The 57671-nt window shown below is 41.6% G+C and carries 59 protein-coding genes (2 of these 59 cut by a window edge); 4 read left to right on the top strand and 55 right to left on the bottom strand.

What is annotated here, in order from left to right; all coding sequences use genetic code 11:
* Window positions 1-349, bottom strand: the 5' end (the start) of a protein-coding gene (locus FAY33_RS16355) for a nucleotidyltransferase family protein (RefSeq protein ID WP_143322300.1). 1007 nt of this gene lie to the left of the window's left edge; the window shows 349 of its 1356 coding nt (coding positions 1-349); its start codon is at window positions 347-349; its stop codon lies off the left edge, out of view.
* Window positions 350-614: 265 nt separating this feature from the next.
* On the opposite strand from FAY33_RS16355, the gene FAY33_RS16350 reads away from it, so the two are divergent.
* Window positions 615-1337, top strand: a complete 723-nt coding sequence (locus FAY33_RS16350) for a C39 family peptidase (protein WP_143322299.1) — start codon at window positions 615-617, stop codon at window positions 1335-1337.
* On the opposite strand, the gene FAY33_RS16345 is transcribed toward FAY33_RS16350, so the two are convergent.
* From FAY33_RS16345 to fliD, 3 genes are all read right to left on the bottom strand, one after another.
* Complete coding sequence (locus FAY33_RS16345) at window positions 1338-1733, bottom strand: hypothetical protein (protein ID WP_143322298.1); 396 nt, start codon at window positions 1731-1733, stop codon at window positions 1338-1340.
* Window positions 1734-1806: 73 nt separating this feature from the next.
* Entirely contained in the window at window positions 1807-2184 is a 378-nt protein-coding gene (fliS, locus tag FAY33_RS16340) for a flagellar export chaperone FliS (RefSeq protein WP_143322297.1), read from the bottom strand.
* Between the two features lie 17 nt (window positions 2185-2201).
* On the bottom strand, window positions 2202-4646 hold the full coding sequence (fliD, locus tag FAY33_RS16335) for a flagellar filament capping protein FliD (protein WP_185967663.1): 2445 nt from the start codon (window positions 4644-4646) through the stop codon (window positions 2202-2204).
* A gap of 141 nt (window positions 4647-4787) precedes the next feature.
* On the opposite strand from fliD, the gene FAY33_RS16330 reads away from it, so the two are divergent.
* Both FAY33_RS16330 and FAY33_RS16325 read left to right on the top strand, forming a co-directional pair.
* The gene (locus FAY33_RS16330) at window positions 4788-5561 is read left to right on the top strand and encodes an AAA family ATPase (protein WP_143322295.1); all 774 of its coding nucleotides are present in this window, start codon (window positions 4788-4790) and stop codon (window positions 5559-5561) included.
* A 25-nt stretch (window positions 5562-5586) separates the two neighbouring features.
* Complete coding sequence (locus FAY33_RS16325) at window positions 5587-6387, top strand: late competence development ComFB family protein (RefSeq protein ID WP_143322294.1); 801 nt, start codon at window positions 5587-5589, stop codon at window positions 6385-6387.
* Here FAY33_RS16325 and FAY33_RS16320 read toward each other — a convergent pair.
* The 32 genes from FAY33_RS16320 to FAY33_RS16165 form a co-directional block, all read right to left on the bottom strand.
* Entirely contained in the window at window positions 6384-7667 is a 1284-nt protein-coding gene (locus FAY33_RS16320) for an HDOD domain-containing protein (protein WP_143322293.1), read from the bottom strand. The two genes, FAY33_RS16325 and FAY33_RS16320, sit on opposite strands and share 4 nt — an antisense overlap.
* Entirely contained in the window at window positions 7660-8580 is a 921-nt protein-coding gene (locus FAY33_RS16315; protein WP_143322292.1) for a chemotaxis protein, read from the bottom strand. The genes FAY33_RS16320 and FAY33_RS16315 overlap by 8 nt, the downstream gene beginning before the upstream one ends.
* Before the next feature lie 83 nt (window positions 8581-8663).
* Entirely contained in the window at window positions 8664-9146 is a 483-nt protein-coding gene (locus FAY33_RS16310; RefSeq protein WP_143322291.1) for a chemotaxis protein CheD, read from the bottom strand.
* Window positions 9139-9765: a chemotaxis protein CheC gene (locus tag FAY33_RS16305; RefSeq protein ID WP_143322290.1), complete on the bottom strand. Its 627-nt coding sequence runs from the start codon at window positions 9763-9765 to the stop codon at window positions 9139-9141. The genes FAY33_RS16310 and FAY33_RS16305 overlap by 8 nt, the downstream gene beginning before the upstream one ends.
* Window positions 9766-9794: 29 nt before the next feature.
* Window positions 9795-10568, bottom strand: coding sequence for a flagellar hook-basal body protein (locus tag FAY33_RS16300; protein WP_143322289.1), 774 nt, complete (start codon window positions 10566-10568; stop codon window positions 9795-9797).
* A gap of 12 nt (window positions 10569-10580) precedes the next feature.
* Window positions 10581-11384, bottom strand: a complete 804-nt coding sequence (locus FAY33_RS16295) for a flagellar hook-basal body protein (RefSeq protein WP_143322288.1) — start codon at window positions 11382-11384, stop codon at window positions 10581-10583.
* Between the two features lie 15 nt (window positions 11385-11399).
* Window positions 11400-12176 (bottom strand): FliA/WhiG family RNA polymerase sigma factor, encoded by a 777-nt coding sequence (locus tag FAY33_RS16290; protein WP_143322287.1) that lies wholly within the window; start codon window positions 12174-12176, stop codon window positions 11400-11402.
* A 35-nt stretch (window positions 12177-12211) separates the two neighbouring features.
* Window positions 12212-14281, bottom strand: a complete 2070-nt coding sequence (gene flhA, locus FAY33_RS16285) for a flagellar biosynthesis protein FlhA (RefSeq protein WP_143322286.1) — start codon at window positions 14279-14281, stop codon at window positions 12212-12214.
* 40 nt (window positions 14282-14321) lie between these two features.
* Window positions 14322-15383, bottom strand: a complete 1062-nt coding sequence (flhB, locus tag FAY33_RS16280; protein WP_143322285.1) for a flagellar biosynthesis protein FlhB — start codon at window positions 15381-15383, stop codon at window positions 14322-14324.
* Window positions 15384-15407: 24 nt separating this feature from the next.
* A complete protein-coding gene (locus FAY33_RS16275) occupies window positions 15408-16169 on the bottom strand; it encodes a flagellar biosynthetic protein FliR (RefSeq protein ID WP_143322284.1) in 762 nt (253 codons plus the stop codon).
* Window positions 16170-16195: 26 nt separating this feature from the next.
* Window positions 16196-16456 carry a flagellar biosynthetic protein FliQ gene (locus FAY33_RS16270; protein WP_143322283.1) on the bottom strand — a complete coding sequence of 87 codons (261 nt, stop codon included), beginning with the start codon at window positions 16454-16456 and terminating at the stop codon, window positions 16196-16198.
* Window positions 16457-16470: 14 nt separating this feature from the next.
* The gene (gene fliP, locus FAY33_RS16265; RefSeq protein ID WP_143322282.1) at window positions 16471-17133 is read right to left on the bottom strand and encodes a flagellar type III secretion system pore protein FliP; all 663 of its coding nucleotides are present in this window, start codon (window positions 17131-17133) and stop codon (window positions 16471-16473) included.
* 11 nt (window positions 17134-17144) lie between these two features.
* Window positions 17145-17504: a flagellar biosynthetic protein FliO gene (locus FAY33_RS16260; protein WP_143322281.1), complete on the bottom strand. Its 360-nt coding sequence runs from the start codon at window positions 17502-17504 to the stop codon at window positions 17145-17147.
* Between the two features lie 17 nt (window positions 17505-17521).
* Window positions 17522-18865 carry a flagellar motor switch protein FliN gene (gene fliN / locus FAY33_RS16255; RefSeq protein ID WP_143322280.1) on the bottom strand — a complete coding sequence of 448 codons (1344 nt, stop codon included), beginning with the start codon at window positions 18863-18865 and terminating at the stop codon, window positions 17522-17524.
* 50 nt (window positions 18866-18915) lie between these two features.
* Window positions 18916-19362: a flagellar basal body rod protein FlgC gene (gene flgC / locus FAY33_RS16250; RefSeq protein ID WP_143322279.1), complete on the bottom strand. Its 447-nt coding sequence runs from the start codon at window positions 19360-19362 to the stop codon at window positions 18916-18918.
* Window positions 19363-19385: 23 nt separating this feature from the next.
* The gene (locus FAY33_RS16245; RefSeq protein WP_143322278.1) at window positions 19386-19745 is read right to left on the bottom strand and encodes a response regulator; all 360 of its coding nucleotides are present in this window, start codon (window positions 19743-19745) and stop codon (window positions 19386-19388) included.
* Between the two features lie 50 nt (window positions 19746-19795).
* Window positions 19796-20815: a FliM/FliN family flagellar motor switch protein gene (locus tag FAY33_RS16240; RefSeq protein ID WP_143322277.1), complete on the bottom strand. Its 1020-nt coding sequence runs from the start codon at window positions 20813-20815 to the stop codon at window positions 19796-19798.
* Window positions 20816-20837: 22 nt separating this feature from the next.
* Entirely contained in the window at window positions 20838-21620 is a 783-nt protein-coding gene (locus FAY33_RS16235) for a flagellar motor protein MotB (protein ID WP_143322276.1), read from the bottom strand.
* Window positions 21613-22407 (bottom strand): MotA/TolQ/ExbB proton channel family protein, encoded by a 795-nt coding sequence (locus tag FAY33_RS16230; RefSeq protein WP_143322275.1) that lies wholly within the window; start codon window positions 22405-22407, stop codon window positions 21613-21615. The genes FAY33_RS16235 and FAY33_RS16230 overlap by 8 nt, the downstream gene beginning before the upstream one ends.
* Window positions 22408-22437: 30 nt before the next feature.
* Window positions 22438-22641: a flagellar FlbD family protein gene (locus tag FAY33_RS16225; RefSeq protein ID WP_143322274.1), complete on the bottom strand. Its 204-nt coding sequence runs from the start codon at window positions 22639-22641 to the stop codon at window positions 22438-22440.
* 66 nt (window positions 22642-22707) lie between these two features.
* The gene (locus tag FAY33_RS16220) at window positions 22708-24318 is read right to left on the bottom strand and encodes a flagellar hook-basal body complex protein (RefSeq protein ID WP_143322273.1); all 1611 of its coding nucleotides are present in this window, start codon (window positions 24316-24318) and stop codon (window positions 22708-22710) included.
* A gap of 85 nt (window positions 24319-24403) precedes the next feature.
* Entirely contained in the window at window positions 24404-24778 is a 375-nt protein-coding gene (locus tag FAY33_RS16215) for a TIGR02530 family flagellar biosynthesis protein (protein WP_143322272.1), read from the bottom strand.
* Between the two features lie 20 nt (window positions 24779-24798).
* Window positions 24799-25326 carry a flagellar hook capping FlgD N-terminal domain-containing protein gene (locus FAY33_RS16210; RefSeq protein WP_143322271.1) on the bottom strand — a complete coding sequence of 176 codons (528 nt, stop codon included), beginning with the start codon at window positions 25324-25326 and terminating at the stop codon, window positions 24799-24801.
* 12 nt (window positions 25327-25338) lie between these two features.
* Window positions 25339-26541, bottom strand: a complete 1203-nt coding sequence (locus tag FAY33_RS16205) for a flagellar hook-length control protein FliK (protein WP_243126806.1) — start codon at window positions 26539-26541, stop codon at window positions 25339-25341.
* A 76-nt stretch (window positions 26542-26617) separates the two neighbouring features.
* Window positions 26618-27067 carry a flagellar export protein FliJ gene (gene fliJ, locus FAY33_RS16200; RefSeq protein ID WP_143322269.1) on the bottom strand — a complete coding sequence of 150 codons (450 nt, stop codon included), beginning with the start codon at window positions 27065-27067 and terminating at the stop codon, window positions 26618-26620.
* A gap of 22 nt (window positions 27068-27089) precedes the next feature.
* Window positions 27090-28391 (bottom strand): flagellar protein export ATPase FliI, encoded by a 1302-nt coding sequence (gene fliI, locus FAY33_RS16195; RefSeq protein ID WP_143322268.1) that lies wholly within the window; start codon window positions 28389-28391, stop codon window positions 27090-27092.
* A 10-nt stretch (window positions 28392-28401) separates the two neighbouring features.
* Window positions 28402-29223 carry a FliH/SctL family protein gene (locus tag FAY33_RS16190; RefSeq protein ID WP_347562711.1) on the bottom strand — a complete coding sequence of 274 codons (822 nt, stop codon included), beginning with the start codon at window positions 29221-29223 and terminating at the stop codon, window positions 28402-28404.
* Entirely contained in the window at window positions 29216-30220 is a 1005-nt protein-coding gene (fliG, locus tag FAY33_RS16185; protein WP_143322266.1) for a flagellar motor switch protein FliG, read from the bottom strand. Before fliG ends, FAY33_RS16190 begins: the two co-directional genes overlap by 8 nt.
* Window positions 30210-31859, bottom strand: coding sequence for a flagellar basal-body MS-ring/collar protein FliF (fliF, locus tag FAY33_RS16180; RefSeq protein WP_143322265.1), 1650 nt, complete (start codon window positions 31857-31859; stop codon window positions 30210-30212). Before fliF ends, fliG begins: the two co-directional genes overlap by 11 nt.
* A 26-nt stretch (window positions 31860-31885) precedes the next feature.
* Window positions 31886-32197: a flagellar hook-basal body complex protein FliE gene (locus tag FAY33_RS16175; protein WP_143322264.1), complete on the bottom strand. Its 312-nt coding sequence runs from the start codon at window positions 32195-32197 to the stop codon at window positions 31886-31888.
* 20 nt (window positions 32198-32217) lie between these two features.
* Complete coding sequence (gene flgB, locus FAY33_RS16170) at window positions 32218-32598, bottom strand: flagellar basal body rod protein FlgB (protein ID WP_143322263.1); 381 nt, start codon at window positions 32596-32598, stop codon at window positions 32218-32220.
* A 233-nt stretch (window positions 32599-32831) separates the two neighbouring features.
* Window positions 32832-33869 carry an HD domain-containing phosphohydrolase gene (locus FAY33_RS16165; RefSeq protein ID WP_143322262.1) on the bottom strand — a complete coding sequence of 346 codons (1038 nt, stop codon included), beginning with the start codon at window positions 33867-33869 and terminating at the stop codon, window positions 32832-32834.
* A gap of 375 nt (window positions 33870-34244) precedes the next feature.
* Here FAY33_RS16165 and FAY33_RS16160 point away from each other — a divergent pair, with 375 nt between their 5' ends.
* Window positions 34245-36062 carry a glycosyltransferase gene (locus FAY33_RS16160; RefSeq protein WP_143322261.1) on the top strand — a complete coding sequence of 606 codons (1818 nt, stop codon included), beginning with the start codon at window positions 34245-34247 and terminating at the stop codon, window positions 36060-36062.
* Between the two features lie 49 nt (window positions 36063-36111).
* Here the strand turns inward: FAY33_RS16160 and FAY33_RS16155 are convergent, their stop codons facing one another.
* From FAY33_RS16155 to FAY33_RS16065, 19 genes are all read right to left on the bottom strand, one after another.
* Window positions 36112-37644 carry a HAMP domain-containing sensor histidine kinase gene (locus FAY33_RS16155; protein WP_143322260.1) on the bottom strand — a complete coding sequence of 511 codons (1533 nt, stop codon included), beginning with the start codon at window positions 37642-37644 and terminating at the stop codon, window positions 36112-36114.
* Window positions 37641-38318 carry a response regulator transcription factor gene (locus tag FAY33_RS16150; RefSeq protein ID WP_143322259.1) on the bottom strand — a complete coding sequence of 226 codons (678 nt, stop codon included), beginning with the start codon at window positions 38316-38318 and terminating at the stop codon, window positions 37641-37643. The genes FAY33_RS16155 and FAY33_RS16150 overlap by 4 nt, the downstream gene beginning before the upstream one ends.
* Window positions 38319-38534: 216 nt before the next feature.
* Entirely contained in the window at window positions 38535-39377 is an 843-nt protein-coding gene (gene kduI, locus FAY33_RS16145; protein ID WP_143322258.1) for a 5-dehydro-4-deoxy-D-glucuronate isomerase, read from the bottom strand.
* Window positions 39378-39583: 206 nt separating this feature from the next.
* Window positions 39584-40696 carry a glycosyltransferase gene (locus FAY33_RS16140; RefSeq protein ID WP_143322257.1) on the bottom strand — a complete coding sequence of 371 codons (1113 nt, stop codon included), beginning with the start codon at window positions 40694-40696 and terminating at the stop codon, window positions 39584-39586.
* Entirely contained in the window at window positions 40693-41805 is a 1113-nt protein-coding gene (locus tag FAY33_RS16135; RefSeq protein WP_143322256.1) for a glycosyltransferase, read from the bottom strand. The genes FAY33_RS16140 and FAY33_RS16135 overlap by 4 nt, the downstream gene beginning before the upstream one ends.
* Window positions 41806-41876: 71 nt before the next feature.
* Window positions 41877-42407 (bottom strand): GNAT family N-acetyltransferase, encoded by a 531-nt coding sequence (locus FAY33_RS16130; RefSeq protein ID WP_143322255.1) that lies wholly within the window; start codon window positions 42405-42407, stop codon window positions 41877-41879.
* 83 nt (window positions 42408-42490) lie between these two features.
* Window positions 42491-44281 (bottom strand): aspartate--tRNA ligase, encoded by a 1791-nt coding sequence (aspS, locus tag FAY33_RS16125; RefSeq protein ID WP_143322254.1) that lies wholly within the window; start codon window positions 44279-44281, stop codon window positions 42491-42493.
* 64 nt (window positions 44282-44345) lie between these two features.
* The gene (gene hisS, locus FAY33_RS16120; RefSeq protein WP_143322253.1) at window positions 44346-45605 is read right to left on the bottom strand and encodes a histidine--tRNA ligase; all 1260 of its coding nucleotides are present in this window, start codon (window positions 45603-45605) and stop codon (window positions 44346-44348) included.
* A 52-nt stretch (window positions 45606-45657) separates the two neighbouring features.
* Window positions 45658-47112 carry a coproporphyrinogen dehydrogenase HemZ gene (gene hemZ, locus FAY33_RS16115; protein WP_143322252.1) on the bottom strand — a complete coding sequence of 485 codons (1455 nt, stop codon included), beginning with the start codon at window positions 47110-47112 and terminating at the stop codon, window positions 45658-45660.
* Between the two features lie 10 nt (window positions 47113-47122).
* A complete protein-coding gene (locus FAY33_RS16110; protein WP_143322251.1) occupies window positions 47123-47767 on the bottom strand; it encodes an MBL fold metallo-hydrolase in 645 nt (214 codons plus the stop codon).
* Between the two features lie 42 nt (window positions 47768-47809).
* Window positions 47810-48829, bottom strand: coding sequence for a CatB-related O-acetyltransferase (locus FAY33_RS20100; RefSeq protein ID WP_143322250.1), 1020 nt, complete (start codon window positions 48827-48829; stop codon window positions 47810-47812).
* Window positions 48830-48880: 51 nt separating this feature from the next.
* A complete protein-coding gene (locus tag FAY33_RS16100; protein WP_143322321.1) occupies window positions 48881-51157 on the bottom strand; it encodes a bifunctional (p)ppGpp synthetase/guanosine-3',5'-bis(diphosphate) 3'-pyrophosphohydrolase in 2277 nt (758 codons plus the stop codon).
* 105 nt (window positions 51158-51262) lie between these two features.
* Entirely contained in the window at window positions 51263-52255 is a 993-nt protein-coding gene (gene add / locus FAY33_RS16095) for an adenosine deaminase (RefSeq protein ID WP_143322249.1), read from the bottom strand.
* A gap of 110 nt (window positions 52256-52365) precedes the next feature.
* Window positions 52366-53274, bottom strand: a complete 909-nt coding sequence (locus FAY33_RS16090) for an AEC family transporter (RefSeq protein WP_143322248.1) — start codon at window positions 53272-53274, stop codon at window positions 52366-52368.
* A 5-nt stretch (window positions 53275-53279) separates the two neighbouring features.
* Complete coding sequence (locus FAY33_RS16085) at window positions 53280-54503, bottom strand: NAD(P)-dependent oxidoreductase (protein ID WP_143322247.1); 1224 nt, start codon at window positions 54501-54503, stop codon at window positions 53280-53282.
* 197 nt (window positions 54504-54700) lie between these two features.
* On the bottom strand, window positions 54701-55225 hold the full coding sequence (locus FAY33_RS16080) for an adenine phosphoribosyltransferase (RefSeq protein ID WP_143322246.1): 525 nt from the start codon (window positions 55223-55225) through the stop codon (window positions 54701-54703).
* Window positions 55226-55394: 169 nt separating this feature from the next.
* Window positions 55395-56282, bottom strand: coding sequence for a site-specific tyrosine recombinase (locus FAY33_RS16075; protein WP_143322245.1), 888 nt, complete (start codon window positions 56280-56282; stop codon window positions 55395-55397).
* Between the two features lie 335 nt (window positions 56283-56617).
* Window positions 56618-57214, bottom strand: coding sequence for a stage II sporulation protein M (locus tag FAY33_RS16070; protein ID WP_143322244.1), 597 nt, complete (start codon window positions 57212-57214; stop codon window positions 56618-56620).
* Window positions 57215-57275: 61 nt separating this feature from the next.
* Window positions 57276-57671, bottom strand: partial view of an NUDIX hydrolase gene (locus FAY33_RS16065; RefSeq protein ID WP_143322243.1) — the 3' portion only. Its footprint extends 153 nt past the window's final position; the window shows 396 of its 549 coding nt (coding positions 154-549); the start codon falls outside the window, past its right edge — the gene reads right to left on this strand; the stop codon is at window positions 57276-57278.

Genomic DNA, 57671 nt, shown 5'->3' with positions numbered 1-57671 from the left:
ACATCTCCTCAATCGGATATGACTTCGCCGTCTCTGAATAATCCAGAAAGAAACAATTCACTTTTTCTTTTTCCAGCAAAGACTTTAACTGCTTTTCTGCCTTTCCAAGGCGATCTACCCGATGAACTCCCTGTAAATACTTTTCAAAGAAACGCTTTCGGACAGACTGAGGAATGGCTTCATCTAAACCCATAATTCCGTAATATACCAAATGGGCAACATGATGATAATCTGCGATCCGAAACATCTTGTTCCAATCTAACTGACGCATCGGCTCTGGAGTTGCTTTTTGATTCATAACAGTGGATAGTACTGTCATTAAATATCGTTCTTCGTATCCTATTCTCATTACTCTCTTCCATCCTTAAAGCTGCCGGAAGCCCAATGACTCACCGGCAATCATCTATCAATGAAACTACAATATTATATTCCTGTCACAATTCATTGATGGAAACAATTATATCATTCATTATAGCATTTTTTTATTATTTGTCACGAATTAAGTTACATCTTACATTTATATATCGGTTTCTATGTAAATATCTTAACTTAGTCAGGGATTCGTACGATAAATATTGTAGACATCAATATATTATTTAGAAAAGGTGAATTCAGTGAGTGGATTTTATAATATTATATTTAAAACGTTATTACTAACTGCAGTTCCTTTTACCACTACTTTTACTGCCAATTATTCAAATGCAGAAAAGCAAATGGTGAATGCAGTGGAAGCAAATGTTCCGGAAGACCTCTCCATTTATGCAGATATTCCACAGGAAGGTAGATATGACGTAATGCTTGACAGCGTCTCTGGCCCTCTTACCTATTATAATCAGGGCGATTCCCGCTGGGGAGATTATCTGTGGGGCGGGACAGATCCTCTTTCCATCTATGGCTGCGGACCTACAATCATGGCCATGCTAGTTACCAGTCTGACGGGAAACCAGGTCTTGCCCCCTAACACTGCGGACTGGGCTGCTGCCAACAGATGCTGGGCTCCTGGAGATGGCTCTTATCATCGCCTGATTTCAGATGTATCTGCTGCATACGGAATTGAAGCCAGACCCATTCGGGACTACTCTGTCAATGGAATTAAGGAGGTTCTGGACTCGGGACATCTGGTTGTTGCACTGGTCCGAAGGGGGCACTTTACACAGAGAGGGCATTTCCTGATCATTACCCGTATGACCGATGAAGGGAAACTTCGGATTGCAGATCCAAACAGTTTCGAGAATACAATGATCGACTGGGATCCTGCTATCATTTTGAAAGAATTAAACCGCAGAGCCTCCAATGGCGGACCATTATGGGCAATTAGTCTTCCCCCAGGACAGTGATTATTGATAGTAAGAATCCTTTCCTGCTAAACGCATGTTGATATGGCGGTCCAGATCAATGGTCCGCTGCAGCTGCATATGAAGACTTTTCCCCTTCTCCACCAGTTTTCTGGCAAACACATTCTCTGGTATAGTCTCAGCACTGCCTTTTAGCCACTTTCCAATCTGCAGTGCGTCTTCAGGCGTTAACACAGATAATAGAATTCTGATATTTTTCTCGCTGATATCCGCAGAATCCATCTCTTCCTGACGCATCCCTAGAAGAATCTGTACGGTTGTCTGGTCATTTCGGGACAGAGCTTCCGCAATCTCACGGGTTATCCGTTCAATCTCACTTATGCTTTGATACTTCTTCTGCATTTCTTTTAAAATTTCAATCAACATCTCTTCTTCCATATATGCCTCCTGAAATAATTCCAATCATTTATAAATGGCTGGAGAGGATACTGTCCCCTCCAGCCTGCTCCTACTATGCTCTCTCGCTGCTTAATCGTTGTGCTTCCTTAAATGTATCCCGTAAATCTATTACTAAAGGGCGCAGTTCTCCAATAAGAGCAGAGTTTCTTCCTGCTTTAATCCGACTAAACTCATAGAGAAAAAAGTCATATAATCGTTTCAATTCAGAACTTATTTCATATTTAAAATCAAGAGTATCTTTTAAATAGGTTACAATATCAATGGAGCGCTGAATAGATTCTTCGAAAACCACATAATCTTTCTTTTGCAGAGAAAGATCTGCTCTTGTCATACGCTTTAATAATTCATCAAATAAAAGCGTCAACATCTCTCCGGAGGTCATTGTATTGACTGATTGCTGCTTATATTGCTGATAGCCGTTCATATTCATTATTTACACCGCCGTCCTTAACCGCCTAATGATGAATTCAGCCAACTACTTTGGGAATTCATCTGAGAAATTACTTTTTCCAAATTGGTGAATTGCTTTATATAACGATCATTTTCATCTGATAAACGAGTTTGAAGCTGTTTGATATACTTATCAATACTGTCAATGGACTTCTGTAACGTGTTACTCAACACATTGCTTGGCGCATAGACTGAACCGGCTTTTTCGATTAAAGTTCCCTTTACCGCCCCCTTTGTGGAAGCATAACGGTCTGTAATCTCTGTCAATTTTGCCATTAATCCATCACTCTGTCCATCAGAAGTGTCTTCTTTCTTTGTAAAAATCTTTTGAATATCTTCTGGTCTTGACTCTAAAGCAGCACGGAATTCAGTTTCATTGAAGACAAGCTTTCCTTTATCCCCGTAATTGGAGGAAGTGGAAATTCCAAAGGAGCTTAATAATGCTTTGTCATCTGAACCAGCATCAAATATAAAGCGTAAGCTATCGGATAAGGACCTTAACTCGCTGTCATTAAACAGTATTCCTTCCTTTGCCTTATCTTCCCAATTTTTAATCTGGTCTTCTGTCATTTCATTCTTCTGGTCTTCTGTTAAAGGAGAATAATCCCGGTTTGGCTTTTTTGTCAGCTGCTTATTCACAAGCTCAATGATCTCATTATAATCCTTAATCATATCATTCAAAGCATTTACAATCTTGTCTCCATCAGCTTTTCCACTAAAAGTCACTTCCTGAGTTTTATCAATAGTATTGTCTTCTTTATAGCCAAAGGTACCGCTAACTGTAATGTTAAGTCCATCTAAATTAAAGGAATTACTGCCCCTGACCAATTCGATTGGATCGGAGTTTGTGCCATATTTAACGGAAACAATCGCATCCAGACCTTCTGTTTCTGAAAAATTTGTACCAAAAATTCCAGACATATCTTTATATTCTTCCGTACTTTCAAACTTTACACGTCCGGCAGCCCCATCAACCGTAGACTCAAAAATGAATTTATCTGCGTTCTTTAAATAACTGACCTTTACGCCTGCATCAGATGAATTAATTGCATTCATAATTTCATTCACACTGCTTCCATAGGTCAGCCCCGTAATCTCGACATCGTTAATTTTAATTTTCAGAGGATCGCTTTTTTTCTTGTCTGACCCTGCTAAGGAATCCAACCCTGAATTCAAAATAGAAACATCAAGATTCAGGCGATTTGACGCGCCATTGGATACATTTAATGCACCATTGCTGCCTAAAATCCCGCGGTCCGCTGAAGAAATAGAAAGAATGGAAGAATAATCAACTTTAATGGTTTTTTGTATATTCCCATTTTCATCTGTCTCTTCACCTCTGCTACCTGGGATCATTGCCCTAAACTCTAACTTTTCTCCATTAGCTCTTACATCAATTCTGTCCTTACCAAACTGGTCATCCAACTTCTTCTGCATATCTTCAGCAACCAGATCCAGTGCCTCTGCATCAGTTTTTCCCTGAAACAATTTTTCTATTTCTTCTTGACTGCCAAACTTTATACTCTTAGTAACTCCGTTATATGTAAAGGACATACTCTTATCTGCAACACGTTCTGCAAAAGACAGTTCTTGAGAAAGGACCTGCTGTTTTCCTTTTACTAATTCCGAAAAACCATTGCTGTCAATTCTGCGTTCTTCATCGCTCATACTCTTAATATTGGAAAAACCAAGTGCGTCCAGCGCTTTTTCATTACCTCCTGCAACCCAAAGGCTGTTCGTATCCTTTTCATTCAGCTTAAACTCTAACCTCATGTCTTCATTCTCTCCGGTAACAGAAACCTGAATGACATCCCCTAAAGTCTGGCCATTGCCGATTGTAACCTTCTTTAAGGATTCCTTTATTGCAGAAGTAATCCCTTCACTAGTGGAATAATCATAATCTTCACCAGTGAGCATATCAACGCTGTAAGTCTTACTTCCATATTGAAAGGTTATATATCCACCCTCTAAATTACTTACAGAAGCTTTTCCCATATTAATGCCGCCAGTGGAAAGTGCAGAACCAGATACGGCCCCTTTGGAAACCTTGGAAGCCTGCTGTGCCATCTGCTTCACTCCCGCAACGGAGATGGTGTTAACTGAAGGAGAACTGCCGGTAACCTTTACATATTTTTCATTCTCTCCTAAAGCTGTTATACTGCTTCGCCCCCAAAAACTTGGGCTTGATAAATTTGTAGTTGGATTAAGATATGAGGTATATTTGTTCGCAAATTCTACCAGCTTAGAGCTGACAGACTGGTAAGCCTCCTGTTTCCATAATAAAGACTGCCTGCTCTTTTGCTGCTTGGCAATCTTGGCTCTGGTCGCGGCTGTCATTCCTTCAATAAGGCTATCCCTGTCCAGACCGCTGCTAAGCCCTCCAAATCCTCTAAGACTGGATGCTGAACCGACACCACTGGTACTGCTTGATACACTTGCCATATATAAGCTCCTTTCTATTATTACAAAGCCGATCCTTCGACAAAAATCGGTTTTTTTCTTGTTTTTACTATACTTATTTATCGACATACTGTATACTAAAGATAATAGTATTATCTTAATTTACGAATGGAGGTATTGAAGTTGTCCACGGTAATTACCATTACAAATCAAAAGGGCGGCGTAGGCAAAACAACCACTTCCTGCTCGATTGCCTGCGGTCTGGCTATGAAGCAGAAGAGAGTTCTGGCTGTCGATTTAGATCCACAGGGTAACTTAGGTTTCAGCCTTGGTCTGGAGATCGAATCCTGTGCTACTATATATGAAGTTTTTAAGGGAACGGCAACTTTACAGGAAGCAATTCGCTCCTCAAAGTACTGTGATGTTATCTCATCCAATATTCTGTTAAGCAGTGCCGAGTTGGAATTTACCGGAAAACAGCGGGAAAGCATGTTAAAAAACATTCTTTCTACTGTAGCAGGTTATTATGACTACATTATTATTGATACCCCTCCCGCATTAAATATTCTGACTGTGAACGCATATGCGGCAGCGGATTATCTGATTATTCCCATGATTCCGGAAATTTTGAGTCTGTTAGGTGTTTCTCAGATAAAAGAAACCATTAACACAGTACGTGCCTCTGTAAACCCCAATCTGGATGTTCTTGGCATTCTGCTCAATAAATATAATTCCAGAACTTTGCTTTCCAAAGAAGTGAAAGAAATGGCTCAGGATATTGCTGCTCAGATTGGTACTGTTGTATTTGAAACCCATATCCGTTCCAGTGTCAGTGTTGCGGAGGCACCTGCACAGGGCGAGAGCTTACTGGACTATGCCCCCCGATCCAATCCCGCATTGGATTTCCAGGCATTGGTTGATGAGGTTCTAAAACTAATCCATCAGCGTAAAAATTAATATATCATGAGAGGAGTTCAAAACCGTGGCTAGAAAAAGTAGTAAAACTGCCCATGTTATGAATTTGTTGGCTGGTGACGAACCGGAATCTTCCAAATCAGAAGCTGCAAAAGAAAACCTTGCTGCTACCCTGACTGCAGATTCCCCTGAAACAATTAAAGAACTTACCGTATTGGCTCATCAAGCCTCTATTCAAACCCAGGAAGGTCCTTTAACCCCTTCCCCCATATCAATCATAGACATGTCCTCTTCTGCACCTGACCCTGTATCTGAGCTGATTCGTGAGCAGTTAGAAGAAGAGGAATCATTATCTGCAGAAGCACTTGAAAAGACTGATGCAGAAACACAATTGCCGGAACCAGATTCAGAAATACCCGTATCCGAAACAATGAATCCGGTTGAAACACTGGATGAACCGGATATAGAAGATTTCAAGACGGAGAATTCAGAGGTAGAGGAGCCTACAGAACCGGTTGCTTCCCAAACAGAAGACTTGACACCGAAAAAGGATTTTTCCGATGAGGTAATTGCGGCACAATCCATACCAGAGGCTGATTCCCCTACATACCAGTATCTGAATGTTATGGAATACATTGTTAAATCCATGACGAAAGATTATGCAGCCAAATTCGATACCTGTTCCTGCGGACGCTGCCTTGCAGACATTACTGCACTGACACTGACAAAATTGTCTCCTAAATATATTGTGGTTGACTCTTCATCCGCATCTCCGCTTTTAAACTTTTATACCAATCGGTATGCACAGCAGGTCATTGTGGAACTTACAAAATCCTGTTTTACGGTAAAACAAAACCCACACCATTAGGCGTGGGTTTTTTCTTCTTCTATTGGTTCAACTTCCTGATCTGCACTGATAATCAGACTATTCCATATCTCGTTAACAGCATCAACACAATCCATGTAGGTCTGTGCAAGTAATCCGGAAGGAAGGCATAATTCATCGGAATATGACTTAACATTCTTCCACTCCGCATTCTCATAACTGAGAATAAGTTTATATAAAGTTCCACAGACTCCTGTCTTATCTGTTAGTGCCTCTTTTATCTCCTGAGCAACCGGAATCTCAGCAAGAATCTCGTCAACTGGTGCATTAATCATAAATTGTAATGTTGAGAACATTCCCATCATATAAGCTTCTGAACGAAGAATTGGAAAATCACAGATGTGATCGGAAAGAGCCATAGCAAAATTAGCTCTTAAAAATGATATCTTCATAATTGCTTCTAATGCCTGATCGTGATGGTTATTGTTGTTAAAGCTCAACAGATATACCCACTGCTTTAACTGGCTGATTCCCATAATAATCAATGCCTGCCGGATAGAAGATACTCTGCATCGCAGGGCAAAATATGCGGAATTCACAATCTTTAAGAGTGCATAACTAAGAGCAGCATCACGGCTTATGATTGCTTCTATCTGTTCAATATCTGGTTCATCTTTTGACACTTCCACAACTAGCTGAAAGAAATTCCCCTGAAGGAACTCCATGCGGTTTACTTTTTTCGCCAGCACTTCTGCTACATAACTGCCTTCCACAAAATCTGCATCAATCTCCAGTGCAAGTTCATAGTCTTCTTTTTCCTTTACACCGGTTGCTATGCACTTTTTGTCAAGACCTTTCATAGTATTAACAATATTTACCAGAGATAATCTATCTTTCGGATCACGCTTATTAGCAATATCAATCTTAACATAAGTGGCAAAGTCCAGCATTGCAAAATAGCTGGGAGAAAACTGAAAATCATTGATAGCAAACTTATATCCTTCTGCTTTGTATTTCCGGATAATAGTTGGTGCAAGAGGATGAATCATCACATGATCTTCAATCTGAATCACCATTTTTTCTTTGTCAAAAATCTTTGGAGTGTTTCGGAACAGCAGTGCAGGAGTAAAGGTGACAAAGGTCAGTTTATCATCTGCAAAGCTATCAGAATTTTGCATAAGAAAGTCTGAAATCGTATCAGCGACTGCTACATCAGAACTGCTGTAAATAGAATTATAGTCTTTCTGGAACAATACTTCATATCCGACAATTCTGTCTTCTTTTAATGCCTTAATCGGTTGTCGGGTGACATATTTATCCATTCTTAGTCCTCCCCTGAATCAGATGATCAATAACTTCTACCAGATGTCCAATCTCTGGCTTACTTAACTGCTCATTTGCGCCCAGCTTCTTCCCTTTTACCATTAATTCATCATTAATCATAGAAGAGAAAATAATCAATGGAATATGTTTTAACTTAGGATCATCCTTTACCAGCTTTGTCAAACGATGTCCATCCATCTCGGGCATCTCAATATCTGTAATAATCAGATTTACCTTACTATCCAGATCGGAATCATCACGAACCTTCTCAAGATAATTCCAGGCTTCCTGACCATTATTTTTAAAGGTTAAATTATCATAACCGGCCTTTTTCAGTGCAGCCTCTATCATCTTTGTTAAGAGAATAGAATCTTCTGCAATCAGAATAGGGCAATTCACTTCTGTTCTTTTGCCCAGTTTGCTAATCTCATCTAACTGGATTCCAGTCTCCGGCGCAATATCCGCTACAATCTTTTCAAAATCCAGAATGGTAACAAGATCTTCTCCGCACTGAGCAATGCCAGTAGCTACCCCTTCATCTCCTCTGCTGATGGTATCATCAGGCTTCTGGATATTCTTCCAGGATATACGGCTGATTCCAACGACGCTATGAACACGAAAAGCAATATGAAGCTTATTAAAATTCGTAACAATGAATAGATCCTTCGCCTGCTTCTCTGTTTCACTTCCAGTCAAATAATGAGGAAGATCAATAACCGTAAGTAAAAGATCCCTTGGTTTAAAAATACCTTCTACAGAAGGATGGGCATGCGGGATAGGTTTTACCTTATCTGACATCATAATCTCACGTACTTTTGCAACATTGATTCCATATAATTCACCATAAATGGTAAATTCCATTATTTCAATCTCATTGGTCCCTGATTCTAACAAAATCTCTGTTTCTGCCATATTTTTTCTCCTTTATCCCAATATAATCCAGCAAAAACACCTGCCTACTCACTTATCGACATTCTTCTGCCAGTTCATAATGCTTACAAAACAATTTCAGCTCTCCCATATGTACGAATCCGGACCTCTCCCGTGCATAAATTCACCGACATGGTACGGGCATAATTCTCACCTACATCTTCGGCTGTAAGACGGATTCCTGCTGTCTTTAATATCTGTTTTACACTGACAATGTTCCTGGCTCCGATATTGCCAAGAGTGCTGTTCCCCTGGAGCTGGAACATCTTGGCACCTCCGGCTATTTTAGCAATCAATCTGTTTTTCCTGGCTCCCATGATTTCAATCTTGCGAAAAGTCTCAGCCAATCCTGTATCCGCATATTTGAATACATTTCCGTCCCCTGTTCCGTATACTTCTGGAAGCATAATGTGCACAAGCGCTCCCAGCTTAATCATCGGGTCATACAGACTTATGCCAATGCAGGACCCAAGTGCATAAGTAATCAAGGTCCCTTCCTGCCTGGCAAATTTCATATCTGCAATTCCTACTGTAATCTGTTTATCCATTCGTAATCCCCAGTTTTTCCATGAGAAAGTTTAATGACTCAATATCAGGCATCATGAGAAGGTCGCTGTGGAGTTCTTTTCCATCAATGAGAAACTGTCCGCTGATCATCATCATCTTATCTGTCTGGTAGCCAAATTCTACCATCGGAACGCTTAATATTCCGCCTAACATATTCACTGCCGTATCGGGTACTGACAAATTAATTGCCACATCACTCAGTGTTGACATTGCATTGACATAAGATGAAATAATAATATTACCGATCTCTTCAAGAGCTGATGTCTCTATTACATTTAACTGATAATAGTCCTCAATCTCTTTTTGCATGACACTGCTTAATACCTCATTAATAAAATCAAGTTTCAGGATGAACAGCATAAGACCGTTTATCTCTCCGGTCATCTTTACCAGAATGGCTGCTACAATCTCCTCAGGATCTCCAAGGAATTTAATCGCTTCGTTATATCCTAAAATCTGAACATCAGGAAGCGTCATGCGTACTGATTTATTAAGCAAGGATGATAAGGCAGTTGCGGAATTACCAGTTCCAATACTGCCGATCTCACGAATCAGATCAAGACCCAATCCATTCATTTCATCATAACGTCTTATCTTCATTTAATCGCCTCTTTCCTTCCTGCTACTCCTTACCGCAATGAATTAATTGTAGATTCCACCTCATCGGAAGTCTGAACCATCTTTAACGCATAAGAATACGCTCTCTGTGCTTCCATCATTCTGGTCATCTCCAGAGCAAAATCCGTACCGGAATTCTCCAAAGCACCCTTTACAACTTTTGCATTCTCAAGAAGAATCGGTTCTCCATTCTTTGCGGAAACGGCAAAACCATTTCCACCTACACTTTGAATTCCATCCATTCTGGAAAAGGTATAAACACCGATGGCACGGGGATCATGTTCCCCCTCATCCAACTCTTCGGTTTCGTCATCTTCCGCTTCCTCTTCCTCCTCCGGATAGGATGTGGGCTTAATATCGTAGGAAATCTCTTCTTTGTCCATATTAAGGACTCTCTTTCCCTCCGTATTAACCAGAAAGAATTTATCTTCTGTCTTTGCAAGCTGAAAACGTCCATCTCTTGAATAAGTCACATCACCTGTAACGGGATCCTTCAGCATAAAAAAACCGTCTCCTGCAATGGCGTAATCATGATCTATTCCCGTTGTCTGATATGGCATCGTGCTCATATTCGACTTTATGGTATCAATCTTTGATCCGCTTCCTGATTTTGCGGCATCCTGTCCCTGAGCATTCCTTACCTGTGAATAGATTAAGTCAGAAAATACACCGTATTGGGACTTAAACCCAACGGTGTTGACATTTGCAATATTATTGGATACAATGTTGAGCCTGGTCTGTTGATTGCCAGCTCCCAAAGCCCCTATGTAAAAGGATTGATTCATTCCCTATACCTCCTATACTCTTCCGATATCACTTACAATCTTACCCATAAGCTGATCATACATTTTCAGTACCTGTGCTGCACTTTGAGAAGCTCTCTGGCTGCTCATCATGCCGGTCATCTCGTCAATGGGATCAATGTTGGACCTTTCTATGGATTTCCACTGAATTCCCCCATCTACTGCGTCGGCATCGGCAGCAGATGTAAATGTCCCGTTATTGCCTTTCACAAGCTGGTTATAATCGGCAAAATCAAATACTCCCAGTTTGCCGATCAATTGAGGTTCCTGTTCTGAATCCGAATCATTCTCTTCCTCACCGCCCAGACCTTTTAACGGAACTTCATAAATATTGCCTGATTTATCAACTGAGATATGATCGGAAGTCATCTCAATGGGGTTCCCGTCTTCTCCCAGGACTCTTCCTAATGAGGATAAACTAAGATATCCGTCCTGATCAATCTGAAAAGAACCGTTTCTGGTATAAATTCGGTTCCCAGCAGTATCCTGAACCGCAAAAAATCCGGGTTTTGTCAGTGCAAAATCCAAATTCCCTCCAGTTTCTTCTACATTACCCTGATTATGGCTGGTGCTGGTTATTCCAACAGCACGGATCATAGACATGGAACCAATCTGGGTGGCATTCCCCCTATTCAGATTACCGCTGCGGTAACGCATCTCATCTTTAAAGGTTGTGCTGACCATACGGTCAGACTTATACCCCGGAGTACTCACATTGACCATATTATTACTGATTGTATTCAAATTCCGGTTCTGGTAAAGCATTCCAGAAGCCAGATTATAAAATCCCTGAAACATATTTTGTCCCCTTTCTTACTTCCCGTTCATAAAATCATTCAGATATAAACGCAGTTTTTGTATGGCATTGGAGTGAATCTGCGAAATTCTCGGCTCGCTGACGCTCATCACATGAGCAATCTCCTTCATATTTAATTCGTCCATATAGTACAAAGAGATAACCTTTTGTTCGTTTTCTTTTAAATTATTTATAGCAGAAACTAAAACTTGTTTAAACTCTTCCTGCAAATAATGGTCTTCCGGCTGATCATTTTCATTAATGGAAGGAAGCTGAAGAACTTTTTTATTCTCATTTCCAGCTTCTAAAACCATGTCCAGGGACAGAACACTGTAAATGTTAGTCTTTCCAAGTGCCTCCTGATACTTATCTAAACTGACCCCCATATGGTCTGCAATCTCCTTAGGTGAAGGAAACCGTCCAAGACGATTGCACAATTCCATTGCTGCATTATCAAGATCTTTGGCATTTTTTCTCACACTTCTTGGAATCCAGTCCTGCTTTCTTGCCATATCAATGATCATACCTCTTATCCGCTTGGAAATATATGTCTCGAACTTGACATTCAGCTCCGGATCAAATTTCTCAATTCCAGCCATGATCGTCAGCACACCTTCATTTACAATGTCTTCCACCTGCGCAAAGCTTAAATAGACATCCCGCATCTGGATTGATATGCTCTTAACCATATACATATAGCGCATCACAAGTTCATGCTTGATCTTAATATCCTTTGTCCGTTTATATTTAATTAGTAAATCTTCATTGGTATATTGGCTAAAATCTTGTTCCATTCCGACTAACACTGCCTTTCTGACATAACCCCATGTCAAACGGTAATATTTCCGACTGCCTGAATTTGAATATTATTTGCAATCTCATTAAATGAAAGGACATATACATTGGGATAGAACTGCTCAATCAGGCGATAAAAATACAGTCTGACAACCTGACTTGTTAAAACCACTGGTTTCTGATTCAGGTCACTGAACTTCTTAATCTGCTCTCCCATCTGTACAATTACCGATTGCATTACATCAGGGCTTAAAGCAAGATACACACCCTGCTCCCCCTTCGCCATACTGCTTATAATATTCTTTTCCAGATCCGCATCCAGAGTCAGCACTTTCATCTGGCCTCCGTCGCAGAACATTCTGGTAATGGTTCTCTTTAAGGCAATTCTGATATTTTCAGTTATTACATCCATATCTCTGGTAACTGGAAGTGAATCTAAGATCGTCTCTAAAATCGTTTCCATGTCTTTAATCGGGACACCTTCTTTTACCAGATTATGAAGGATTTTTTGAAGGTTTCCATATGTAAACTGTCCAGGAAATAGTTCATCCACCAGCTCTGCAGATTGTTTTTTCACATTATCCAACAACTGCATCACCTCCTGCCTTCCAAGTAATTCATGAGCGTGCTGCTTGATGGTTTCTGACAGATGGGTAAGCATAACAGAAAGCGGATCAATTACGGTATACCCATAAATTTCTGCCATCTCTTTATTCTCTGGGCGAATCCATTTACTTGGAATTCCATAAGCTGGTTCAATGGTTTCAATTCCATCAACTTCACCGGACAATACAGGTGGCTCTAAAGCCAGATAATAGTCTACCAGGATCTCCCCTTTGGATACTTCTTCTCCTCGTATTTTGATTACATACTGATTGGTATTTAAACTGGAACTGTCCCTAAGTCTGACAGAAGGAATGACAAATCCCATATCCTGTGCATATTGCCTTCTGAAAATGACGATCCGGTTAATCATCTTGCCGCCGCTGGTCTCATCAATCAGCGGAATCAGACTATAGCCAAATTCCATCTCAATGGGTTCTACATTAATCAGGGAATAGACATTGTTTACGTCACGATAATAGGATTCTTCGTCAGAAGGTGCCTGGGCGGCTTCTTCCATTGCCTGGGCAGTCTCTGATGCCTCTTCTCTGATGGCTGCTCTTTTGACTCTCCGTTCTAACTGATATCCACAGCCGACTAACACAACAGCCATCACTGCAAGCTGTAATTTGGGCATTCCGGGAACCAGCATCAATACAACCATAACAAAACCGGTAAACATAATGGCTTTGGGCTGTGCCAAAAACTGTGCGGACACATCTTCATTCAGACTGCCCTCTGATACGGCTCTGGTAACAATCATACCAGTTGCGGTTGCAATTAAAAGGGAAGGAATCTGGGAAACCAGTCCATCACCTACCGTTGCAATGCTGTAAATCGTCAGCACCTGTGAGAAAGGAAGGCTTGACTGTACTACACCAATGACTGCACCACCAATAAAGTTGATTGCTGTGATTACAATCGCCATGATTGCATCACCTTTTACAAATTTGGTGGCACCATCCATTGCACCGTAAAAATCGGCTTCTTTCTGAATCTTATATCGTCTGAGTTTTGCTTCCTGCTCATTAATAAGACCAGAACTTAAATCAGCATCAATCGCCATCTGTTTTCCAGGCATGGCATCCAGGGTGAATCTGGCTGCCACTTCTGATACACGTTCCGTACCTTTTGTAATAACAAGAAAGTTCATTAATACAATGATTATGAATATAATAAACCCAACAACGATATTTCCCTGTAGAACGAAATCACCAAATGCCTTAATTACCTGACCGGACGACCCCTGATGTGCTAAAATATTACGGGTAGAGGAGACATTCAGTCCCAGCCTCAGTAAAGTAGTAATTAAGAGCAATGAGGGAAATATGGAAAATTCCAATGGCTCCCTGATATTCATGCTTATCAGTAAGATAATCATGGAAAGGGCAATATTTATGATAATCATTACGTCCATAAGGAATGGAGGCAATGGAATAATCAACAGAAGTACAATCGCAATGACAAATACAACTACGGAATTTTTCAGTAAACTCTTCATTCTTTTACACCATTTCTTTCAAGTATCTCTTCTGCTTTTTCTATTCTATGATTTTGTTATTCATACGGTATACGAAAACCAAAATCTCCGCTACCATACCATAGTACTCCGGAGGTATCTCCGCCCCAACCTGCGTACTGGCAAAAATGCCGCGGGCTAATGGCTTATTCTCCAGCACATAGACTCCATGTTCCTCTCCCATTGCCACAATTCTAAGTGCCAGCTCATCCTGCCCTTTTGCAACCATAACCGGTGCATTGTCCTTATCAAGATCGTAGCGCAGAGCCACCGCATAATGGGTCGGGTTACGAATGATAACATCTGCGGAAGGAACTGCCTGCATCATACGGGATTTCGCTCTTTCCCTTTGCAGATTCCGGATTCTTCCTTTAATCTCCGGATTTCCTTCTGTTTGTTTATATTCTTCTTTCAACTCCTGCTTTGACATCTTCATCTGGCGTTCGTAATCCCACCACTGATAAAAATAATCGAAGCCTGCAACTCCAAGAAACACAATTGACACCTTATATACCATCTGCATTACAGCATCCAGAACATAAACAGCGGATTCTCTGAAATCCATATCAATGGTTCTGGATATTCCCCGCAGATCCGCCATGATAATCTGATAAAGAATAATGACAAGGACAATAATCTTTACAAGATTTTTCAGCAATTCTACCAGACTTTTCAGTGACAGAATATTCTTAATCCCTTTTAATGGATTAAGCCGGTTGAACTGAGGAACCAGATTCTTTTTTGTGAAAATAAATTTAGTCTGTACTCCGGTTCCAATGACTGCCAACACCATGGAAACCACAAGTATGGGAACCGCTCCTTTTAACACTGCTGTCACCGTATCTATATAAGCACTTTTTGTATAATCAGACACGGTTTCAACCATGGGTGCAAGGCTTAAATACTTGATCATATAATCCCGTATAGTCCGGTAAATCAGTGGAAACAGCATCTTAAGCATAATGAATGTTCCAAGAAGGGATGCAATCATAACCACATCTTTACTGATTGCAACACGTCCCTTTTTTCGTTCGTCCCGCCGTTTTTTCGGGGTGGCTTTCTCAGTCTTTGATCCCTCAGCCATTTTGGTTTCTCACATCCTTTGCATTTATAAAAGGCGAATCACACTCTCTACAGTTAAAAGCATCTGACTTATAATATCACCCAGATAATCAGACATGGGGGAAAACAGAAAAACAAGCATTAACAAACCAATGATTAACTTTGCTTGTATATTCACTACAAACACATTAATCTGAGGAATGATTTTCATTAAAATTCCAACCGCTATTTCTGTCAGAAATTCGATTGCCATAATAGGAAATGCAAATTTAACCGCCATAACGATACAATGAATGAACACTTCTACCAGCGCCCACGCAACCTGTGGTCCAAATAACACCTGCCCGTACGGAACGATCTCAGCCGAAGTAAGAAGCAGTTTAAAAAGTGCCAGATGTCCATCTACAGCGAAAAATAGCAACATAAAATATGCGTGATAAACACTGCCGCTTAAAGCAATCTGTGCGTTGCTTTGGGGATCAAATATGGTAGACATAGACAGTCCCATCTGAAAATCAATAATGGAACCTGCAAATGTAATGACCAGTAAAAAAAGATCTATTACAAACCCTATGGCATATCCCATGGCAAATTCTTTTATAAGAAGTACGGCATATTCTATCGAATTGACCGGCTCCGGAACCTGTGCAAAGGAGAAGGAATAAACGAGAAGAGTAAATACCATTACCATTCCGCTTTTCACCTGCACCGGAATATTCTTTCTTCCCAAAATAGGATTCAGCAGGATAAATCCTGACATTCTCATAAAAATCAGGGACAACAGCATCATCTGTCCTACATCCGGCATTTAACTCTTCCTTTCCCTGCTTTTATCTATCCCAGCATTGTATTAAATATATGAATCGTATAATCGCCAAGCATTTCCATCATATTGCTTCCCATGATTAACAACACCAGACCGATTACCAGAAGTTTTGGTACAAATGTAATGGTCTGTTCATGAATCTGAGTAGCTGCCTGTAAAATAGATATGATAATACCAATAATCATACTTATGATTAAAACGGGACCAGCAAGCCTTACAGCCATCCCGAACATCTCGTACATAAGACTGCTAAGCGCAACTTCTGTCATCTTTACTCCTCCTGTCAGTAATGAAAGCTTTTAACCAGATTGGTAAATAATAATTCCCATCCGTTGACCGTTACAAATAAAAGAAGCTTAAACGGCAAGGAGATCATTGCGGGAGGAAGCATTACCATACCCATGGACATCAGCGTACTGGATACAATAATATCTACCAGCATAAACGGCAAGAAGATCATAAATCCTGCAGTGAATGCCCGCTTTAGTTCTGATGTCATAAAGGAAGGAATCACAACTGTCATAGGAAGTTCTTCCAAATTTTCAGGTTTTTCTGTTTTGGACAGGTCCATAAAAACATTGAGGGTAGACGTCTCCGTCTGTTTGAGCATAAATCTCTTCATGGGAACCTCTGCCCGTTTCAGTGCCTCGTCCTGTTTTATCTCTTCTTTTACATAGGGCTGATAAGCATTGGTATTAATATCCTTTATCACAGGGTCCATAATAAACAGGGTTAAAAACAATGCAATTCCTACCAAAACCATGTTAGGAGGTGTCTGCTGGATTCCAAGTGCATTTCTGGTAAAAGACAAGATAATGACAATCCTGGTAAAGGACGTCATCATCACTAAAATAGAAGGCAGCAATGAAATAATGGTCAGAACGAGAAAAAGTTCAAGCGTTGGCACCCGTCCGCCGTTAATGTTAACTAAGGCATCTGTATTCATTCTGTTCCTCCTTACTGATCTTTCTTATGTCTGTCTGTATATTTCTTTAATAGCTTTTTAAAATCCGGGTACCCTTCTATTGTTTCTGTTGTGTCAGTACCCTTGTTTTCTATATTTATATCTTCCTCTGATACTTCCGCCAGAAGTGTAATCTGTGAAGAAGCAATTCCTATCAGGTAGTAATGGCTTCCCATTCGAACAACTGCAACCGCCTTATCCTGCCCCAGCGGAAGCCTGTCCAGCATCTGCATACATGTCCCCCCACGTTTTAATCCGATGCCCTTTCCCAGACTTTTCGTAAATACATAGCTTAAGTACAGAATCAGAATGGTAAGAATCAGCACCGATGCCAGACTTAAAACACTGTTCAATGACTGCCACTTCCTCTCTACATGATATTTCCTTTTACAATCTCTGTGATACGAATACCAAAGTTGTCATCAACAACTACTACATCGCCTTTTGCAATACAACGCCCATTTACATAAAGATCAACCTGATCTCCTGCTAATTTATCAAGAACAACAAGGGAACCTTTTGTAAATTCCAGAATATCTTTTACCAGCTTTCTGGTTCTGCCGATTTCTACAGAAACTTCCAGCGGCACTCCCATAATCAATTCTCTGTTTTCTTCCTGTTCTTCATAACTTCCGGCATTGTCCTTTAAATCTTTCTGCGGAACTGGTTTAACATTGATCTTTTTCGGTTCAGTTACATCTCTGCCCGTATTCTGCTGTCCATTTTGTAACTGTAAAATCATCTGCTGCATCTGATTCATCATTTGCTGCTGCATCTGGATCTGTGCCATAAGCTGCTGCATGGATGAGTTATCGTTTTCTGACATCTGTCCTCCTGTTACCGGTGCTGCCTGTGGAGGCTGTACTGTTTTAGGCGGCTCTGCAGCCTGGCTGCCAGCCAAAAGTTTCTCAATCTCAGCCTGAGACATCACTCCGCCTGATGGTTCTATTACCGGTTCTGGTTCTGGCTTTGGCTCTTCTACCTTTGGTTCTTCTACCTTTGAAGCTGCACTTTCAGCTAAAAGTCTCTCTATCTCAGCCTGGGACAGCATTGCATTCCCTGAGGATTCTACTACCGGTTTCTCCTCTTCATGTCTCAGTTCCGGTTCCTGGTCCTGGCTTTCCTGTGTGAAAAATCCTCCAACCAGCTCTTTTGCAAGTTCTGGAGGCATTACATTGATAAATTCACTTTCCAACCGGTCTGCAATTTTTAATGTAAAACCTACAACCACCATAATCTCATTTGTCTTATAGTATTTATTCTTAAAATCATCTATATCGGAAATCTCAAATGAGCTTGGTGTGGAAATATTAACTGATTTCGTTAAGAATTCAGACAGAGCCGTTGCAGACGCTCCCATCATCTGATTCATAACTTCACAAATCGCACTGATATTGAGTTCATTTAACTCGAACTCTTCTTCTGGGGTTTCCATTCCCATCATCATGTCTACGATTATCTTTACATCATGTTTCTTTAACAGCATGATGTTGCTTCCGCTTAGTCCTGCAATATATGTAATCTCTACTCCAACTGCTGGTTCCAGGTTTGAAATTTCAAATTCTTCTCTCGTTAAAACCCTGACCACTGGTGTTGTAATATCAACTCTGGCATCGAGCAAGTTGGATACTGCAGTGGCTGAGGCACCCAGGCTTATATTTAAAATCTCACCTATGGCATCAATCTCAAATGCGCTAAAATTCTTCGAATCCATACAACTTTTCTCCCTTTATACTCATTTAGCCCTCTATGCCATTTTTTGCCTTATTTCCCGATTTCCAATGCCTTGGAAGCCATCATCTTTATGGCGTTAAATGCTGTTATATTGGCTTCATAGGACCTGGTGGCAGACATGCTGTCCACAGTCTCTTTAATCAAATCTACATTAGGCATCTGTACATAGCCATTCTCATCTGCATCCGGATGTTCCGGGTTATATACAGACTTTAAAGGACTGGTATCCTCTATGATCTGAGAAACTCTGACGCCGCCTGTACTTTGCTGCCGGCTTTTCCCTGCCGCATTCATCAGCACCTTTTTGAAATTATTTTCATTTCTGGCTTCAAGTACTACCATTTTTCTCCGGTAAGGGCCGCCTGCTTCTGTTCTTGTTGTATCGATATTAGCAATATTCTCAGATGCGACATCCAGGCGAAGACGCTGTGCTGTCATAGCCGATGCGCTGATGTTCATAGAACTCAAAAACGACATAAGTATCCTCCTTAGATGTCTGCTTAGCCGATAATTCCGGAAACAGTTTTAAGAATACGGTCTGGCTTAAATGGCTTTACAATGAAATCCTTTGCTCCGGATTTGATTGCTTCAATTACCATACTTTCCTGACCCATGGCAGAACACATAACTACGGCTGCATCTGGTGCTTTTGATTTGATTACTTTTAACGCTTCCAGACCGTCCATATTCGGCATGGTAATGTCCATGATTACCAGGTCTGGATTCACTTCTGCAAACATCTGAACTGCCTGGGCTCCATCAGACGCTTCATATAGGTCTGTGTATCCATTTTTAGTTAAGGTGTCCTTAATCATCATTCTCATAAATGCTGCATCATCTACTAATAATATTTTTGCCATTTCTTTACATCTCCTTTTATTATCCTATATTACTTTATATAATCCCTGACTCAGTTTTCACCGGTCTGGTAATTTCCATTGTCAGCTAACTCATCAATCTGCACCGCAACATTCCGTTTATGAACACCCAACTGGCCTTTAAACCATGGCTGTTCTTCAACATAAATTTCTATGTCAGAATCCTTTGGTGTGTTTAGATTGACCACATCTCCCACATGAAGATTATAAATATCATCAAGTGTGATCATGGCATCTCCAACTTTGGCACGAACCAGAAGATCCGATCCTTTGATGCTGTTAAAGATATCCTGCCTGTTATCCTGGCTCTTAAATTCATCGCCCATGGCACTGTGTTTTCTCTTGTCCATGATGGAGAAAATATTGGAAAGCAAGGTTCCTGGAATACATACATTCAGCCTGCCCGTACATTCCTTTAATTCCACATCAATTACGACAATTACAATGGTCTCATCTACACCAATCTCCTGAAACATTCCCGGATTTTCCTCCAGTCTGTTCAGTTCGAAATTTAAGTCAATATAAGTCGACCAGGAATCCTTTAATGCTCCAATCAGATACTGAATCACTCTCCGGTACAGAGCCATTTCGATCTCTGTGTAAGTATAATATTCATCAACATCTGCTTCTTCCCCAACCCCCCCCAGCATGCGGTCCATCAGACTTAACATCAGGCTCATACTGGCATTGATTAAAAGAGGCGGTCCCTGGGCAACATTAGGCATGGTTACATCGACAATTGTCAAAACGTCATTATCATTCAGGGCATTCCCAAATTCATAATACCGTTGTTCCTCTACCGTAATAACGGATAATTCACTTGAAGTACGAAATAGCCCGTTGATCTGCGAACCGGCAATTCTGGAGTAATTATCAAATATACTCTTTAATATCTTCAGTTTATCTTTTGTAAACTTTTTAGGACTGTAAAAATCATACTTCCTATATTTTGTTTCATTTCCTTTTTTATCAATCTCATCGATAGGCTCATCAGTTCCCTGCAGGGAATTGAGCAGTGCATCAATTTGACTTTGGGATAATACTTCAGCCATCTGTTTCACTCCCGCTTTTTATTTAATTGTCCGTTTCTAACTGACTCTGATGATAAATCTGGTTGTAATATTCTTCCAGAGAATTCTCTGCTGTATCACTCTGGGTGATAAGGACTTCCAGCCTGCCATTTTTCTCTTTTCCAGCCTCTGAATCAACTGGTGCTATGGGACGGTACTGACCAAAACTCAGGCTTACCAGCTTTTCTGGAGAAACTGCATTCCTGCTTTGAAGGTAAATAACCAGTTCCGCAGATCGCTGTGCCGACAGCATTCGGTCATTGCGGATATTATTAGGTTTTCCCGGATCTTTCTGAGAAGTATGACTTAAAACCTTCACTTCTTTTATGGTGCGGTCTGCCCTTGTTAATGTACCAGCAATCTGGTCCAGAAATTCCTTTCCTTCCTGCCGGAGAACCGAGCCTTCCCCATCAAAAAACACAGAATTACGAAACGAAAGAAATGTGAATCCATTACCAGAAACAGATTCCACACCCTCCTGCATATTCCGCGCTTCAATCACCTGCTTTAAAGCCGGATAGAGCTGATTAAAATCTGTAATATCACCATTTTCAGAAACAGCGTATGCAGAAGATTCCTCTTCCTCTCCACTCAATGATTGTACATCGGCACTGCTGCTCTCCACTGCTGCGGGATTTAAGTTTCCAACCAGCATCTTCCATTTATTCTGGTCAACATAAGAAACTGAATATATCAGGATAAAAAAGCATAAAAGCAACGTAACGATTCCACCATATGTATCCGGCAGCCCTCCTGATTCTTCCTGCTTTTTATGTTTTTTAATCATATCCTCCGGCACCTCTGTTGTTCATAAATTTCTTCTGCTGACTCTGGGATAAGTATGAAAAAAGCTTTTCTATCAAAAACTTGGGATTATCGCCAGCCTGTACGGATAATACACCTTCAATAATAATACGCCGGTAGAGAATCTCTTCTTCATTACGGATCTTTAGTTTTCTTGCCATAGGGGCAAACACCAGATGAGCAAGAATACAGCCGTAAAAGGTAGCAACAAGCGCCAGAGACATATCTGCACCGATTCCCATAGGTCCCTGTTCAAAATTAATACCTTTTAACATATTGACTAAACCAACCAGGGTTCCTGCCAGTCCAAAAGCCGGGGCAAGTGAGGTACATCGTTCATACATACTAATCTGCTGATCATGACGGTCAATCAATGCGTTTACTTCTCCCTCCAGAATCTCCCGGATACGTTCCCCATCAATTGCATCCACAATCAGCATAACACTCTGTTTTAAAAATGGGTCCTCGATTGCAACCGCCTGCTCCTCTAATACCAGCAACCCTCTTTTCCTTGCGGTCTGTGCCATATCAGCAAATTTGTAGATTACGTCACCTGCATCGTATTTCTGGTTCCCCAGCATAATTCCAATATGTTTTGGCATCTGAGCAAGCATTCTGAATGGATAACTGGCAATAAGTGCCGCCGCCGTTCCTCCGATGACGATGATAATACTGGGTATATCAACAAAATTAACAATTCTTTCTATTCCAATCCCCAAAACAATCAGAACAGCCCCCAATATCCACCCTACAATCAAAGATACATCCATGAATGACCTCCCAATCTTATTACTTTCCGATTATTGTTTCATGGTCTGTGCCAGTGCATAGATCTTTGCATTATATTCCACAACCCGGTCAATAATCTCATCTACACTTTCTTTTACAACGTAATGTTTGCCATTGGCTAATATTACATTGGATTCCGGTATAGACTCAATCCGTTCAATCTGCATGCAATTGACCACGAATTCTTCATCATTAAGTCTCGTTAAACGTATCACAGCATGATCCCCCTAATCTGGAAGAGGCAACTTCTGCCTCTTCCGGCTTATTCAATGACTTATGAATTATCGTTTCATATTAACCAGTTCTTCTAACATCTGGTCAGTGACTGTGATAATCTTGGAGTTTGCCTGGAAACCTCTCTGGGTGGTGATCATGTCTGTCATCTCTGTAGCAAGGTCAACCTTTGCCATCTCAAGAGCATTTCCCTTAATCTTACCCTGAACGCCGCCTGGCTCGAAAACACTGACATTTCCTGCACTGGCTCCTACGGAATAATAATAACCGCTTTCCTTTTCAAGACCACCAGGGTTGGAAACACTTCCAAGTGCAATCTTACCAATAACGATCATGGAATTATCATCAGCCGTTCCTACGATGGTTCCATCTTCCTGGATTTTATAATTGGTAAATGTTGCTCTTTCGTCCGGCTTCTTTGCTGAATTTTCCTGCTTCTCTGCATTGGCATTCTCTGCCTGGGTCAAGTTACCTTTTTCTGTTTTAACCAGGTCATTGGCTGCTGTTAATTTTGCATCTGCAGACTTAACTGCTAACTTTGCAGCAGTCAGTTTATCCTGTATGGACCCTGGCTCTGTAACAGAAAGAGCCTTCATTGCCTCTTTCATGGCATTCTGGGTATCAGTTAATGTTTTATTGGCGGTTTCATAAGCTACTGTGCCTGGAACCGCTGCCTGCAATGCATTATATGCAGCTTCATAATCACTGAAAATGGTGGTTAATGTTGCTTCTGGGTAATCTTTACTCTCTTCTTTTAAGTTGATTTTAGACTTCGCTACAGTTAAGTCAAACTCAGCTTTATCATAAACCAGTTTTTTATCCGTATAATCTTTTTTTCTTGCTGCAATTTCAGCAGGAGTGCCTTCTGTGTTATTCTTATATTCTGAATAAGCTTGTTCCATTTCTTCTAAAGCTTTATCCCTCGCTGTTGTAAAATCATCAATTTTATTCGTCTCTAAAGCGTTATCATAAACCGTCTGAGCATCAAAAAGTGCCTGTCTTGCATTTCCTACTGCAAGGCTTGCAGCAGTAGCTGCAGCCAGTGCTGCTTCATATTTTGTTTTTGCAGCGCTTACGCCTTCACTGCCCTTATTCTTAGTTAACTGCTCCATATCTGCATTGGTAGGAAGTTTCAAAGGTGACAGGGAACCTTTTGCAAATTCAGGATCACCAGAATAATTACCGTTCATAAAACCATAAACATAGTTACCACTGTCATCTACCAGATATCCATTGGGATCTACTTCGAATTTACCAACCCTGGACAGATATAAGCCACTTGATTTAACTGCATCATCCGTATCAAGACTTATATTTCCATCCATAAGCATAGGACCAACAAGAAAGAATCCGCTGCCTTCAATCATACAGTCCAGACCTCTGGAAGAAGGTGAAACTGCACCAGTATCAAAATCATAAGAGATGGAACCGGTGGTAACACCGTATCCAATCTGATTGCCATTAATTGCACCGTATCCTCCATTCTTTGTACTTCCTGCTGATCCGGAAGATGTGGATTGATACATTGCATCTCTAAATGACATATTTGCAGCTTTATATCCCCATGTATTAACATTTGCTATATTGTTACCAATAACATCCATCTTTGACTGATGTGTTCTAAGACCTGCTACACCAGCGAACATTGATCTAACCATATTCTTTTTTTCCCTTCTGTATATTGCCTCGCCGTTCTCCTGCCATCAATCAGATGTACAGAATAAGCCTCCATACAAGGTCCAGCTATAATAAAACGGCACTGTCAATTTTAGTAAAAATATTATCTTTCATTTCATTCCCAGATATGGTAGTTACCACTGTATTATTGGGTACATTTACAATAAATGCCCCTCTCTCGCTGATAATCACCACATCTTTCGCTCCTTTTGTCCGGGCCTTTTCAACAGCGGATTGTAAGTCACTTAAAAATGAATCAGACATATCAATCCCTCTTTCCTTTGCCCGCTCTGCCGCATGACGGGAAAACTGAAGGTCTTCCTTCTGATTAATGCGGCTATGAAGCAAATCACTAAAGTTACTGCCACATTCTGATGCCGCTGCAGAACTTCGCATTTTTAACTGTCTGACATCTTCATATTGATTCAACTTACTGATCATGCTTATCATCGCCTGTCTTTTTATTCTTTATCTGCCAAATCCGTTTTCGACTCCCCACCGTCAGCACCGTCGGTTTCTTTATTATCAGTATCTGGTACCGCCGTCTCTGCTTTATCATACACGCTCATGATACCAGACACTGGATATCCATTGGTAGAGTCGCCTTCCAGAAAAAGAGTTGGAGCGCCGTTATATATATCCACTCTCGCTACTACTCCTTCTTTATTAACAACGTTACCATCTTTGTCCACGGTTGCAACGAGAACCTTTTTGCCAATCATGGAAGTTCCATAGTTTATGGTATTAACCTGTGCGAAATCATTCATGGCTGTAGAGAAGTTATCCATCGCCTGCATCATAGCGATCTGAGTCATCTGGGTCATCATCTCTGAGTTATCCATAGGACTGGACATATCCTGATTCTGTAACTGAGCGGCTAAGAGCCGGAAAAAGCTTTCTGTACTTAATTCACTGTTCTTCTTAGTGCTTACCTCTCCAGTTACAGAATTCTTACTTCCTGCTAGTGCACCTAATCCATCAACTGCCATTCTTTTTCCTCCTTATATGATTTTTCCAAAATATTCTTCCTGGTCAGAATCAAGAATTCCCAGCCTTAATTTCTGTAAAAAATCTTCCCGATGATCATCGGATCCTTTTTGTTGGTTCTGATGCTGGTTCTGCCCGCCTTCCTGACGGCCATGCTGTTGATTATCCAGATAATCCGCCTGCTGTTTGTCAACAACAACCTGAAACGGACGTTCCATATTATTCTCCAACATTGAACCAATCTCACTGGCTGACTGTGAAATAAGCTTTAACGTCTTGCTTTCAGAACAAACGATAGATACATTGACCTGATCCCTGTGATAAGAAATTTTAAGCAGGATTTTTCCTAAATTATGAGGTTCTAATTGAAGTTCCAGATTCTGGTTTCCAGTACGGATCTGGCTTAAAATCTGTTCTGATAACCTGGTCTCCAGTTCCTGGGGATTGCTCTCATTAACAGATACCGTCACAATATCCTGTTTGCTGTTGTGAATCCCATCTGAGGATTGGGGGATTCTGCTACGGATAGCATCCACCATATTCTGTAAACCTGCGTCTTCCTTTTCAGAACCAGAAGGTTTTAAATCTTCTCCATTATCCTCACTCAGAGAAATTCCCGCTTTTTTATGAGCATCACCAAATATCAGATTCTCAAAGGATCTCTCTGTTCCTTCCTGCTGTAAGGAAGAAATCTGTTCTTCGCCCTGGTTTGAAATTTCAGAACCAGTAACAGAATCACTCTTCGGCATTAAATCCTGCCCCTTTAAAAGAAAACCGGATACTTTCTCTGATGCTGCAATCATTTCAGCCATGTTCTCACTGGAATCTGCACTCTCGCCTGTACCTTTTTGCCCATTTACTTCCATAGAACGGAATAGACTCATCGGATCTATTGTGCCGAAAAGAGCGGCGTTTTCTTCACTGGCAAGCTGGTCTTTTGTAACAAAACCATCTTCTCCAGGACTTTGAACTCCTAATACTCCCTGTTTTCCCAATGACTGTTCCTCTTTTAAAGGCTCAGATGCAGTTCCATTGTTATAAGGCAGTGTGGCTTCAGAAACGGTCTGAATATCCTTCCCTTTGTCTTCTGCCTGCTTTTTCTGATCTCTGTTCTTTAATAAGCTTTTAAATCCAGAAACATTTCCTTCTGACTTCAAGGTCTTTTTCTGGGTCCCGGACACAGATCTGTCAACCAGGTCCGTATATGCAGTCTTCATCTCCACTATAATCCCTCCTTTCTCCTCTGCCCTCCGGCATTATTATCTATGGTAACTGTATGGTTTCCCACACAGACTACCTTCTTCCCTGTACTGACATGGTATTAGAAACAAATTCCTCAATAAAAAGTTCTTCACTCCGTGTCACTTCTTTGTTGTACTGTTCAAGCTTCTTTTCTTTTAACTTCTCAATGGAGGTCTTTTCTTTTCTGGCTTCGACCACTTCCATGCGTTTTTGTTCTTCTTTTTTCTGAAGCCTTTTAAGCATCTTTTCTTCTGTAACAATCTTCTGCTGTACAAACGTAATATAGCTCTCATATTCGCGCATTACATTAACGGTCATACCACAGCGGGTTTCCTCTTTAAAACGGAAGCAGGCGCTTTTTCTCTGCTCTGCCAATGCGCTGAGCGTTTGTTCCTGCTGGGCGATCTGCGCAATGATCTGTGCATGCTCGCTTTTTAAATTATCCAAAGCCTGATCCTTATAATTCAAAACGGTATCCAACGGAAAATGAAACTTCTTCATCTGCTTCCTGCTTTCCTGTATCTTAATTTAATATTTCTTTCATCTGATCAAGTATCTCTTCATAGCTGTTGTTTTCCTTAATTCCCTGACACAAAAACTCATTGATCTTGTCAATCTTGGCAATTGCTACATCCAATTTGGGATTCGTACCACTTTTGTAAGCACCAATGGATATCAGATCTTCGTTTTTTTCGTAGATGCTCAAAATATCTCTGATCTGAGAAGCCATCTTCCTGTGCTCGTCCGATACAATATTTGTCATCAGACGGGAAATACTGGCACTCACATCAATAGCCGGGAAATGGTTTGCATTGGCCAGCTTTCTGCTCAGCACAATATGCCCGTCAACAATACCTCTGACCGTATCCGCAATCGGCTCATTGGTGTCATCTCCTTCCACCAAAACAGTATAAATCCCTGTAATAGAGCCTTCTGCAAAATTCCCGCTTCGTTCCAGAAGCTTTGGAAATTCTGCGTAAATAGAAGGAGTGTATCCTCTGGCTACCGGTGGCTCACCAATCGCAAGGCCAATCTCTCTTTGCGCCATAGCAAACCGGGTAAGGGAATCCATCATAAGCAATACATCTTTCCCCTGATTCTTAAAATATTCTGCAATGGTAGTTGCCACCAGAGGACACTTCATGCGAAGCATGGCAGGCTGATCCGAAGTCGCCACCACTAAAACAGACCGTTTCATACCTTCCGGTCCCAGGTCTTTTTCAATAAATTCCCGAACCTCACGTCCTCGCTCTCCTACAAGAGCGACAACATTGATATCCGCCTTTACGTTTCTTGCAATCATTCCAAGCAGTGTACTCTTACCTACACCACTGCCTGCAAAGATTCCGATACGCTGCCCTTTACCAATGGTATTCATTCCATCAATTGCTTTTACACCAAACTCCAGCTTTTCAGAAATCGGAGGACGGGTCATTGGGTTTATGTATGGATTCTCCACATAGTAAAATTTGGGGGATTCAAAAGGACCTTTTCCATCCATCGGTTCCCCTTTTGCATCAATAATCCGTCCTCTTAAAAAATCTCCTACGGGTATCTTCAACCGCCGTTTGGTATTACGGACAAAACTGCCTGCAGCAATTCCATTCATATTCTCATAAGCCATGAGCTGAATCTTGTCATCTTTAAAGCCAACTACCTCTACCGGAATCTGTTCTTTTTTATCCTCATTATAGATATAAGCAATATCTCCGATACTGGCTTTGCCTCCAGATGCCTCCATAGACATCCCTACAATATTCTCAATCTTTCCAATGTGGTCGATTGTCTCTGTCTTCATAATGAGATCAGATAGTTCCTTAAACATCGGATTCCCCCTATAGTCTGGCATTGTTTAAAATACCCTTAATATTCTCAATCTGGGTATTCACGCTGACATCAATAACCTCTTCCGGAAGCTCAATGATGCAGGTTCCATCCTCTGCATGATCCATGGATATGATCTTAATATTACCGGATACATGGGACAATTCATTCAATAGTCCCACATCTCCCTGTATCATCATTCCTGCATCTTTTTGAGAAACATAAATCTTTACCCATTGGGTCTTCTTTAATTTGCCGGCAGCCGATACGATCATACGTTTAATAATCTCACCACTGGATTTCAAACTGGTCTGTATCACCTTTTCTGCAATGGACATGGTGATCTTCTTTAAATCATCAATGTATTTTTCAAGAAGCTTGTCCTTTTCCCGGGTTACATTTTCAATAGAAGCTTTAAATTCGGTTTTAAATTGTTCTAACTGCTGATCAAGTTCCATCTTATGATCCTGGTACGCTTTATCCGTTCCTTCTAAAAGCCCTGCATCATAACCTTCCCTGTAACCATTCTCTTTTGCCTCTATGCAGATCTTTTCAGCTTCTTCGCCAGCACTGGAAAGAATCTCTTCTGACTCTCTTTGAGCTTTCTCATAGGCTTCTGCAGCCTGCTGAAACAAAGTCTCCGCTTCTTCCCGAAGCCGTATGGCTTCATAATCTATAACTGGCTCTGCAACAGGTTCTTCCTCTACTTCTATTTCGGGAATAGGTTCTTCCTCTTTTTGGGGAGGAATTTTAACTATGTCATCAAAGGTTTTATTGAAATCGTAATTCATAACCCGTTCGGCAGTTTCTCTACCTTTCACAATATTAGGCAATGATATCATCCTTTCCACCCTTGCTGATGATCAGCTCACCTTCTTCTTCCAAACGTCTGATGGCAGCAACGATTCTCTGCTGTGCTTCCTGGACATCCTTGACACGAACGTTTACAGTAACTTCCATATCAGACTGAACGCTTTCCTTCATACGGCTGGACATGTTGGCGAAAATAGCATCGGCAATCTGCTCATTGGCTCCTTTAAGAGCATAAACCATATCTTTCAAATCGCACTCGCGGATAAAACGCTGAATGGAGCGATTGTCCATGGTAACAATATCTTCGAATACGAACATCTTCTTGCGGATGGTATCTGCCAGGTCTGCATCTTTCTTTCCCAATTCCTCGAAGATAAGTTTTTCGTTGCCTCTGTCCATACGGTTCATAACGTTTGCAATATAATCGATACCGCCGACCGTTGTATAATCTGTTGTAATAATTCCCGAGAACTTTCTTTTAATCTCATCTTCTACAATCTTTATTCCTTCCGGAGATGCACTTTCCATTCTCGCAATCGCCTCAACTACTTTGAGACGTTTTTCAGGGGAAAGGGCTGAGATCAGCTCCGCTGTCATATCTTCTGTTGTATAGGAAAGAACCAGCGCTATGGTCTGCGCTCTTTCATGCTGTAAAATCGAGAAAAGATTCTTGGAATCGCTGTTTCGGATAAATCCAAAGGATCTGGACTTTAAGGACTGGTTCACTTTCTGAAGCAGATTGCTGGCTGTACTTTCACCAAACGCTTTCTCCAGAACTGTTTTGGCATATTCCAGTCCTCCGTCTGTAACCACCTTCTGGGTCAGACAGGTCTTATAAAAATCGTCCAACACTTCTTCTGTGGTTTTCGCCTCTATATGCCCAAGTTTAGCAACTTCAACTGTCAGTTTCTCAATCTCTTCTTCTGAAAGATATTTATAGATCTTAGATGCCTTTTCAACACCAAGCGAAACAATAACAGTTGCTGCTTTCTGCTCTGGTCTCAGGTTAGTTGTCATTGTTTTCCCCTCCGTTCAACCATGTTTTCAGCAACTGAGCTGAAATCTCCGGATTCTGTTCCGCAAAATCCCGGACATTCTCACGCAGCTCTGCACCCCGGTCCACTTCTGGAACAAATATCTCCGGTTCCTCTTCCTCCTCTTCCACTGGCTCTTCTTCCTCTTCTGGTTCTTCTATCTCTTCTTCCTCTTCCTCTGGAATCTCAGGAACAACCGGAACATCTTCCTGACTTTCCTCTGTATCTGCAATCATTGCCTTTTTCTTATTCCTGTATCTGATCGCCAATACAATAATCAGCACAAGCAATAATACGCCAACGGCTGCTGCAATAAGTATCCACTGGTTTATGATAAGCCCTCCTGTTGCTGCTTCAACCGGAGCATCCGGTTCTCCTGGAACATCAACGGTATAGAAAGGTGCTGCAACTGCAGTAATCTTTTCTGCTCTGTCCGCCTGGGCAATCCCCGCAGCATTCCCCGCAAGATTCCGAATATCATCTGCATTCAATGTACCGAAATCAGTTCCGTTGACCACGACAGAAACTGTAAGGTTCTCCAGAGTTCCCGGATTCACCTGACCTTGTTCCTTAATCTGGTTAATAAGATACTTTCTGTTCAGACTACTGGAAGCGTAGGAACCATCTGCTCCCGTTCCCGTTTCCCCTGCATTATATTCCGGAATATCAGCATTTGCCTCTGATCCCGCCACACCAGACGCCGTCTGCCTGTCGCCGGAAAACTCCCTGCCAATGTTTTCTTCTGATATAATGCCCGTCTTATCCTGGTCATTAATTCTGTCAGGAGTATTGTATACAATGCTCTCCCGGACCAGCTTATCCATATTAACCGTACACTTTGCAGAAACCCGTACATTTCCATTCCCATATACAGGTCCCAGAACATTGATGACCTTTGCTGATATCTGATCCTCAATGACCTTTGCGATTTCTTCACTGGCTTTTCCGTTATCTTCATTCTCTTCTTCTGAATTAACAGAAACCTCGCGTCCATTGCCATCAAAAACAGCAACGTTATCAATCACCATTCCAGGGATACTTCTGGAAATAAGAAGCTGAATGGACTTTGCCTGCTCCTGCGTGGGAGAACCTCCATCCTTCATAACGACAACAGCCTGGGCACTCGCTTCCTTCTCACTATCCTCAGACAGCGCATATTTGGAAGTTTCTCCCAGGGCTATCGTAACATATGCTTCTTTTACACCATCAAAAAGCTGAATGGTAGATCCTACTCTTGTCTCCAGATCGTAAAGTTTGAACGTCTGACGATCGGAATCTGTAGTCATTAAATTAACATTATTCTTAAATACATCGTATGTAAAACCACTTTTTGGATACCCTTCAGAAACAAGCTTTGCTCTGGTAATATCCATCTGCCCCGTCGGTACTAAAATGTCACCATTCTTATACTGATAGGATATACCGTCTTCCTGCAGCTTTCCTATAATCTGTTTTGCTTCTTCACTGCCCACACCGTTAAACATGACATCAAAGGGTTTTTCCCGCATTGATAAGGCAATGATTACCGCTCCTGCTACTACACAAACGCCAACAATGCCGGCGATCATGATCTTCTTTGTTCTGCTGTTAATACTGCTCAGTAATTCCTTAATTTTCTCCATAGCATCTGTCCGCCCCGTTATCCATCTTAAATATTAATTCGCATGATCTCATTATAAGACTCCAGTGCTTTGTTGCGAAGCGCTGCTAAAAGATCTACGGACAACTGGGCTTTGGCTGCTGCTGCCGGAACCGTATGAGCATCGTCAATCTGTCCGGTAGAAAGCAAAAATTCCTGAGTAGCCAGATCTCTGTCTGTATCCTTAACATTCTGAATTGCTTCTTTAAATACATTCTGAAATACAGCACTTCCTGCCTGTCCGGATGCTGCTTTTTTGTCGCTTCCTATGTTCCCAATCGAATTCCAGGGACTGATGGGTGTAATGAACATCTGTTCCATATTATTATGTACCTCCTGTTTTAACCTTTAATAATCGTCCGTATTCTGCTTATATCACTGTTTAAAGCATTCAGTTCATATTGGTACTGTAATGTTGTTCTGGCTAATTCCACGTTCTCCACGTCCATATTCACGTTGTTTCCATCCATCCTTGCAGATTCATCTTCCTTATTCCGTATAAAGTGTCTGGAACTTCCTATGACATTGCCGATATCCTGAGATGTACCCTTTCTCCCTGCTACCAGCCGTTTGCGGAACTCATCTTCAAACGTTACATACTGTGCCTTGTATCCAGGAGTCTCTCCATTGGCGATATTATTGAGCGTAATCTTCTGTTTTGCCCATAAATAATCCAGAGATTTTTCCGCCATGGAAATATTGTTTCCAAATATTGAATTCATTGGACTGTTCCTCACTTTCACTTCTTTCCGTAAAACATCAAAAAAATATCAGGTTGTTAAACCCGGAAAATACAGTTAAATTTCGACAACCTATTCCAAAATTATTATTTTTTTGTAATTTTTGGCATACTTTATTTTACATTTTATTACAAATAATGTCAAGAAAGTTCTAGTACTCCAATATCCAAATACTGGTTATAATAGCCCTTTCTATAAGGCAATTTGTATAATCCTTATATTCCTCTGTCCGAAATAGAAAACCTTTCGCTTTTCTTTTGCATTTCTTCTTCTATATTGGACAATTCAGCCCAGGATTTTAAGAAGGCAGACACCACTTTGGGATCAAACTGAGTTCCTGATCCAGCCAGCAGTTCTTTTCTGATTTTATCAAAGGGAAGTTTTAATCTGTAACACCGGTCACTGCTCATGGCATCAAAGGAATCCGCCACACAGATAATCCTGGCGATAAGAGGAATCTTCTCCCCTTTTAACCCTTCCGGATATCCTTTCCCATCAAAACGTTCATGATGGTATCTGGCTCCCAGTTCCAGATCTTTCACTCTCTCAATTCCTTTTAAAATATCCGCACCAAATACCGTATGGTTCTTCATGATCTCCATCTCGCTTTTGGATAATTCCGAAGCTTTTAAAAGAATTCTGTCCGGCACACCTATCTTTCCCACATCATGGAGCAAGGCGGCCTCATAGATTCTTCTGACCTCTTCCCTATTCCAGCCTAAATTCTCCGCAATCAATACAGAATAATGAGCCACTCGTTCGGAATGGCCCTTTGTATAGGGATCTCTCGCATCAATCAACGCAGCCATGGCATTCACTGATGTAAGGAAAACACGCTCCAGTTCTTTTGCTTTTTCGGATAGCTGTTCCTTCATGGTTCCATTACGGCCCTTTATCTCCAGCACTCTCTGGATTCTCGCCGTAAAGACCTCTTTTGAAACCTGTCTTGTAATAAAATCATAAGCTCCCAGTCTGAGACTTTTGGCTTCCGCTTCCTGATCCGCTTTTGGCGCAAGGACAATGACTGGAATGTCAGAATACCTGGGATTGGATCCCAGAAGTTCTATCATCTGCCAGCAGTCCGGTTGCGAAATAGCGGTATCCAGTAAAATCAAGTCAACCTGTTCCCGATCCATGTATTGAAATGCAATTGCTCCTGAAACAGCGGTAAACACTTCATATTGTTCTAAAAGCCTGTCATTCATCGCTTTAAAGCAAGATAAAGTGTTATCAATTGCCAATATTCTATACAAACCTCTCCCCCCTTCATTCTTTCATAACCATCTGATGGTTATTGTATTACCGAAACCTATCTATAAAATCATTCACTATCTCAGGCTGTGATTCAAAAAACAGTGTGAGACACAAAATTTATGCTTACATACCATAAATTCCGGTTATATATTTCCAATTATTACCATATCTATACTTATATCGAAACCGTCCCCTGAAATAATAAGTGATTTTAGTCGAATAATGTCTTTTTATCAGTATCTTAACTTCTTGACTTTTTTTTAAGGTCTAAACCGATTCTACTCAAGAAAAGAGACTTCTATTCATATAATAAAACAGCAGGCAAATGCGCCTGCCTGGCAACCCGTTTAATCCATCCGCCGGAGGACCTTATCATGAACCCTATTGAGACATTACTTCCCGAAATCAATTCTCCTGATGAGAATGAAAGTCAATACAATAAAGTGATAAAGCTCCAGGAGTTTCTGACAACTGCAAGCTGTGAACTGCATATTTCCCTTTGCAACGGGTCAATTGACTATAGCAAAAGTCATTTAAAGATTATCTCCATTGCTTTGTCTGAACTGGAACCTTTTTGTGAAGATCCCAAGATGGCAGATCTTCCTGTATCTTATTCTGCCATGTTCAAAAATATCAAATGGACCCTGGAAAAAATCAGAGAATTTATGGAAAATAATTTAATAAACCAGGCACAGGATATGGTGGAATTTCAATTGATTCCTTTTTTTAAAGAATGGAAGGAAGATACTTATTTCTGGCTCACCGTTTACCCGGATAAAGAGAAGATGAAACAGTATTACAAAGAGGAATTTATACCGAATCATAAAAACACCTATGAAAACAGAGGCGAAAAATACTTAGTTTCCATATTTATTCCTGTTTATAATAAACTGGAATACACAAAAAAATGTTTGGAAAGTCTTATGAGAAATACAGATTTATCCGGAAAACCCTGGGAACTGATTCTTTTAAATGATGGCTCCAGCGATGGCACAGAGGAATATTTTAAAGAACTTGGAATCCGTAAGATCATAACGCTGAAAGAAAATGTTAAAACCATGATTTTCTCTCTCATGTACCGGGTATGTGAGGGAAAATATGCAGCTTTCGTAAACAATGATACCATTCTGACCAGTAACTGGCTGAATAACCTGCTCACCTGCATCCAGTCCTCTCCTGATATTATCTCCGTCGCTCCCAGCACACCCAATACCAGCAACCGTCAGGGCATGGTAGCTGATTTCACACCGGAAAATGCGGAAGAAACAGGAAAAAAGCATAACACGCCAACCCCTTACCTTTGGGAAGAACGATGCCGTCTCATGCCGGTTATCGCCCTTTACGATGTGGAAAAGGTAAACTCTATTGGTTTTGCGGACCGTTTTTTCTATACACTGGAATTCTGGGATGATGATTTCAGCCTCCGTGCAAGAAGAGCAGGTTACAAACAGATATTATGCAAAGACACCTGGTGTTACCATTTTGGAAGTGTCTCCGGGAAGGAAGGGCAGGTCCGGTTCAGTACATTGCAAAACGGAAGAAATCTCTTTATAAAAAAACACGGAGTTGATCCATGGGGAAATAATTTTTGTTACGACCCTTACCTGTTAGAGCATCTGGAATCCACATTTTCCCACCAACCCCATGACACTCCTGTTCTTGGAATAGATCCCGGGTATGGTGCTGATGTAATTCAGTTAAGAACCTCGTTAAAAAGGCTGGGAAAACGGACTTCCTTTTCTTTTGCCATAAGTGAACCTGATCTGTTGGATGACCTTGCCCCTCTGGACGCAACTGTGCTGGTTTCAAAAAATAATTTTGAACTGCACAAAAATATTCCACAAGGAGAATATCAATATATCATAATCGGAAAAGATTTATCTCTTTACCCTGATTATAGAGAGCTTTTAAATGAATGTACACAAAGACTAAAGCCAGGAGGGGTTCTATCATTTTATGTAAACAATCCCTATGGGCTTCATATAAAAAAAGAATTGGAAGAGGAACGATTGTTAAACGAAAAGCATTCCCTCACCCTGATTCCCATCTCAGAACCACTCTTTATACTAAATAAACCTGATTTAAGCGTTAAAGTAAAGGGCATACTGGAACCTAATCTGCCTGCGGAATTAAAGAAAGACCGTACAGAACATTTAAACCGTTACTTTGTCCTTGTTATAAAAGCAGAATAATGTTAAAAAAAATCCCTGGCAGGCGTTTGTCCTGGCAGGGATTCTTCAATTAATCTTCCGGGTAGCAATCCAGCGTAAACCAAAATTCTACACCGCCCACTACATTGCGCACACCACAGGATTTTTCATGGGAGTCCATAATCGCCTTTACAATAGAAAGTCCGATTCCACTTCCTCCATATTCTCTTGTGTGTGCTTTGTCCACTTTAAAGAACTTTGTCCAGAGTTTCGGTAAATCTTCCTCTGGAATCCATTGACCCGTATTAAACACGGTTACCAGCGCCTCTTCACCGCTTTTTTCCGCAGTTATAACAACCTCACGTTCGCCGGAAAGATGGTTTAAAGCGTTGTTCAAATAGTTGGTGATAACCTCTTCAATCTTAAATTCATCAGCGAAGACGTAGATGGAGCCGGTATTTTCAAAACTGACAGATGCCTGGCTGTGCTGAATTAAGATTTCAGCGGAACTGAGAACTCCATGGATCAGTTCCGCCAGATCAAACCGGTCTTTGTGAATATTATCATTAAATTCAATCGCAGTAAGATTCAAAAGCTGACGGACCATTTTGTTCATCTTATTGGCTTCGTCCACAATAACTTCACAGTAGTAATCCCGGCTCTCCGGATCTTCCGCCATCCCTTCCGTAAGACCTTCTGCGTAGCCCTGAATCAAAGCAATCGGAGTTTTCAGCTCGTGGGAAACATTGGCAATGAAATCTTTTCGCATTTCATCAATCTTCACCTTTTCTTCAATATCCTTTTGCAGCTCTTCATTGGCTGTCCTAAGTTTTCCGATAGCTTCCTTCAACCGGTCAGAAAGTTTATTCATGCTGTTCCCAAGAATTCCGATCTCATCCATCTCTGTACCGTTATATTTTACATCAAAATCAAGATCAGACATTTTCTCTGACAAATTAGCAAGGGTAAGGATTGGAGATGTAATCCTCTTGGTCGTCAGATAGATGATTCCACTTCCTATTAAAAGTGCGATTCCTCCCACATAAGCCAGAAAACGGTTGGAAAGCGATACGCTGTCCCGAATACTGGCAAGGGGAATGGATACCAGAAAAATAGTTTTATTATCAGAGAAATATCCCCAGCTTTCCAGATAATAAGAATCCGAACGATGGTCATAAGTCTTCTGGATGACATAATTATCATGTTTTTTCAGTACATTGGCATCCGGCATATCTTTTCCAAAAATATAGTCTTCCACTCTGTTCTTCAAAAACTGCCGGTCACCGCTTGTGGACATCAGCGCCTCATCGGTGGTGCTGTCAATCAGTACCATCATCAGATTATATTTCTCGCCCATGGCACGGAACATCTTCTGTGCCGGACCCTCATTTTTATAATCCTGGTCGTAGGTATCTTTATAGTACTGTATAATCCCTTTTCCATTTTTATTTGCCCGGGTTACCATACCATCAATCTCAGTGTATGCCTTTTCTAAAATGCGCACCTTATTGCTGGTATAGAAACTTTCCAGGAACAAGGTATTCACACACCAGGTTGACATCAGTACAAACGCCATCAGACCAACAAAAATCATGGCATACCGCACTTTGATGGAATGTTTCATTGACTCACCTCAAATTTATATCCCATACCCCATATGGTTTTAATATACTCTCCTTTATCGCCCATTTTACTGCGCAGCTTCTTCACATGAGTGTCTATGGTTCTTGCATCTCCAAAATAATCATAATTCCATACATTATTAAGAATTTTTTCTCTCGAGAGCGCAATTCCCTGATTCTCCAGAAAATAAGCAAGCAGTTCAAACTCTTTAAAACTCAGATCTATATTTGCACCATCAATGGTAACCTGATGTGCTGCTTTGTCAATACAGATTCCTCCTACTTCCACCTCATCAGCAGGAACTGCATTGCTTCTTCTTAAAATGGCTTCCACTCTGGCTACTAAAATCTTAGGGCTGAAAGGCTTTGATATATACTCATCCACTCCAAGATCAAATCCCTGAAGCTCATCCCGCTCTTCTCCCCTTGCGGTCAGCATGATAATAGGAACCTGGGAGTATTTGCGGATTGTTCTGAGAGTCTCCCAGCCATCCATTTTAGGCATCATCACGTCAAGAATGATTAAAACAATGTCTTTCTGTTCAAAAAACACGTCCACCGCTTCTTCTCCGTCCGCAGCTTCCACCACCGTAAATCCCTTGATGCTTAAAAAGTCTTTCACCAGTTTTCTCATTCTGGATTCATCATCAACCACCAATATCTTTAACTGTTCCATTATAACCTCCTGAAATCAGATATTCTCTCTATGTATTCCCTATTTTATTTATTGTAGCAAATGAAAGTAAGAATTTCTATATTTTCACAGAGATTTCACATCATTTACAGAGAAATGTCTCCATAGAAGTTTTTCCCGGAAGCTTTAACAGTATTCCTTTTTCCGGCATAGAAAAAGCAGATGCATCCAATGGGATACATCTGCTTTCAATTTTTATTATCTTAATTCTGTGGTAGGAATGTTGTCCATATCATCGAATGCCTGATTCTCTCCGCCCATTGCCCAGATAAAGGTATAGTTACTTGTACCTGCTCCGGAGTGAATACTCCAGGAAGGACTGATGACTGCCTGCTCATTCTGCATAACAATGTGTCTGGTCTCATTGCCTTCGCCCATCATGTGGAATACTACATTGTCCTCTGGGATCTCAAAATACATATAGATCTCCATGCGTCTTTCATGGGTATGGGATGGCATTGTATTCCATACGCTTCCCGCATCTAAAACAGTCATGCCCATAGAAAGCTGACAGGTCTCTAACACATCTGGATGAATAAACTGGTTGATGACACGCTTATTGGCGGTTTCCATAGCACCAAGAGGCTTCTTAGCTGCTTTTTCAATTGGAATAAATGTTGTCTTGCAAGACTTATGAGCCGGAGCACTTACCATATAAAACTTTGCCGGTTTGGAAGAATCTTCACTTGCAAATGTCACCTCTTTTGTTCCTTTTGTAATATATAAACAATCTTTATAACCCATCTTGAATTCTTCCCCATCTGCTACAATGGTTCCTGCTCCGCCGATATTAAAGATACCAACCTCGCGTCTCTCAAGAAAATAGCTTGTACCAAAATTTTTCCAAATATCAATACCCTTGTCGATAGAAACAGTCTCTGTCGTGGGCATGCAGCCTAACGTAACCATACGGTCTACATGAGAGTACACAGCAACTACTTCATTGGCAATGTATAAATTTTCGATTAAAAACTCATTCCTTGTCTCTTCTGTTGTGTAGCGTTTAAAATCCCTCTGATTTGCTGAATAACGGATATCCATATATTAAAACCCTCCTTCTTGTATTTGAAATAACTGACCACTCTCATGGTATCACAAGGAGGTTCTTTATTCAACATCTTCTTCTATTAATTGTGAAAAAGGAATAAAATACTATAAGATGTGAAATTTCCGTTAATACCAAATACACGCCCAACGGAGTCTGCACTCCACTGGGCGTGTATGGAAACCGGACCTGCTATCTCCGGTTATCTATTAACTGCTGCTGCAATCAGTTTTAAATTATTTTTTAAACGCTCATCTTCCGGAGCATGCTCCAACGCTTTTTTTGCATGCTTCTCTGACACTTCAAACATTCCCATTCGGTATGCAGCAATGGCACAAAGGTCATCCGGTGTATGATCCCAGCAATACCCCTGATTGACAAAGGTTCTGGATTTCTCTTTAATCTTTAATGCTTCTTCTGCCAGATAATAGCACATGGACCAGTCTTTTAATTCATAACACATCTTGGCAAATTCCACATAGGGATCTCTCATGGCAGGAACTTCTGCAATCGCTTTATAATACCAGTTATATGCTTCTTTGGCATCGTGAAGCCGGTGATAGCATTTTGCAATCCATCGCATGGCTGCACAACGCTCATCCACCCAGTTGGCAGAAGGAAGATTTAAATATTCTTTTAAAGTATCAATGCTTTTTTGCCACTGCCCCCGATACATATATTCTCTGCCCAGGTAATAACGCATCCGCTCATCTTCCGGGGTTTCTTCCACTGCAAGTTCAAGTAGAGGAAGATAGGAACCACGGGATTTTTTGGCATCCGGATAATGATTCAAAACCATTCCTTCTATATACACAGTTTCTAAAGGCACAGGTCCAACATACTGTACAAACTCGTGAATGGGACATTTCCAACGGAATCCATGACGCTCATGTACTTTAAAATAATAAAACTGCACATCTGGTGTTCCATCTGGCTTCAGGCTCCAGTTATATAAATATCTTCCGGTTTTTGCAATCGCTCCCTGATGGACTGGTTTATGGTTTTGCCATGCCTTTTCCAGATTCTTTCTCCAGCCCGGCTCAAAGAGTTCATCCAAATCCGTACAGACACAAATATCCACATCATCGGGAACATGATCCAGGGAAAGATTTCTTGCCACATCAAACCGCCAGGGCTTTACAACGTCCACATAAACAACGGCACCCCGTTCCCTTAATTTTTCAACGGTTCCGTCCTCAGAGCCAGTATCCGTAACCACCACGGAATCTGCTTCTGCCATGGAATCCATCCATTTGTCTACAAATTGAACTTCATTCTTACAGATTGCATAAACACAGATATTCAGCTTTTTCATGAGGATACCTCCTCGGTTCTGTCTGTTTTGCATTTTTGTTCAATAAGGAGAATATTGTTTTTCAGTCGTTCATTTTCCGGATCTTTCTCCAGCGCTTTTTTTGCATATTCCAGCGCCTTTTCAAACATTCCCAGCCGGTAACCGCTGATGGCACAGTAATCATACAAAGCATAACCCCAGCTATAGGGATCTACCAGATAACTTCCTGTGCTTTCTGTAATGGTCAGTCCCCGTTCAGCCATGGCATAGCAAAGAGGCCAGTTCTGTTCCAGATATGCAGCTTTTGCTAAAGCAACATAAGGTTCTCTTACTTCCGGGCATTCTCCAAGAGCACGGAACAGCCAGGATCTTGCTTCCTTTTTATTGCCAATCCGGTCATAGGAATGGGCAATAAAGCGCATGGATGCACTGCGTTCTTCTTTCCAGACTGCAGAGGGAATTAAGAGATGTTTTTTCAGAGTCTGAATTGCCTTTTCATAATCTCCATGATACACATACTCTCTGCCAAGCCAGAAAGTTGCCCTGTCATCAAAAGGATTCTCCGCTACAGACAACTCCAGAAGGGGTAGATACTGACTTCTTGGTTTTTTTAGATCCGGATAATGATTAAGAATTAATCCATTTACCCATACAGACTTTTCAGGAATATTACCTGTGTATTCTAATACTTCATGAACCGGGTGAACCCAACGGTATCCATGTCTGATATGAATCTTCTCCATCGGGAACTGCTTTCTTGGTGTTCCGTCAGAATTCAGACTGAAATTAAACATGTAACGGGCTTTTGTCTGACCTTTCTGCCATGACTGTTCCAGTTTTTTTCTCCACCCTGACTCAAAAACTTCATCCAGATCATTGGACACACAGATGTCCGCATCTTCTGGCACATGATCCATAGCCACATTCCGGGCAGTATCAAAACGCCAGGGAGAAATCTTCTCTTCATATACAATTGCTCCCCGCTCCCGAAGCTTTTCCACCGTATGGTCCGTGGAACCAGTATCTGTTACAATCACCTGATCCGCTTCGGATACAGCATCCATCCAGCGGTCCACAAACTGTTCTTCGTTTTTACTGATTGCATATACACATATTTTGTAGTGATTCACTTGAACAACTCCTTTTATTCTACTAAATCCAATATATGCGACTGGGACTTGTTCTGTGAACCACACAAATCTTAAATTCCTTTTTCTACTCCGTAAACCCGGCTATATATCTCCTTTTTATAAGAATGAAATTCATCTTTTGTTATTGGACGTCCATAACTCATAATCATAAGCTTTACCGGTTCATCTTCCGGTTTTAAGGGCATCTGCATATAGTCAAAATCATTCAGGAAAAAACCAAGTCTCTGATAAAATCCTGCTCTGCGTCCGGTCATGGGGTCTGACTGTGTAATTGGCTCAATCTCAAGAAATACCGGCTTATCCGTTTCCTTTATGGTCTCTTCTACCAGCAGTTTTCCATAACCTTTTCCCCTGCACTCTTTCGTAGTTGCAAGGTGTTCTAAAAAGACACAGGTATCCAAATCCCAATATCCCAGAAATGCCAGAATTCTTCCCTCTTCTTCCACAATACGGATTCGGTAGAAAGGATTTTCAAAGATCTCTTTCTGTCCTTCTTTCGTCCTCCGCTCAATAGCAGGGAATGATTCTTCATAAATCCCGTAAATCTCTTCAAAACGGGACTGTGAATGATGTAATACCATGTTATTTCCTCCTCTTATGCAAAAACCTGCCCCAAAGAATTGGGACAGGCCTATTGATTCTACGATAATAAAACTGCTGCTATTTATTCCTCTTCCTGTGTAACTCCAATTCCCAGATCTTCAAGCTGTTTTGGATCAACCGGAGCGGGGGCTTCTGACATCAGACAGGAAGCATCCTTTACTTTTGGGAATGCCATTACATCTCTGATGCTGTCAGCACCTACCATCAGCATTACCACACGGTCCAGACCATAAGCAAGACCAGCGTGGGGAGGTACTCCGTATTTAAACGCATCCAATAAAAATCCAAACTGTTCCTGCGCCTGCTCTTTTGTAAAGCCCAGCACTTCAAACATCTTAGACTGAATGTCTCCCTGGTGGATGCGGACTGATCCGCCTCCAAGCTCTGTACCATTTAATACAATGTCGTATGCTTTGGCACGAACTGCACCTGGGTCACTGTCAATCAGATGCCAGTCTTCTTCCATTGGCATGGTAAATGGATGATGCATGGCTGTGTAACGGCCCTGTTCTTCGGAATACTCCAAAAGCGGGAACTCTGTTACCCATAAAAACTTAAAGTCATCTTTCTTTAAAAGATCAAGCTGCCTTGCCAGTTCCAATCTCAGATTGCCCAGCACATCAAATACAACCTTGTCCTTGTCCGCTGCAAATAAAAGAAGATCTCCTGGTTCTCCAGCCATTGCTTTTACCAGGTCATGAAGTTCTTCTTCGGACATAAATTTTGCAAAAGAACATTTATAAGTTCCATCTTCCTGAATTGCCAGATAAGCCAGCCCTTTTGCTCCAAAGCCTTTTGCATATTCTACAAGTGCATCAATCTTTTTACGAGGCATAGAGCCCTGTCCTTTTGCATTGATGGCACGTACGGAACCGCCCTGCTCCAGTGCGCCTTTAAATACAGCAAATTCTGTATTCTTTACCACGTCAGATACATCGTTTAATTCCATGCCAAAACGCATATCCGGTTTATCGGAACCAAAACGATCCATAGCTTCTCTCCATGTAAGCCGAAGCAGAGGACGGTCTATTTCATAATTACAGATTTCTTTGAATAGCTTTTTCAGAAGCCTTTCGTTGACATCTAATACATCATCCACATCAACAAAAGAAAGTTCCATATCAATCTGGGTGAATTCCGGCTGTCTGTCTGCCCGCAGATCCTCATCCCGGTAACATCTGGCAAGCTGGAAGTAACGGTCATAACCAGAACACATCAATAACTGTTTGTAAAGCTGTGGGGACTGGGGAAGAGCATAAAAAGAACCTGGATGAACACGGCTTGGAACCAGATAATCACGGGCGCCTTCCGGTGTACTTTTAATCAAAGTAGGTGTCTCAATCTCCAGAAAACCTTCTTCTGCAAGAAATGCTCTCGTAAGAGTGGCAACCTGGCTTCTCACCTTGATATTCTTTTGAATGTCAGGTCTTCTTAAATCCAGATAACGGTATTTTAAACGAAGTTCTTCTTTCGTCTTGCTGTTTTCTTCAATCGGAAATGGAGGAGTCTCAGATTCAGACAGAATTCTTAAACTCTTTGCCCGCACCTCAATGGCACCAGTTGCAAGATGTTCATTGATACCGCCTGCCCGATTCTCTACTATGCCAGTCACTGCAACAACAAATTCACTTCTTAACTTTTCTGCTTTTGAAAAGTTCTCAGTTCCACATTCGCTTTCTTCAAAAATAATCTGTAAAAGCCCGGAACGGTCTCTTAAATCCACAAAAATAATTCCACCTTTATTTCTGCTTTTCTGAACCCAGCCCATTACAGTCACTTCACTGCCTGCATTGGCTGAGGTAACTTCTGTGCATCTATGGGATCTTTTTAATCCCAACATTGACTCTGCCATATTCTTCTCTTTTCTACCCATATATTCCGGCACACTGCTATGCCTGGGTATTCCTCCTGTCTCTTTATTTCAATCCTTCTTTATAAAATTCCTTAAACTGGGTGTATCCTTCGCTGATGAGATTTTCCTTCTGAAACTTTTTATTCTTGTTCATCTGGGAAACCAGAACCGTCACACCCTTTGAACGTTCTTCCATGGCTTCTTTCATTGCCTGGCTGATGATCTGATTGCTTACTCCTTTTTCAATTAAATAAGCCATTTTTTCATTGCTGCCTGGCACTGTGAAACCATTCTCCATTAATATGGTAATAATCCGTTCAAATCCAATGGAAAATCCGCAGGCAGGTGTGTCCATACCGGTAAACTTCCCGATCATCTTATCGTAGCGTCCGCCGCCGCCTACTGATCCCGGGAATCCATCTACCTGGATTTCAAAAATAGTTCCCGTATAATAAGACATTCCTCTGACAAGAGTAGGGTCAAACTCCATGGTAAACTGACTGGTGGATATCTCCTCTACGCTGTCAATAATAGAAGCCAGATTCTCCGCCTGTTCCGGGTCCATTACTTCTTTTAAGGTTGCACCAAGACCACGGACACCTTTGGCGTCTTTCGTTGCTGATTCAAAGAGAGCCAGATACTTCTTAATCTTTTCCTCTTCGTATCCTGCTTCAGAAAGTTCTTTTGCGACTCCATCCATGCCAATCTTGTCCATCTTATCCAGAATAATAAATACCTGATCGTATGATTCTTCTGGAAAACCGCAGTACGCCGCCATCCCTTTTAAGATATTCCGGTCATTGATCCGAACCGTATAACCGTGAAATCCAATCTTGCCAAGGAGCGTGGTAGTTGCCAGGATCAGTTCAATCTCCGCTAATCTTGTGCCATCTCCAAGAATATCAATGTCGCATTGTACAAACTGTCTGAAACGCCCTTTCTGGGGACGGTCAGCTCTCCATACGCTTCCCATCTGCAGGGATTTAAATGGAGAAGGAAGACCTGCTGCATTGTTGGAATAATATCTGGAAAGAGGAACGGTCAGATCATAGCGAAGTCCGCCATCGACCAGATCATTCTCTTCTTCTGCATGTTCTAAATCTAACTTTTCACCGCGTTTCATGATCTTAAAGATCAGCTTCTCGTTGTCTCCCCCCTGTTTGCTGGAGAGATTCTCAATATGCTCCACACAGGGAGTCTCAATGGAATGAAATCCAAATGTCTGGTAGGTTTCGCGTATCTGTTTCATCACATATTCACGCACCTGCATCTCTGCGGGGAGAATGTCTTTCATTCCGGTAACCGGTTTCTTTTTCAATGCCATTTTATTCACTCCGTTTTCTCATTTTATAACCAGATCCTGCCTCTATTGTAAATTACATTTCCAATTTTGCAAGCATTTTTTCTTTTCTTTCCAACATTTCATCAATCCTTTTTATATACTGATCCACGTCTTTCACATTCTCTACCCGTTCTAACCGGTTCTCTGACGGAAACACAACTTTGGTGCTGGTTCCTGCTCCAAGTGCAACAATGGTCTGCTTTTCTTCCATAATCAAAATGTTATAAATGCAGGCTTTCCCTGGCTTGGAATACCCAACGTTCTCAAAATTGCCTGCCATATTCTTCTGCCGGTATAGATAATAGGGAACCTGTCCCATCTCCCTGGCATAGGCTGCAGTCAGATCAATCATCTCCTGAGTTCCTGTGATTTTTAAATCTCCATACTTCTCCTTAAACATGGTAAGCCTTGCTGCCCGTTTTATTGCGAGGGAATGAACCGTAATGCTGTCCGGTCCCAAAGCTTTTATCTCTTCCATGGTATGGCGCACATCCTCTAAATCCTCTTCTGGAAGTCCGATGATTAAATCCATATTGATATTATCAAAGCCCAGAGATCTTGCTAAAGCAAACTGCTCTTTTACCATGTCCACAGAATGCCTTCTTCCAATTAAGGAAAGAGTCTCCTCTTTCATGGTCTGGGGATTGATGGAGATCCGGCTTACTCCGTGGTTTTTCAGAACCTTTAACTTATCTTGTGTAATGCTGTCCGGTCTTCCCGCTTCCACTGTAAATTCCTTTACCGTGCGAAAATCAAACGTTTCTTTTAATCTGCCGATCAAGCGGTCTAAGTGCATAGCAGAAAGAGAGGTTGGCGTTCCTCCGCCAATGTAGACAGTATCTAAGGATCTGCCTGCCATCTTTGCTGCCGTATAATCCATCTCCTTAAACAAAGCTTCCAGATATTCTTCCATCCGTTTTTCCCACTGTGCTATGGGAAATGAGGTAAAGGAGCAGTAAAGACAGGTTGTTGGGCAAAATGGAATTCCTATATACAGACTGTATCCATGAACATAATCAATGCCGGATAAAAGTTCCATCTCTCTCTTTGCAATCTCCATACTCAAACTGATTTTAGCATCGCTGGCAAGATAGGTTTCCTTTAAATAAGCGGCAACCTCTTCCTCTCTATCATACTCCATCAGCTTTCCCATGGCAATCTTTGTAGGGCGGATTCCTGTTAAAGTTCCCCATGGCAGTGTTTTTTTTGTTAATTTATTTGCAATGAGATAGAGCATCCGCTTAATCCGGTTCTTGGTCTCAAACCGATCGGAAAAATCCACAATTACGGTATCGGAACACTCCACTTCTTTTTCCATGTCTTTAATAGAAAGAAAAAAACTGTCTTCTTTTGTAAGGCTGTGAACCAGCAGGTGGAATTCCTGGCTTTGGTCTTCCTCATGTAAAAAACTCTCTCCTGGGTAAAATGCCATCAGCAGTTCTCTGATATCCTGTTCAAAGGACTGGTCATCAAGTATTAATGCGATCATATTCTCATCCTTATCCTCTGTACAATGCAACCGGGTTATATGTTTTTTCATGTCCAATGGTTGTCATATCTCCATGTCCCGGATAGACAAGAGTATCACCAGGAAGTGGGAAAAGACGTTCTCTAATGGATTTTATAATCATGGACTGATCTCCGGTAGGGAAATCAGTCCTGCCCAGTGATTCCAGAAAAAGCGTATCTCCGCTGATCAAAACGTCCTCGTCCTGAATCAGATAGCAGACAGAACCTTTCGTATGACCAGGAGTATGCAGCACTTTAAAAGAGATCTCTCCTGCTTTTACACTGGCACCGTCTTCCAGATATTGATCCGCATGAACGGAATAAGCTTCTCCAAAACCTGCAGACAAATTGATGGATGGATTGGACAAAAGGTCTTTTTCCTGGTCTCCTGCATAAACAGGAATTCCGGGATACTCTCTTTTCAGTTCCTCAATTCCTAAAATATGGTCAAAATGTCCATGAGTCAGAAAAATCGCCTCGGGAGTTACCGAAAGTTCTTTTAAATGGTCTGCAATATCACCGCCCTGTGCACCAGGATCTATGATAACTGCCTTTTTACAGGTCTCCCTGTAAACCACATAGCAATTGGTGCCGATCTGACCTACCGGATATGTCTTTATTCTGAAATCACTCATATCTTCTCTCCTAGCTTTTATAGTCTCTATGTATTTCACCCTTTAGGATAATACAGGGATATCCGTACCGTATCTTATCTCTGCTCCATAGTGGCAGGCATATTCCGTCCACAACAGATTCTTTTCCTGCCTTGTGGTAACAAAGTAATCGGCTGATGCAAACAAATTCTTCACATTATCCTCTGTGATTCCCTCTGGAATCATAATCTCCGCTTCCTGATTATTTAAATTCTTTAAAAAGTCCAGCACCACCTGCCTGTATCCCTTTTCCTCTGCCGGGGGAAACATACCAAGAAGAAGTCTGGTTTGGGACCACAGCCCTGGTGTAGAGACGTATTCATTCAACACTTTGGGCCAGACTGGAAAAGGTTCCTCCGCATCCATCAGAAGAAGAATATTCTTCCGCCCCTCTTTTCTATAAATGGGAACTGCCTGATTCCACATTCGGTCTGCTTCTTCCTGATAAGTTTTAATAAACAATTCCACTGGCTTTTCAAAATCCTCTCTCCGCTCCATCAAAAGATCGGAATCCCAGTTCCACCAGCCGATGGCATTCAATGCCTCTCTCTGCTCTTTTTCAAACCGGTATCCGATGATCTTTGCCGGATTCCCAGCTACAATGGCATAGGGGGGAACCTCCTTCGTTACCACACTTTCTGCGCCTACAATGGCTCCGTTATGAATGGTAACTCCGCTTAAAATCGTTGCTCCATGGCCAATCCAGACATCATTCTGAATAAGAACGGAACCTTTCCTTCTCAGTCTGCTTTTTGCTGTTCCTGGAGCAAACCCGGGACTTCCCTGATATACTGATTTGTAATCATGATTTAAATTAACAAGGAATGTTATCTTCTCTGCAAGCGCAGAATATCTGCCGATTTGTATACAATGAACTCCTTCTCCGTAGTTAAAATTAATTCCGGACTGGATCTCAGCACCTACAATATAGCTGTCTGTATCCAACTGCAGCAGCGGAAACTGCTGGTCAGATCCTGGAACCGGCAACATGAAAAACGTTGCCTGTCTGATCGTATGTGGATTATAATAAACTCCCTGTATCATCCAAATTCTCCCTTCGATCCCGGTTCTTCGGCATAAATTAAGAAAACTGCGTTATCCCGCAGTCCTCTCAATGTCTATAACTCCCTCGATTTGTCTCAGCTTATCAACCAGTTTTCCAAGTTCCTCCACACCGTGGATGTCAAAGGTCATGGTGATGGTAGCCTTGCCTTGTTTGTTGGTTCGGGAGTTCATGGAAGTAATATCAATCTGTCTCTCCGTAAACACCTTTGATATATCAACAAACATGCCGATTCGGTTATTGGCAAATATTTTGATTTCTGTGGAATACCGTTCTTTGGTATCGTCGCCTTCCTGCTCCTGCCACTCTGCATCAATAAGACGGTTTCTCTCATCTTCCGGCAGGTTGAAAATGTTCACACAATCCGTTCGGTGAATGGAAATTCCTCTTCCCCTGGTTACAAATCCAACGATCTCATCCCCAGGTACCGGACTGCAGCATTTGGAAAAACGAACGGCAAGATCGTGGATGCCTTTTACCACAATCCCGCTTCCTGAGCGCCTTTTTATAGGCAGCTTGTTACTCATATCTTCAATCCCATTTAAAATGGTATTGTCCGTAACTTCCTTCTTCAGTTTTTTGTCCCGCTCATCAATCATCTTATTGATGACCTGGCCTTCTTTTAAGCCTCCGTGCCCGATGGATGCAAGAACCGATTCCCAGTCCCTGAACGCATAGCGTTTCATGACCTTGGCCTGATATTCCGGCTTGTTTATATCGGAATAAACAATTCCTTTTGTCTTGCAGTAACGGTCCACCATCTCTTTCCCTTTAAGAATATTATCTTCCTTCAGTTCTGTCTTAAACCACTGGTTGATTTTACTCTTTGCCTGGGTGCTCTTTACCATATTCAGCCAGTCCCGGCTTGGACCTTTGCTGTTCTGGGAGGTGATGACCTCAACCTGATCGCCGTTCTGGATCACATATTCAATATTGACAAGCTTTCCATTGACTCTGGCTCCTACCATCTTATTTCCTACTGCACTGTGAATGGAATAGGCAAAGTCGATGGGAGTGGAACCGCTTGGAAGATTCTTCACATCTCCTGACGGAGTAAAGCAGTAAACACTATCAGAAAACAGATCCAGATCGCCTTTTACCATGTTAAGAAATTCCATGTTATCAGACATATCCTTCTGCCATTCCAGGATCTGACGCAGCCAGCTTAATTTTTCTTCTTCTCTCGCTGCTGCCATCTGTCCGCTGCCGCCCTCTTTATATTTCCAGTGTGCAGCAATTCCGTATTCTGCGGTGCGATGCATCTCATAAGTACGGATCTGAATCTCAAAAGGCTGCCCGTTATTGCCAATTAACGTGGTATGAAGAGACTGGTACATGTTAGGCTTCGGCATTGCAATGTAGTCTTTGAACCGTCCTGGAATAGGCTTATACAGTTCATGGATGACTCCAAGAGCTGCATAACAATCCTTGACACTCTCCACAATAATCCGGACTGCAAACAGATCATAGATCTGGTCCAGCGTCTTGTTCTGATTCACCATCTTTTTATAAATGCTGAAAAAGTGTTTGACACGGCCATCTACCTTCCCTTCTATTCCGGAATTGCGCAGATGTTCCTCTACTTCACTGACAATGCTCTTTACAAAGTATTCCCTTGCTTCCTTTTTTAGTGATATTTTCTCAGCCAGTTCATAATAGGTATCCGGGTCCAGATATTTTAAAGACAGATCATCCAGTTCAATCTTAATCTTTGATATACCAAGACGGTGGGCAATGGGAGCATAGATTTCCATGGTTTCCCTTGCCTTGTCCTTTTGCTTCTCCGGTTTCATGTACTGGAGCGTACGCATGTTGTGGAGCCGGTCTGACAGTTTAATAATAATCACCCGGATATCCTTTGCCATGGCAAGGAACATCTTCCGCAGGTTCTCTGCCTGAAGCTCCATCTTGTCCATGGACCAGGATATCTGAGTCAGCTTCGTAACACCGTCCACCAAAAGAGCCACTTCCTCGCCGAATTCCGCTTTCAGCTCATCAAGGGTCATAACGGTGTCTTCCACTACATCATGAAGAATACCGGCTGTTATGGTTTCTTTATCCATCTCTAAATCTGCCAAAATAATCGCAACACAAAGAGGGTGAATGATATAGGGTTCACCCGATTTCCTTTTCTGATCTTTATGCGCATCATATGCGATCTGATATGCCTTTTTTATCATGGTCAGATCATCGGAAGGATGGTACCGCTTGATGCTTTTTACCAGGTCCTCATACAGCACTTCAGGGCTGGTGAAATCTGCCGGCGCTTCTAAATCTGCATCCAGCCTTCCTTTTTCTCTTTTTTCCATTTCCATCGCTATCATCTTATCTTTATCTACCATTGGATAGTCCGCCATATACCGTCACCTTTTTCGTAGCATTCCCAGTATTCCTCGTTTTTTTACACGCAGTTATCATTCATTATAGTTATTATTGTCGAAAAATGCAATTATTTTTTCTTTCTCTGTCTCATTTAAAAAAGCTGCTTCCAGAGCATAACGGTTCATCTGCCTTAAATCTGCTTCGGTAAATCCCATATTTTTCTTAATCAGTTCTGCTTCCTTTTCCAGAGATGTATCAGAAACGGTTATGTTATCCGTGTTATAAGTTACACGGATGCCTCTGTCATAAAACGCCTTCAATGGGTGCTCTTTGATGGAAGCAACTGCCTTGGTCTGCAAATTACTGATTACACACATCTCTAATGTAATCTTTTCCTTTTTTAGAAGCTCCATACATGATTCAGAGTGAATGGCTGCACAACCATGACCAATTCTCTTTGCACCGTAAGATACTGCTTTTCTAATATTTTCACTATCCCCGCATTCCCCTGCGTGAATGGTAAAAGGAACGTCTTTTTCATATGCGATTCGAAACAGAGATTCAAAGTGGTTCATGGGCAGCAATCCTTCCGGACCTGCAATATCCACGCCTGCCACTCCTTTTTCCAGATAAGAAGAGGCGATCTCAAATGTCTCCTCATTCTCACGGTCCGATCCATTGACCATAGAACAGAGTAAAATTCCAGCTTTAAAAGGAGATTGTCCGCTTCCTTTTTCCACTCCCCGGATTACGGCTTCCACCGCTTTTTCCTTGGTCAGTCCCTTCTGCATATGAAGCTGGGGCGCAAACCGGATCTCCGCATAGAGCACACCCGCTTTTTCCAGACGCTCTGTTAAGTCTTTTGCTGCCAGTTCCAAAGCTTCTTCGGTCTGCAGAAGCTGTCCTGGTAAATCAAAACATTTCAGATAGTCTGTCAGGCTTTCACAATTATCTCCTACAGAAACACTTTCTTTAATTTCCCGTCCTAAAAAATCATATCCAGTCTCAGCCGCCAGATGTTTGATCACATCAAGGGATAAGGATCCGTCTAAATGCAAATGTAAATCTGTCTCGAGTCGTTTCATCAACGATCCCTCCTTTTCTTCAATAAAAATATTCTATCATATTCCGGAGCAGTCAACAATCGGTTTTCTGAATCACGGAAAATGGCAGACGAATAAAACCGTCTGCCATTTTACAAAACCACACACCAGAAAGGGATGGTAATTAAGGATAACAGTGTGGTCACTACCACACATTTTGTCGCAAAAATATAATCTCCATCGTACTTTGCCGCCAGAATTGCTGTGGTACTTCCAGCCGGCATTCCCGTAAGAAGTACGGACACTCCTGTAATGAGAGGATCTACGGATACCAGCCTGCAGGCTGCCACCACCAGAAGGGGAATGAACAAAAGCCGGATAACCGTATACTTCACAATAGCCCGGTCAAACATAGACGATGGCCTGACTTCTGCCAGTATGGTTCCTATTAAAACCATGGACACGGTAGTGGTACAGCCACCAATATTCCTTATGGTATTCTCAACAAATTCCGGTAGTCTCCATTGGGTAAGCATAAAAAATAATCCGATAAAAACAGCTATAATACAGGGGTGTGTCAACACCTTCTTTACAACTGCCTTTCGGTTCGGGCTTTCTGTGAAATAAGATACCCCTGCCGACCACATGACAATACGCTGAGGAACCAGAAATATGGAAGCATACATAAGACCTTCTGCTCCGTAAACGCCTTCTGCAATGGGATTGCCCATAAAACCTGCATTGGAACATACGGTTCCGTATTGAAGCACTTTTTTTCTTCCGGAAGATTCTCTGTTATAAAAGGTCCGGGCAATCATCAGACACCCAAACTGAATCAGCGTGGCAATAACGAGAATCACCAGAAATCCTTTTAATATCTCCAGATTAAACTGGAGAAAGAAAGAACTGATAATGTTGCAGGGAAGAATCAGCCAGATCACCAGATCTGTTAAAACAGACTTTGCGCTCTCTGGCATTATTCCCGTCTTTCTGAGAATAATTCCTGCTGCAACCAGAAGAAAAAGCATTCCCTGAAGATTGATAAGACTACTGTAATCCATCAGGATCAGTCCTCTTTTGACTTCATATATTCATCCATGGCATGTGCAACTTTTTTGGAATATGCCACAGCTTCTACTACAGTTCTTGCACCCAGAACAACATCGCCGGAAGCAAACACACCTGGTATGGTGGTCCTGCCTTCATCATCGGTCATGAGAAGTCCGTTCTGACTGGCTTTTAAGCCTTCTGTGGTACTGACAAGCTTACTCTTTGGTCCCTGGCTGATGGATACGATGGTGGAATCCGCATAAACCTGATCCGGTTCTTCTTCGGTTCCTATCTGATTGCCCTCTTCATCATACAAAATGGTAGTGAATACAGGACCATCCTCATTGATCTCCTTAATCTGCTTTCCAAACTGGAAATCAGCGCCGTCAAGCCTGGCATAGGTAGTCTCATGCTCACTGGCTGTGCTGTGCAGACCTCTGGCATAGAGGGTTACTTTCCTTGCTCCATGTCGGATTACAGTTCTTGCCACATCCATGGCTGAATTTCCCATGCCAATTATTGCTACCTTATCTCCCAGATCATAGGCATCAGGATTCGCCAGATAATCAATGGCATAGTGAACGTTGCCTAACGATTCTCCCTTTACGCCCAGGGTCTTCGGTCTCCATACACCAGTTCCGATGAAGATGCTCTGATATCCGTCACGGACCAGATCCTTAATCTCCAAAGCATTGCCAATGGCAGTATTGGGGCGGATCTTCACACCGATATCCAGCAGTTTCTTTTTATAACGTTCCAGAATGGACTTTGGCAGACGGAAATCCGGGATTCCGTACTGAAGTACGCCTCCAACCTTATCCTTTGCATCAAAAATCGTCACACTGTAACCTTCTTTTGTCAGCAAAATGGCAATGGTAATTCCTGCAGGTCCTGCACCAATAACTGCTACCATCTTCCCGTTCTTTGGCTTACATTCAATCTTTATCTTATCAAAAATAGTGTCAGAAATATAATTCTCTATGCTGCTGATATGGACAGATTGTCCTTTTCTTCCCAGAATGCAGTGTCCCTCACATTGTTTTTCATGATTGCATACAAGGGAGCATACCAAAGACATGGGGTTGTTCTCAAATAACATCTCTCCAGCTTCATTGATATCCCCGCCCTTAAATGCCTGGATCATCTGCGGGATCGGCGTATTAATCGGGCAGCCCTGACGGCACATAGGCTTTTTACAGTTCAAACATCTGTTTGCTTCGTCTATTACATGTACGGCCATTTATGTCTTCCTTTCTCTATCCGCTATTTCTCATATGCTGCACTTTCAATACAGCCTGTAACATAATTCATATCATAGCATAGGGAATTTCATAAAATCAATAGCACCGGAAGATGTATCGAAAAAAATAAATTTTGATAAAAATATATCGATAAATAAAAAGAGAACCCATACTGCGGATTCTCTTTTTCATGTATTTATTTTCCTTCGTAGACAATCAGGGATTCTACATCATAACCTGCCAGTTTTTCTCTGCCTTTCAGTCCTGCCAGTTCCATGATAAAGCAGATCTTTACCACAACACCGCCAAGCTCTTCCACCAGTTTAATAATGGCTTCAATGGTGCCGCCTGTCGCAATTAAGTCATCAATAACAACTACTTTCTGACCTGGTTTTATAGAATCTTTATGAATCTCTATGGTTGCTGTGCCATATTCCAGTTCGTAATCTGCGGAAAGAACTTCTCTTGGAAGCTTGCCTTTTTTACGAATGGGAATAAATCCTTTATGTTCTGCATAAGCAACTGGAACTCCAAAGATAAATCCTCTTGATTCCGGCCCGATTACAGAATCATACTCCACATCCTCTAACATCCCGCGAACCCCGTCTACTGCAAGAGAAAGACCATCCGGATCTTCCAGTATGGTAGTCACATCCCGGAATATAATTCCTTCCTCCGGAAAATCCGGAATGCTTGTGACGTACTCTTCTAACTTTTTCATTTCTTATACCTCATTATAGTTTTAATTTTCACAGGCAAAATATAAAGCCTTACTTATTATAGCGCAAACCTGTTATACAGGCAAATACTGTTTTCCCTCTGTTGATTTTTTGCAGGCAGAATGCCCTCCGTAATCGTTTACGGAAGGCATCGAAGTGTTGCTGAAATCCCTATCCTCTTGGATGAACTCCTGTATAAGTACGATGGTCCACCTCTTTTTTGGTATAGTTCATATACATCTGCGTAGTCGCCATGTCCGAATGACCAAGCATGGTCTGAACCACATGAATATCAGCACCGTTGCGCAGCAGATGTGCGGCAAAGGAATGTCTGAGGGAATGAGGTGTAATATCCGCTTCGATCCCGGCCTTATCACCGTAAAACTTAATAAGCTTCCAAAAGCCCTGACGGCTCATGGGCTTGCCGTTACAGTTAGTAAAGAGCCATTCTCCATCCTGTTCCTTCAGCATATATTCCCTCCCCCGTTCCATATATGCGGAAAGAGCGAGCTTTGCAACCTTTCCAAAGGGAATCATGCGCTCTTTGTGCTCATCCCGGCAGGTAATATAACCAACGGAAAGATTTAAATCAACTTTTTTTAAATGAATCAGCTCTGACACACGGATTCCGGTGGCATAAAGCAGTTCCAGCATGGCACGATCTCTCAGCTCTTTGGGGGAATCCCCGTCAGGCTGACTTAACAGGCAGTTCACCTCATCCACCGTAAGTATGGTAGGTGCTTTCTTTTCCACTTTAGGAGCCTTGATCAGTTCTGCCGGATCTTTTAAGATATTTCCCTGCTCCCGCTCATAATGAAAAAATGCCTTCATGGAGGCCAGGGTTCTTGATATGGTAGTCGTTGCCCTTCCTGCCTTTTCCAGATAAAGGATATAAGAATTAAGGCTTGTCTTTGTGACTTTGCCTACTTCCGTAATCCCCTGCTGTCCCAAAAAGGAAGCCATCTGCATCAAATCCCTCTGGTATGATACCTCTGTGTTTTTTGATGTTTTTTTAATATCTCTTAAATAAATAATAAAATGACCAATCTCAACTACCATTTCTATATGTCCCCTAACCGTTCGGTTTCAAAAATGCCTTAAAATAAGGCTTCATTCTACCATTATATAGACTATTTTCGATAAAATCAAACACATTTTTCCCACTTGACAGGCATTTTCAGGTAAATTAACATAACATATACAAGATGTGGGAAAACCGGGGTATTGTTCGCAAGATATGGTGATTTTTTTCTTTATATTTTTCTGTATTTTTTTCCGTTTTTTCCAGGGCGTGTCTGAAAACTGCCTGTTTCAAGATGCGGGTTACACTTCGTGAGAGATTTGTTCCAGAGGAAGGCAGCGTATTGGGCTACGCCAACTGAATTTGGAGCATATTACAGGACAAATTTCAAAAAAACAGGATTGATCCATGCCTCCAGTGCACTGCCTGCTGCAGTCAGAACCAGGAGCATGAAAAATGCAGGAATCCTGAATTTTTTTCCTTTCTGGCTTCCCCAGAAGAGCAATACTGCAAAAATCGGCAGATAACATAAGGACTGAGGCATGACAGTCATAAAAAAAACAGGCAGACCCATAAGCCCTTTCTGAATGGTTATGACCGACATAACAAACCCGATAGAAAATCCGAATAACACTGCAAATGCACAAAACAGAGGAACTGCACAGGCAGTCAGACCCACCAGCCAGACCAGCCAGACTTCCATCATTCTCTGGCTTAAAACCTGACCGAACAACTGCAGTTTTTCATCCTTTGCCAGATTCACATTTCTGTCTAAAAGTCCCAGATAGTACCCGGCTTCATCCACGAAAGAAGCATAGCAGAAATTAGCCAGTACTGTTCCAACAACCAGTCCTCCAAACAGGCAGAAAATATAAATATCCAGGGAGCTGGTGCTCCGGTTTGCGGGCAGATAAACGGGTTCTGGTTTCCTTTTTAATCTCACTTTCAGTGCATACAATAAACTGGACATAACATTCCCCCTATAGGTCTTGTGATAATTTATGCCTTAAGGGGGACAATTATTCGGTCTGTTATTTCACCTGATATTTACGGGCATAAGCAAGGATGGCTGCAATGGTCTTTCCGTCAGTAATCTCTCCTTTAAAGATCTTTTCCTCCAGATCTTTTACCGTCCAGGCTTCTACCTCAATGTACTCATCTTCATCAAGATCCTGTTTTGACTCTTCTAAATCTCTTGCTACAAAGATATCAATGGCTTCATCGCAAAATGCAACCGTGGTGTTCACGCTGATTAAATATTCCAGATTTTCTTTCCGGGTCTTAAATCCTGTTTCTTCTTCCAACTCCCTGTGCGCACAGTCTATTTTGGCTTCTTCCGGGCTGTCAAGTGCTCCCGCAGGAACTTCCAGGGTATAGCGGTCCAATGCATTGCGGTACTGCCGTACCATTAAAATCTTTCCCTCTTT

This window comes from Clostridium sp. HBUAS56010 (assembly GCF_007115105.1).
GTDB lineage: Bacteria > Bacillota > Clostridia > Lachnospirales > Lachnospiraceae > Lacrimispora.
Note: the sequence above shows the minus strand (reverse complement) of the source record. Positions and strands in the feature narration are given on the sequence as shown.

Excerpts from the sequence above, each read along its gene's own strand:
- FAY33_RS16345 (WP_143322298.1), bottom strand. The coding sequence starts at position 1,733 with ATGGAAGAAGAGATGTTGATTGAAATTTTAAAAGAAATGCAGAAGAAG.
- fliS (WP_143322297.1), bottom strand. The coding sequence starts at position 2,184 with ATGAATATGAACGGCTATCAGCAATATAAGCAGCAATCAGTCAATACA.
- fliD (WP_185967663.1), bottom strand. The coding sequence starts at position 4,646 with ATGGCAAGTGTATCAAGCAGTACCAGTGGTGTCGGTTCAGCATCCAGT.
- FAY33_RS16320 (WP_143322293.1), bottom strand. The coding sequence starts at position 7,667 with ATGGATAAATATGTCACCCGACAACCGATTAAGGCATTAAAAGAAGAC.
- FAY33_RS16315 (WP_143322292.1), bottom strand. The coding sequence starts at position 8,580 with ATGGCAGAAACAGAGATTTTGTTAGAATCAGGGACCAATGAGATTGAA.
- FAY33_RS16310 (WP_143322291.1), bottom strand. The coding sequence starts at position 9,146 with ATGGATAAACAGATTACAGTAGGAATTGCAGATATGAAATTTGCCAGG.
- FAY33_RS16305 (WP_143322290.1), bottom strand. The coding sequence starts at position 9,765 with ATGAAGATAAGACGTTATGATGAAATGAATGGATTGGGTCTTGATCTG.
- FAY33_RS16300 (WP_143322289.1), bottom strand. The coding sequence starts at position 10,568 with ATGAATCAATCCTTTTACATAGGGGCTTTGGGAGCTGGCAATCAACAG.
- FAY33_RS16295 (WP_143322288.1), bottom strand. The coding sequence starts at position 11,384 with ATGTTTCAGGGATTTTATAATCTGGCTTCTGGAATGCTTTACCAGAAC.
- FAY33_RS16290 (WP_143322287.1), bottom strand. The coding sequence starts at position 12,176 with ATGGAACAAGATTTTAGCCAATATACCAATGAAGATTTACTAATTAAA.
- flhA (WP_143322286.1), bottom strand. The coding sequence starts at position 14,281 with ATGAAGAGTTTACTGAAAAATTCCGTAGTTGTATTTGTCATTGCGATT.
- flhB (WP_143322285.1), bottom strand. The coding sequence starts at position 15,383 with ATGGCTGAGGGATCAAAGACTGAGAAAGCCACCCCGAAAAAACGGCGG.
- FAY33_RS16275 (WP_143322284.1), bottom strand. The coding sequence starts at position 16,169 with ATGCCGGATGTAGGACAGATGATGCTGTTGTCCCTGATTTTTATGAGA.
- FAY33_RS16270 (WP_143322283.1), bottom strand. The coding sequence starts at position 16,456 with ATGACAGAAGTTGCGCTTAGCAGTCTTATGTACGAGATGTTCGGGATG.
- fliP (WP_143322282.1), bottom strand. The coding sequence starts at position 17,133 with ATGAATACAGATGCCTTAGTTAACATTAACGGCGGACGGGTGCCAACG.
- fliN (WP_143322280.1), bottom strand. The coding sequence starts at position 18,865 with ATGGATTCGAAGAATTTTAGCGCATTTGAGATTGATGCCATAGGTGAG.
- flgC (WP_143322279.1), bottom strand. The coding sequence starts at position 19,362 with ATGTCGTTTTTGAGTTCTATGAACATCAGCGCATCGGCTATGACAGCA.
- FAY33_RS16245 (WP_143322278.1), bottom strand. The coding sequence starts at position 19,745 with ATGGCAAAAATATTATTAGTAGATGATGCAGCATTTATGAGAATGATG.
- FAY33_RS16240 (WP_143322277.1), bottom strand. The coding sequence starts at position 20,815 with ATGGCTGAAGTATTATCCCAAAGTCAAATTGATGCACTGCTCAATTCC.
- FAY33_RS16235 (WP_143322276.1), bottom strand. The coding sequence starts at position 21,620 with ATGATTAAAAAACATAAAAAGCAGGAAGAATCAGGAGGGCTGCCGGAT.
- FAY33_RS16230 (WP_143322275.1), bottom strand. The coding sequence starts at position 22,407 with ATGGATGTATCTTTGATTGTAGGGTGGATATTGGGGGCTGTTCTGATT.
- FAY33_RS16220 (WP_143322273.1), bottom strand. The coding sequence starts at position 24,318 with ATGGTTAGATCAATGTTCGCTGGTGTAGCAGGTCTTAGAACACATCAG.
- FAY33_RS16215 (WP_143322272.1), bottom strand. The coding sequence starts at position 24,778 with ATGATCAGTAAGTTGAATCAATATGAAGATGTCAGACAGTTAAAAATG.
- FAY33_RS16210 (WP_143322271.1), bottom strand. The coding sequence starts at position 25,326 with ATGGCAGTTGATGGATTAGGTGCACTAGCAGGAAGTAAGAATTCTGTA.
- FAY33_RS16205 (WP_243126806.1), bottom strand. The coding sequence starts at position 26,541 with ATGAAGACTGCATATACGGACCTGGTTGACAGATCTGTGTCCGGGACC.
- fliJ (WP_143322269.1), bottom strand. The coding sequence starts at position 27,067 with ATGAAGAAGTTTCATTTTCCGTTGGATACCGTTTTGAATTATAAGGAT.
- fliI (WP_143322268.1), bottom strand. The coding sequence starts at position 28,391 with ATGTTTAAGGAACTATCTGATCTCATTATGAAGACAGAGACAATCGAC.
- fliG (WP_143322266.1), bottom strand. The coding sequence starts at position 30,220 with ATGACAACTAACCTGAGACCAGAGCAGAAAGCAGCAACTGTTATTGTT.
- fliF (WP_143322265.1), bottom strand. The coding sequence starts at position 31,859 with ATGGAGAAAATTAAGGAATTACTGAGCAGTATTAACAGCAGAACAAAG.
- FAY33_RS16175 (WP_143322264.1), bottom strand. The coding sequence starts at position 32,197 with ATGGAACAGATGTTCATTACACCCATCAGTCCCTGGAATTCGATTGGG.
- flgB (WP_143322263.1), bottom strand. The coding sequence starts at position 32,598 with ATGAATTCAATATTTGGAAACAATATTTCCATGGCGGAAAAATCTCTG.
- FAY33_RS16160 (WP_143322261.1), top strand. The coding sequence starts at position 34,245 with ATGAACCCTATTGAGACATTACTTCCCGAAATCAATTCTCCTGATGAG.
- FAY33_RS16155 (WP_143322260.1), bottom strand. The coding sequence starts at position 37,644 with ATGAAACATTCCATCAAAGTGCGGTATGCCATGATTTTTGTTGGTCTG.
- FAY33_RS16150 (WP_143322259.1), bottom strand. The coding sequence starts at position 38,318 with ATGGAACAGTTAAAGATATTGGTGGTTGATGATGAATCCAGAATGAGA.
- kduI (WP_143322258.1), bottom strand. The coding sequence starts at position 39,377 with ATGGATATCCGTTATTCAGCAAATCAGAGGGATTTTAAACGCTACACA.
- FAY33_RS16140 (WP_143322257.1), bottom strand. The coding sequence starts at position 40,696 with ATGAAAAAGCTGAATATCTGTGTTTATGCAATCTGTAAGAATGAAGTT.
- FAY33_RS16130 (WP_143322255.1), bottom strand. The coding sequence starts at position 42,407 with ATGGTATTACATCATTCACAGTCCCGTTTTGAAGAGATTTACGGGATT.
- aspS (WP_143322254.1), bottom strand. The coding sequence starts at position 44,281 with ATGGCAGAGTCAATGTTGGGATTAAAAAGATCCCATAGATGCACAGAA.
- hisS (WP_143322253.1), bottom strand. The coding sequence starts at position 45,605 with ATGGCATTGAAAAAGAAACCGGTTACCGGAATGAAAGACATTCTCCCC.
- hemZ (WP_143322252.1), bottom strand. The coding sequence starts at position 47,112 with ATGATCGCATTAATACTTGATGACCAGTCCTTTGAACAGGATATCAGA.
- FAY33_RS16110 (WP_143322251.1), bottom strand. The coding sequence starts at position 47,767 with ATGAGTGATTTCAGAATAAAGACATATCCGGTAGGTCAGATCGGCACC.
- FAY33_RS20100 (WP_143322250.1), bottom strand. The coding sequence starts at position 48,829 with ATGATACAGGGAGTTTATTATAATCCACATACGATCAGACAGGCAACG.
- FAY33_RS16100 (WP_143322321.1), bottom strand. The coding sequence starts at position 51,157 with ATGGAAAAAAGAGAAAAAGGAAGGCTGGATGCAGATTTAGAAGCGCCG.
- add (WP_143322249.1), bottom strand. The coding sequence starts at position 52,255 with ATGAAACGACTCGAGACAGATTTACATTTGCATTTAGACGGATCCTTA.
- FAY33_RS16090 (WP_143322248.1), bottom strand. The coding sequence starts at position 53,274 with ATGGATTACAGTAGTCTTATCAATCTTCAGGGAATGCTTTTTCTTCTG.
- FAY33_RS16085 (WP_143322247.1), bottom strand. The coding sequence starts at position 54,503 with ATGGCCGTACATGTAATAGACGAAGCAAACAGATGTTTGAACTGTAAA.
- FAY33_RS16080 (WP_143322246.1), bottom strand. The coding sequence starts at position 55,225 with ATGAAAAAGTTAGAAGAGTACGTCACAAGCATTCCGGATTTTCCGGAG.
- FAY33_RS16075 (WP_143322245.1), bottom strand. The coding sequence starts at position 56,282 with ATGGTAGTTGAGATTGGTCATTTTATTATTTATTTAAGAGATATTAAA.
- FAY33_RS16070 (WP_143322244.1), bottom strand. The coding sequence starts at position 57,214 with ATGTCCAGTTTATTGTATGCACTGAAAGTGAGATTAAAAAGGAAACCA.